The 53,167-nt window shown below is 70.2% G+C and carries 44 protein-coding genes (1 of these 44 running past the window's edge); 19 read left to right on the forward strand and 25 right to left on the reverse strand.

All coding sequences use genetic code 11. The features are described 5' to 3' along the window. From treS to FOZ76_RS10435, 9 genes are all read left to right on the forward strand, one after another. Positions 1-1,815, forward strand: the 3' portion of a protein-coding gene (treS, locus tag FOZ76_RS10395) for a maltose alpha-D-glucosyltransferase (protein WP_143948131.1). The gene continues 1,548 nt to the left of window position 1, outside the view; only the last 1,815 of its 3,363 coding nucleotides appear in the window; its start codon lies beyond the left edge, outside the window; the stop codon is at positions 1,813-1,815. Positions 1,816-1,819: 4 nt separating this feature from the next. Further along, the gene (gene glgB, locus FOZ76_RS10400) at positions 1,820-3,991 is read left to right on the forward strand and encodes a 1,4-alpha-glucan branching protein GlgB (RefSeq protein WP_143948133.1); all 2,172 of its coding nucleotides are present in this window, start codon (positions 1,820-1,822) and stop codon (positions 3,989-3,991) included. A 5-nt stretch (positions 3,992-3,996) separates the two neighbouring features. After that, positions 3,997-6,117, forward strand: coding sequence for a glycogen debranching protein GlgX (glgX, locus tag FOZ76_RS10405; protein WP_143948135.1), 2,121 nt, complete (start codon positions 3,997-3,999; stop codon positions 6,115-6,117). Positions 6,118-6,150: 33 nt separating this feature from the next. Next, positions 6,151-7,974 (forward strand): malto-oligosyltrehalose trehalohydrolase, encoded by a 1,824-nt coding sequence (gene treZ, locus FOZ76_RS10410; RefSeq protein WP_143948137.1) that lies wholly within the window; start codon positions 6,151-6,153, stop codon positions 7,972-7,974. Beyond that, positions 7,971-10,046 (forward strand): 4-alpha-glucanotransferase, encoded by a 2,076-nt coding sequence (gene malQ / locus FOZ76_RS10415; protein WP_143948139.1) that lies wholly within the window; start codon positions 7,971-7,973, stop codon positions 10,044-10,046. The genes treZ and malQ overlap by 4 nt, the downstream gene beginning before the upstream one ends. Beyond that, positions 10,043-12,799 (forward strand): malto-oligosyltrehalose synthase, encoded by a 2,757-nt coding sequence (gene treY, locus FOZ76_RS10420; protein WP_143948141.1) that lies wholly within the window; start codon positions 10,043-10,045, stop codon positions 12,797-12,799. Before malQ ends, treY begins: the two co-directional genes overlap by 4 nt. A 168-nt stretch (positions 12,800-12,967) precedes the next feature. After that, complete coding sequence (locus tag FOZ76_RS10425; RefSeq protein ID WP_143948142.1) at positions 12,968-14,002, forward strand: SDR family oxidoreductase; 1,035 nt, start codon at positions 12,968-12,970, stop codon at positions 14,000-14,002. Then, the gene (locus FOZ76_RS10430; protein WP_143948144.1) at positions 13,999-14,370 is read left to right on the forward strand and encodes a sensory rhodopsin transducer; all 372 of its coding nucleotides are present in this window, start codon (positions 13,999-14,001) and stop codon (positions 14,368-14,370) included. Before FOZ76_RS10425 ends, FOZ76_RS10430 begins: the two co-directional genes overlap by 4 nt. Then, complete coding sequence (locus FOZ76_RS10435; RefSeq protein WP_143948146.1) at positions 14,367-16,196, forward strand: glycoside hydrolase family 15 protein; 1,830 nt, start codon at positions 14,367-14,369, stop codon at positions 16,194-16,196. The genes FOZ76_RS10430 and FOZ76_RS10435 overlap by 4 nt, the downstream gene beginning before the upstream one ends. An 8-nt stretch (positions 16,197-16,204) precedes the next feature. On the opposite strand, the gene FOZ76_RS10440 is transcribed toward FOZ76_RS10435, so the two are convergent. From FOZ76_RS10440 to FOZ76_RS10460, 5 genes are all read right to left on the reverse strand, one after another. Beyond that, positions 16,205-18,160 carry a hybrid sensor histidine kinase/response regulator gene (locus tag FOZ76_RS10440; RefSeq protein WP_143948147.1) on the reverse strand — a complete coding sequence of 652 codons (1,956 nt, stop codon included), beginning with the start codon at positions 18,158-18,160 and terminating at the stop codon, positions 16,205-16,207. Between the two features lie 627 nt (positions 18,161-18,787). Beyond that, a complete protein-coding gene (locus tag FOZ76_RS10445; RefSeq protein WP_170235379.1) occupies positions 18,788-19,288 on the reverse strand; it encodes a MarR family winged helix-turn-helix transcriptional regulator in 501 nt (166 codons plus the stop codon). A gap of 200 nt (positions 19,289-19,488) precedes the next feature. Next, positions 19,489-19,905, reverse strand: coding sequence for an acyl-CoA thioesterase (locus FOZ76_RS10450; protein WP_143948151.1), 417 nt, complete (start codon positions 19,903-19,905; stop codon positions 19,489-19,491). Positions 19,906-19,954: 49 nt separating this feature from the next. After that, positions 19,955-20,356 (reverse strand): hypothetical protein, encoded by a 402-nt coding sequence (locus tag FOZ76_RS28345; protein ID WP_170235373.1) that lies wholly within the window; start codon positions 20,354-20,356, stop codon positions 19,955-19,957. Beyond that, a complete protein-coding gene (locus FOZ76_RS10460) occupies positions 20,357-21,148 on the reverse strand; it encodes a crotonase/enoyl-CoA hydratase family protein (RefSeq protein ID WP_143948154.1) in 792 nt (263 codons plus the stop codon). A 203-nt stretch (positions 21,149-21,351) separates the two neighbouring features. Here FOZ76_RS10460 and arfB point away from each other — a divergent pair, with 203 nt between their 5' ends. Beyond that, on the forward strand, positions 21,352-21,762 hold the full coding sequence (gene arfB / locus FOZ76_RS10465; RefSeq protein WP_143948156.1) for an alternative ribosome rescue aminoacyl-tRNA hydrolase ArfB: 411 nt from the start codon (positions 21,352-21,354) through the stop codon (positions 21,760-21,762). 17 nt (positions 21,763-21,779) lie between these two features. Here arfB and FOZ76_RS10470 read toward each other — a convergent pair whose 3' ends face one another. The 4 genes from FOZ76_RS10470 to FOZ76_RS10485 all read right to left on the reverse strand — a co-directional run bounded on the left by FOZ76_RS10470 (position 21,780) and on the right by FOZ76_RS10485 (position 27,581). Continuing rightward, positions 21,780-23,210, reverse strand: a complete 1,431-nt coding sequence (locus tag FOZ76_RS10470) for a diguanylate cyclase (RefSeq protein WP_143948158.1) — start codon at positions 23,208-23,210, stop codon at positions 21,780-21,782. Positions 23,211-23,282: 72 nt separating this feature from the next. Next, positions 23,283-25,919, reverse strand: coding sequence for an AAA family ATPase (locus tag FOZ76_RS10475; protein WP_143948159.1), 2,637 nt, complete (start codon positions 25,917-25,919; stop codon positions 23,283-23,285). Then, positions 25,916-27,040 (reverse strand): metallophosphoesterase family protein, encoded by a 1,125-nt coding sequence (locus FOZ76_RS10480; protein ID WP_143948161.1) that lies wholly within the window; start codon positions 27,038-27,040, stop codon positions 25,916-25,918. Before FOZ76_RS10480 ends, FOZ76_RS10475 begins: the two co-directional genes overlap by 4 nt. A gap of 91 nt (positions 27,041-27,131) precedes the next feature. Then, positions 27,132-27,581, reverse strand: a complete 450-nt coding sequence (locus FOZ76_RS10485; RefSeq protein WP_246129408.1) for a MarR family winged helix-turn-helix transcriptional regulator — start codon at positions 27,579-27,581, stop codon at positions 27,132-27,134. A 117-nt stretch (positions 27,582-27,698) separates the two neighbouring features. Between FOZ76_RS10485 and FOZ76_RS10490 the strand changes: the two genes are divergently transcribed. Both FOZ76_RS10490 and FOZ76_RS10495 read left to right on the forward strand, forming a co-directional pair. After that, a complete protein-coding gene (locus tag FOZ76_RS10490; protein ID WP_170235380.1) occupies positions 27,699-29,045 on the forward strand; it encodes an MATE family efflux transporter in 1,347 nt (448 codons plus the stop codon). Positions 29,046-29,178: 133 nt separating this feature from the next. Continuing rightward, entirely contained in the window at positions 29,179-30,159 is a 981-nt protein-coding gene (locus tag FOZ76_RS10495) for a tripartite tricarboxylate transporter substrate binding protein (RefSeq protein WP_143948164.1), read from the forward strand. Here the strand turns inward: FOZ76_RS10495 and FOZ76_RS10500 are convergent. The 11 genes from FOZ76_RS10500 to FOZ76_RS10555 all read right to left on the reverse strand — a co-directional run bounded on the left by FOZ76_RS10500 (position 30,146) and on the right by FOZ76_RS10555 (position 42,388). Continuing rightward, positions 30,146-30,655, reverse strand: coding sequence for a nucleoside 2-deoxyribosyltransferase (locus FOZ76_RS10500; protein WP_143948166.1), 510 nt, complete (start codon positions 30,653-30,655; stop codon positions 30,146-30,148). The two genes, FOZ76_RS10495 and FOZ76_RS10500, sit on opposite strands and share 14 nt — an antisense overlap. Before the next feature lie 76 nt (positions 30,656-30,731). Next, on the reverse strand, positions 30,732-31,157 hold the full coding sequence (locus FOZ76_RS10505; RefSeq protein ID WP_143948167.1) for an OsmC family protein: 426 nt from the start codon (positions 31,155-31,157) through the stop codon (positions 30,732-30,734). Between the two features lie 208 nt (positions 31,158-31,365). Beyond that, positions 31,366-31,794 (reverse strand): monovalent cation/H(+) antiporter subunit G, encoded by a 429-nt coding sequence (gene mnhG / locus FOZ76_RS10510; protein ID WP_143948169.1) that lies wholly within the window; start codon positions 31,792-31,794, stop codon positions 31,366-31,368. A gap of 241 nt (positions 31,795-32,035) precedes the next feature. Further along, positions 32,036-32,314 carry a K+/H+ antiporter subunit F gene (locus FOZ76_RS10520; RefSeq protein WP_143948171.1) on the reverse strand — a complete coding sequence of 93 codons (279 nt, stop codon included), beginning with the start codon at positions 32,312-32,314 and terminating at the stop codon, positions 32,036-32,038. After that, on the reverse strand, positions 32,311-32,802 hold the full coding sequence (locus tag FOZ76_RS10525) for a Na+/H+ antiporter subunit E (RefSeq protein ID WP_143948173.1): 492 nt from the start codon (positions 32,800-32,802) through the stop codon (positions 32,311-32,313). Before FOZ76_RS10525 ends, FOZ76_RS10520 begins: the two co-directional genes overlap by 4 nt. 3 nt (positions 32,803-32,805) lie before the next feature. Then, positions 32,806-34,446, reverse strand: a complete 1,641-nt coding sequence (locus tag FOZ76_RS10530; RefSeq protein ID WP_246129410.1) for a monovalent cation/H+ antiporter subunit D — start codon at positions 34,444-34,446, stop codon at positions 32,806-32,808. Then, the gene (locus FOZ76_RS10535; protein ID WP_143948174.1) at positions 34,443-34,787 is read right to left on the reverse strand and encodes a Na+/H+ antiporter subunit C; all 345 of its coding nucleotides are present in this window, start codon (positions 34,785-34,787) and stop codon (positions 34,443-34,445) included. The genes FOZ76_RS10530 and FOZ76_RS10535 overlap by 4 nt, the downstream gene beginning before the upstream one ends. After that, a complete protein-coding gene (locus FOZ76_RS10540; protein ID WP_143948176.1) occupies positions 34,787-37,693 on the reverse strand; it encodes a monovalent cation/H+ antiporter subunit A in 2,907 nt (968 codons plus the stop codon). The genes FOZ76_RS10535 and FOZ76_RS10540 overlap by 1 nt, the downstream gene beginning before the upstream one ends. Positions 37,694-37,976: 283 nt before the next feature. Continuing rightward, positions 37,977-40,175 carry a putative bifunctional diguanylate cyclase/phosphodiesterase gene (locus tag FOZ76_RS10545; RefSeq protein WP_143948178.1) on the reverse strand — a complete coding sequence of 733 codons (2,199 nt, stop codon included), beginning with the start codon at positions 40,173-40,175 and terminating at the stop codon, positions 37,977-37,979. 142 nt (positions 40,176-40,317) lie between these two features. Beyond that, positions 40,318-42,066, reverse strand: a complete 1,749-nt coding sequence (locus tag FOZ76_RS10550) for a uracil-xanthine permease family protein (RefSeq protein WP_143948179.1) — start codon at positions 42,064-42,066, stop codon at positions 40,318-40,320. Positions 42,067-42,184: 118 nt separating this feature from the next. After that, entirely contained in the window at positions 42,185-42,388 is a 204-nt protein-coding gene (locus tag FOZ76_RS10555) for a cold-shock protein (protein ID WP_143948181.1), read from the reverse strand. A 314-nt stretch (positions 42,389-42,702) separates the two neighbouring features. On the opposite strand from FOZ76_RS10555, the gene gnd reads away from it, so the two are divergent. Genes gnd through FOZ76_RS10575 form a run of 4 tightly spaced genes read left to right on the forward strand, consistent with a single transcriptional unit; the run spans position 42,703 to position 46,563 of the window. Continuing rightward, positions 42,703-43,659: a phosphogluconate dehydrogenase (NAD(+)-dependent, decarboxylating) gene (gene gnd / locus FOZ76_RS10560; RefSeq protein ID WP_143948183.1), complete on the forward strand. Its 957-nt coding sequence runs from the start codon at positions 42,703-42,705 to the stop codon at positions 43,657-43,659. A gap of 35 nt (positions 43,660-43,694) precedes the next feature. Further along, positions 43,695-45,194 carry a glucose-6-phosphate dehydrogenase gene (gene zwf / locus FOZ76_RS10565; protein ID WP_246129412.1) on the forward strand — a complete coding sequence of 500 codons (1,500 nt, stop codon included), beginning with the start codon at positions 43,695-43,697 and terminating at the stop codon, positions 45,192-45,194. Then, positions 45,191-45,943, forward strand: coding sequence for a 6-phosphogluconolactonase (gene pgl / locus FOZ76_RS10570; RefSeq protein ID WP_143948186.1), 753 nt, complete (start codon positions 45,191-45,193; stop codon positions 45,941-45,943). Before zwf ends, pgl begins: the two co-directional genes overlap by 4 nt. After that, positions 45,940-46,563, forward strand: a complete 624-nt coding sequence (locus FOZ76_RS10575) for a gluconokinase (RefSeq protein WP_246129413.1) — start codon at positions 45,940-45,942, stop codon at positions 46,561-46,563. The genes pgl and FOZ76_RS10575 overlap by 4 nt, the downstream gene beginning before the upstream one ends. A 124-nt stretch (positions 46,564-46,687) precedes the next feature. Here the strand turns inward: FOZ76_RS10575 and FOZ76_RS10580 are convergent, their stop codons facing one another. The 4 genes from FOZ76_RS10580 to FOZ76_RS10595 all read right to left on the reverse strand — a co-directional run bounded on the left by FOZ76_RS10580 (position 46,688) and on the right by FOZ76_RS10595 (position 49,934). After that, entirely contained in the window at positions 46,688-46,843 is a 156-nt protein-coding gene (locus tag FOZ76_RS10580) for a DUF3309 family protein (protein ID WP_143948188.1), read from the reverse strand. 73 nt (positions 46,844-46,916) lie between these two features. Then, complete coding sequence (locus tag FOZ76_RS10585) at positions 46,917-48,089, reverse strand: MFS transporter (protein ID WP_246129415.1); 1,173 nt, start codon at positions 48,087-48,089, stop codon at positions 46,917-46,919. Positions 48,090-48,249: 160 nt separating this feature from the next. Continuing rightward, entirely contained in the window at positions 48,250-49,011 is a 762-nt protein-coding gene (locus tag FOZ76_RS10590) for an ABC transporter permease (RefSeq protein ID WP_143948190.1), read from the reverse strand. Next, positions 49,008-49,934: an ABC transporter ATP-binding protein gene (locus FOZ76_RS10595; protein WP_211366185.1), complete on the reverse strand. Its 927-nt coding sequence runs from the start codon at positions 49,932-49,934 to the stop codon at positions 49,008-49,010. The genes FOZ76_RS10590 and FOZ76_RS10595 overlap by 4 nt, the downstream gene beginning before the upstream one ends. Positions 49,935-50,050: 116 nt before the next feature. Between FOZ76_RS10595 and FOZ76_RS10600 the strand changes: the two genes are divergently transcribed. After that, the gene (locus tag FOZ76_RS10600) at positions 50,051-50,386 is read left to right on the forward strand and encodes a thioredoxin family protein (protein WP_143948192.1); all 336 of its coding nucleotides are present in this window, start codon (positions 50,051-50,053) and stop codon (positions 50,384-50,386) included. Positions 50,387-50,416: 30 nt separating this feature from the next. Then, positions 50,417-51,652 (forward strand): serine/threonine transporter SstT, encoded by a 1,236-nt coding sequence (gene sstT / locus FOZ76_RS10605; RefSeq protein WP_143948194.1) that lies wholly within the window; start codon positions 50,417-50,419, stop codon positions 51,650-51,652. Between the two features lie 34 nt (positions 51,653-51,686). On the opposite strand, the gene FOZ76_RS10610 is transcribed toward sstT, so the two are convergent. After that, positions 51,687-52,454 carry an SIR2 family NAD-dependent protein deacylase gene (locus FOZ76_RS10610; RefSeq protein ID WP_143948195.1) on the reverse strand — a complete coding sequence of 256 codons (768 nt, stop codon included), beginning with the start codon at positions 52,452-52,454 and terminating at the stop codon, positions 51,687-51,689. A 91-nt stretch (positions 52,455-52,545) separates the two neighbouring features. On the opposite strand from FOZ76_RS10610, the gene FOZ76_RS10615 reads away from it, so the two are divergent. Beyond that, positions 52,546-53,167: DUF6597 domain-containing transcriptional factor (locus tag FOZ76_RS10615; RefSeq protein ID WP_143948197.1), on the forward strand; the 622-nt coding region annotated here is incomplete at its 3' end.

A 53,167-nucleotide genomic window follows, 5' to 3' on the forward strand; every position in this document is an offset into this window, starting at 1 on the left:
GACTACAACGGGCGCGTGCCGGTCGAGATGCTGGGCGGCACGCCCTTTCCCACCATCGGCGAACTCACCTACCTGCTCACGCTGCCGCCCTACGGCTTCTACTGGTTCGACCTGTCCTCGGACGCGCAGCCGCCGAGCTGGCACGCGGCCACGCCCGAGCAGTTGCCCGAATACGTGACGCTGGTGCTGCGCGGACGCACCGGCTACCAGCTCACCGAGGGTGCCCTGCGCATGCTGCACGAGGACGTGCTGCCGCACTATCTGAGGCTGCGGCGCTGGTTCGCCGCCAAAGACCAGAAGCTGGGCGCCGTGCGGCCGGGCTACATCATCGCCCTGCCCGGCACCACCGAAACCTACCTCGCCGAGATCGAGGCCAAGGTCGGCAACGCCGTGCATCACTACGCGCTGCCGGTCGCCCTGCGCTGGGAAGAGAACCTGAGCAGCCTGCCGCAGCATCTGGCCCTGGCCCGCGTGCGCCGGGCCGCGCAGATGGGCGTGGTCACCGACGCCTTCACCGTGCCGGAATTCGCCCACGGCGTCGTCGCCAACCTGCTCGCCGAACGCGAGCTGTCGGTGAACACCGCGCAGGGGCCGCAGCGCATACGCTTCATTCCCTGGCCGGGCCTGGCCGAGCTCGGGCTGAACGATGACGCCGAGATCCTCTGGCTCACCGCCGAGCAGTCCAACAGCTCGCTCATCATCGACGCCAAGGCGGTGCTCAAGCTGGTGCGGCGCGTGGTCGCGGGCCAGCACCCGGAAGCGGAGATCACCCGCTACCTGACGGCCGTCGGCTACGCCAATACCCCCGCCCTGCTCGGCGAGGTCGTGCGCGAATCGGCAGACGGCACGCCGCACACCCTGATCCTGGTGCACGCCTTCGTCTCGAACCAGGGCGACGCCTGGCAATGGACGCTGGACTACCTGCGGCGCACCATGGACGCCGTGCAACTGTCGCCCGACGCCCACGAGAGCTACGACGACGAACTGCAGGGCTACGCCGCGATGGCCGCGGTCATCGGCCGGCGCGTCGCCGAGCTGCACGCCGCCTTTGCCCAGGCCACGGACGACCCGGCCTTCGTGCCCGTCGACCTGGACGCGCGCGCCGCCCGGCATCGCGGCGAGGCGGTGGTGCAGATGCTCGAGCGCGCGTTCAAGGCCATCGAGGGGTTCGAGCACTGGGGTGACCCCGAAATCCACGCCATGGCCCAGAAGCTGGCCGGCCGCAGAAGCGCGCTCGTCGATGCCGTGCGCGATCTGGCCGAACGCTGCAAGGGCACCCTGCAGACGCGCATCCACGGCGACCTGCACCTGGGCCAGATCCTGATCGCGCAGAACGACGCCTACCTGATCGACTTCGAGGGCGAGCCGGTGCGCAGCCTGGAGGAACGCCGCGCGAAGTCCTCGCCCATGCGCGATGTGGCGGGCGTGCTGCGCTCTTTCGACTACGCCTCGGCCGCGGTCGCGCGGGCGGCCGACAGCACACCGCCCACGGCCGAGCACGTCGCGGCCACGCCGATCACCGAGCCGGCCAACGTGGTGCAGCAACGCCGCCGGGCCCTGCTCGGGCGCTTTCGCGTGGCGGCCCGTAACGCCTTCCTGCAAAGCTATCGCGATACCGCCGAGGCTGCCGCGGCCCGGTGGTTGGGCGCCGACGGCGGCCAGGCTGCGCTCGATCTCGCGCTCATCGAAAAGGCGGCCTACGAGGTCGTCTATGAGGCCGCGAACCGCCCGGCCTGGCTGCCGATCCCCGTCGTCGGCCTGGCACGCATCGCCAGCCGCCTGCTCGACACCCACAGCGACAACCTGGACGAGTGACACGATGGCCAACGCGCCCGACATCGACCCTAGCGCCATCGACGCCCTGCTGCAGGGCCGGCATGGCGATCCCTACGCCGTACTCGGCCCTCACGGTGTGGGCGACGCGCGCGAACTGCGCGTGCTCGCCCCCGGCGCGCGCGGCGTGCTCGCCCTGCGCGAGGACGGCAGCAGCGAGCGCCTGCGCAGCGAGCGCGAAGGTTTCTTTCGCGGGCGCATCGGCGCCGGGCGCTACCGCCTGCGCATCGAGTGGGACGGCGCCATCCAGGAGACCGAAGACCCCTACGCCTTCGGCACCCTGCTGGAGGAAGACGACCTGCACGCCATCGCCGCCGGCCGCCATCCGCAGCTCACGCGCGTGCTGGGCGCGCACGCCATGCGCCTGGGCGAGGTCGACGGGGTGCGCTTCGCCGTCTGGGCGCCCAACGCGCGCCGGGTATCGGTGGTGGGCGATTTCAACGCATGGGACGGCCGCCGCCATCCCATGCGTGCGCGCCCGAGCGCTGGCGTCTGGGAGATTTTCGTTCCCGGCATCGGCCCGGGCGCACGCTACAAGTACGAAATCATCGGGCCGGACGGCCACATCGGCCCGCAGAAGGCGGACCCGCTGGCGCGCCGCACCGAGGCGCCGCCGGCCACCGCGTCGATCGTTGCCGGGTACGAGACCTATGCCTACACCGACGGCGACTGGATGCGCGAGCGCGCCGCGCGCCATGCGCCGGACGCGCCGATCGCGGTGTACGAGATGCATGCCGGCTCCTGGCGCCATCCGGCCGGCGGCACGCCGAGCTGGCACTACCTGAGCGAGCAGCTCATCCCCTACGTGCAGGCGATGGGCTTCACCCATATCGAGCTGATGCCGATCATGGAGCACCCCTTCGGCGGCTCCTGGGGCTACCAGCCGCTCGGGCTGTTCGCGCCGACCGCGCGCTACGGGCCGCCGGAGGCATTCGCCGAATTCGTCGACCGCTGCCACGCCGCCGGCATCGGCGTGATCCTCGACTGGGTGCCCGCGCACTTTCCCTCCGACGCGCACGGGCTCGTGCGCTTCGACGGTACGGCGCTCTACGAGCACCAGGACCCGCGCGAGGGCTATCACCCCGACTGGAACACCATGATCTACAACCTCGGCCGCAACGAGGTGCGCAACCTGCTGATCGCGAGCGCGCTGGAGTGGCTCGAGCGCTACCACGTGGACGGCCTGCGCGTGGATGCGGTGGCCTCGATGCTGTACCGGGACTACAGCCGCAAGGCGGACGAATGGGTGCCCAATGTCTTCGGCGGGCGCGAGAACCTGGAGTCGATCGCCTTCCTGCGCGAGCTGAACGGCATCGTGCGCGAGCGCTGTCCCGGCGCCCTCATGATCGCGGAGGAGTCGACCGCCTGGCCAGGAGTGAGCGCGCCGGTGGACCAGGGCGGGCTGGGCTTTCACTACAAGTGGAACATGGGCTGGATGCACGATACGCTGCACTACATGCACGAAGACCCGCTGCACCGGCGCTACCACCACCATGAAATGACCTTCGGCCTGGTCTATGCCTGGTCCGAACGCTTCATGCTGCCGCTCTCGCACGACGAGGTCGTGCACGGCAAGGGTTCGCTGCTCGGCAAGATGCCCGGGGACGAATGGCAGCGCCTGGCCAACCTGCGCGCCTACTACGCCTTCATGTGGACCCATCCCGGCAAGAAGCTGCTCTTCATGGGCTGCGAGATCGGCCAGCACGCGGAATGGAACCACGACGGCGAAGTCTCATGGTGGGAGCTGGACGCACCGGGCCATCGCGGCCTGCAGCGCCTGGTGCGCGACCTGAACCACCTCTATGCCGGGCTGCCCGCGCTGCACCGGCTCGACGCCGAACCGGACGGCTTCGCCTGGGTCATCGGCGACGACGCCGGCAACAGCGTCTACGCCTACCGGCGCCGCGACGGCCGGGGCGGCGAAGCGCTCGTGGTCTGCAACATGACGCCGGTGCCGCGCGAAGGCTATCGCATCGGCGTGCCGGCGGCGGGCGCCTGGCGCGAGCGCCTGAACACCGACGCCCAGGACTATGGCGGCTCGGGGATGGGCAATGCAGGGGGGCGTACAAGCGAGCCCGTGCCCAGCCATGGCATGCCGGACTCGCTCTGCCTGACGCTTCCCCCCCTCGCCACCCTGATTCTGCAATACGAAGGATGAGCATCATGAGCACCCATCTTCCCGACCGCCTCGCACCCGGCCTGCCGCATCCACTGGGCGCTACCGCCGATGGTCTGGGAGTCAACTTCGCCGTGTTCTCGGCGCACGCCTCGCGCATCGAACTGTGCATCTTCGACGCCTCCGGGCGCAAGGAGCTGGCCCGCCTGCCTCTGCCCGAATGTACCGATGAAGTCTGGCACGGCTATCTGCCCGACGCCGGCGCCGGCCTGGTCTACGGCTACCGGGCCTACGGCCCCTACGAGCCCAGGCACGGCCATCGCTTCAATCCGCACAAGCTGCTGCTCGACCCCTATGCCAAGCTGCTCACCGGCCCGCTGCGCTGGTCCGATGCGCTGTTCGGCTATCGGCTGAACCACGCCCGCCAGGACCTCACCTTCGACCGGCGCGACAGCGCGCCCGCCATGCCCAAGGCCATCGTCATGGAGGACGCCTTCAACTGGAGCGACAGCCGGCGCCCGCGCACCGCATGGAACGACACGGTCATCTACGAGGCGCACATACGCGGGCTGACGATGCAGAACGAGCGCGTGCGCACCGACCTGCGCGGCACCTTCGCGGCCTTGACCGAGCGCTCCTTCATCGACCACCTGGTGAAATCCGGCGTGACCGCGATCGAGCTGCTGCCGGTGCATGCGTTCCTGCAGGATCGCTTCCTGCTCGAGCGCGGGCTGCGCAACTACTGGGGCTACAGCACGCTCTCCTTCTTCGCGCCCGAGCCCGCCTACCTCTCGTCGAACAACCTGAACGAGGTGCGCGCCGCGGTGCGCCGCCTGCACGCGGCCGGCATCGAAGTGATCCTCGACGTGGTCTACAACCACACCTGCGAAGGCAACCACATGGGTCCCACGCTGTCGTGGCGCGGCCTGGACAACGCCAGCTACTACCGCCTGGTGCACGGCGACGAACGCTACTACCTGGACTACACCGGCACCGGCAACACGGTGAACCTCTCGCATCCGCGCGTGCTGCAGATGGTGACCGACTCGCTGCGCTACTGGGCCGGCGCGTTTCGCGTCGATGGCTTTCGCTTCGATCTGGGCGTGACCCTGGGCCGCGAGGGCACGGGCTTCGATCCGGGCTCGGGCTTCTTCGACGTGATGCTCCAGGACCCGATGCTCTCGCGCCTGAAGATGATCTCCGAGCCCTGGGACCTGGGCCCCGACAGCTACCAGGTCGGCAACCATCCGCCCGGCTTCGCCGAATGGAACGACAAGTTCCGCGACGGCGTGCGCAAGTTCTGGCGCGGCGACGACGGCATGCGCGGCGAACTGGCGGCGCGGCTGGTCGGCTCGGCCGACATGTTCGACCGGCGCCACCGCCGTCCCTGGGCCAGCGTGAACTTCATCACCGCGCACGATGGCTTCACCCTGCAGGACCTCGTCAGCTACAACGAAAAGCACAACGAGGCCAACCAGGAGGACAGCCGCGACGGGCACAACGAGAATGCCAGCAACAACTGGGGCGCCGAGGGGCCGACCGAGGACGCCGAGATCAACCAGACGCGCCTGCGCGTCAAGCGCGCGATGCAGGCCACGCTGCTCCTGTCCAATGGCACGCCCATGCTGCTGGCCGGCGACGAGTTCCACAACTCGCAGCAAGGCAACAACAACGCGTACTGCCAGGACAACGAGCTCTCCTGGCTGGACTGGTCCGCCGCGGCCAGCCCCGAAGGCCAGGCGCTGCAGAGCTACGTGGCCCGCCTCACCGCTTTGCGCCGCGCCCATCCCTCGCTGCACTTCTCGCGCTACGTGGCGGCCGATGCCGGCGTGGCGCCCGAAATGAACGCCATCGCCTGGTTCGACTTCGACGCCAGCCCGATGACCCATGCGGCCTGGGAGGATGGCGCCGGCCGTCTGCTGAGCCTGCGCCGCGCCTGCCTGGACGCGGCTGGCGCGCTCGATCTGTCGGTGCTCATGATCAACGGGCACGAGGAGGACGTCGAGTTCACGGCGCCGCCCTGCGGCCCCTCGCATCGCTGGGAGGTGGCGCTGGATTCGGCCGATCCCGAACAGCCCGCGGCACTCGGCGAGGACGACAAGCTCAACGTGCGCGCGCGCAGCATGGTCGTGCTGATCGGCAGGCCGCGCGATGCATCCACGGCCTGAGCCCACGGCCATCGCCATTGGAGACCCCACACCATGAGCCTTGCGGACTATGCCTATCGGTTCGGCCCCCGCGTCACCGAGGCCGGCACCACCTTCCGCCTATGGGCGCCCACCGCGTCCGGGGTGCAGCTCGAGCCTGGCGGGCACGACCCCATTCCCATGCAGGCGGTGGGCGACGGCTGGTGGGAACTCGAGACCGGCCTCGCCGCCGGCACCCGCTATCGCTTCGGGGTGGGCGGGCATTCCGTCCCCGACCCCGCTTCGCGCCTGCAGGACAAGGACGTCCACGACGCCAGCGTGGTGCTGGCCGGCGACGGCTACGCCTGGCGCCATGCCGAATGGCGCGGCCGCCCCTGGCACGAAACCGTGCTCTACGAGCTGCACCCGGGCGTGCTCGGCGGCTATGACGGCATTGCGAGCCGCCTGCCGGAGCTCGCCTCGCTCGGCGTCACGGCGATCGAACTGATGCCGATCGCCGATTTTCCCGGCCCGCGCAACTGGGGCTACGACGGTGTGCTGCCCTATGCGCCGGACACCGCCTACGGCACGCCGGAACAATTGAAGGCACTGATCGATACGGCCCACGGCCTGGGGCTGATGGTGTTCCTCGACGTGGTCTACAACCACTTCGGCCCGGACGGCAACTATCTGGGCACCTATGCCGACACCTTCTTTCGCGACGACCTGGACACGCCCTGGGGGCCGGCGATCGACTTTCGCCAGCCCGAAGTGCGCAGCTTCTTCGCCGAGAACGCGCTGTACTGGCTGCGCGAGTACCGCTTCGACGGCTTGCGTCTGGACGCCGTGCACGCCATCTCCGAGCGGGGCTGGCTGCAGGAGATGGCGGCCTTCGTGCGCGCCCGCCTGCCCGCGGACCGCTACGTCCATCTGGTGCTGGAGAACGACGACAACATGGCGCATCTGCTGGAAAGCGGCTTCGACGCGCAGTGGAACGACGACGCGCACCACGTGCTGCACGTGCTGCTGACCGGCGAGGACGACGGCTACTACGAGGACTACGCCGGCGGGCCCGAAGCCCGGCTGGCACGCTGCCTGAAGGAAGGCTTCATCTACCAGGGCGAAGCGTCCGAGCACCGCGGCGGCAAGCCGCGCGGCGAACCCAGCGCGCACCTGCCGCCCACGGCCTTCGTGATGTTCCTGCAGAACCACGATCAGATCGGCAACCGCGCCTTCGGCGAGCGCCTCGCCGCGCTGCTCGATGCCCAGCCCCCGCGCGACGAGCCCAATCCGCTGGCGGCGGCCGTCGCGCTCATGCTGCTGTGCCCGCACATCCCCCTGCTCTTCATGGGCGAGGAGATCGGCGCCAAGGACCCCTTTCTGTACTTCACCAGCCACAACGACACCCTCGCCCAGGCCGTGCGCGACGGCCGGCGCCAGGAGTTCTCGCGCTTTGCCGCCTTTGCCGGCGGCGCTGCGCTGACCGACCTGCCCGACCCCAACGCGCGCCACACCTACGCCAAGTCCTCGCCCTTCGCCAGCCCGCACGTCAACGTGGACGAGAGCATCTGGTCGGCATACTACTGGCGCCTGCTCAAGACGCGCCGCCAGCGCATCGTGCCGTATCTGCCGCAGACGCGCGCGCTCGACGCCGCGCCGGTGGGCGCCCGCTCGGTGCACGCGGCCTGGCGCCTGGGCAACGGCGACACGCTCGCGCTGTGGGTCAACCTGGGCGAGAGCGACGCGGCGCTCGAGGCGCCGCCCGGCGCGGGCGAGATCCTGTTCGAGTCGCGGCCGGGCTACGCGCAGCAGGCGCATGCCGGCGTGCTGGGCGCGGGCGGGCTGCTGGCCACGCTGCAGCCGCAGCAAGCCGGCGCACCGCAGGACGACGCGCCATGAACGCCGACGACTCCCTGCAGGCGCTCGCCCGCGCGGCGGGCGTGCACGTGCACTGGCACAACGCGCGCGGCCAGGATCAGGAAGTGACGCCGGACGTGCTGCGCAACGTGCTGGGGCGCCTCGGACTCGCGGCGGACAACCCCGAGGCCGTACGCGACAGCCTGGCCCGCCTGCGCGACGAGGCCGGGCACTGCCCGCCGCTGCTGACCGTGCAGGCGGGCCAGACCGTGGCGCTGCGCGGCGACGTGGCCGCGGGCCAGCCCTACGCTATCGATCTGGAAGCAGGCGGGCAGCACAGCGGGCACACGGAATCCGACGGCGCACACGCCTGGCTGCGCGCGCCCGAGCGCATCGGCTATCACCGCCTGTACGTCGGCGAGCGCGAGCTCACGCTGGCCGTTGCGCCGCCGCGCTGCACGGGGGTCGCCGACCTGGCCGGCGCCCCTGGCCGGCTGTGGGGGCTGGCCGTCCAGCTCTACAGCCTGCGGCGCCGCGCAGGCAACGCTGCGCAGCCGGGCGGCGTCGGCGACTTCACTGCGCTGCGCGAGCTGGCCGAGGAACTCGCGGGGGGCGGCTGCGAGGCGCTCGCCATCAGCCCCGTGCACGCGATGTTCTCGGCCGACCCCGGCAAGTACAGCCCGTACGCCCCGTCCAGCCGGCTGTTCGTGAACGCGGCCTACGCCGATCCGGCCGATGTCTATGCAAGGGAGACGATCGCGGCCGCGGCGCATCGTGCGCACGCCGAGGGCCTGCAGGCGCTGGATGCGGCCGAGCTGATCGACTGGCCCGAGGTGTCGCGCCTGCGCCTCGCCCTGCTGCGCGAGCTGTACGAGGGCTTCCCGGACAATCTTGCAGACCGCCAGCGCACCGCGTTCGAGACCTTCCGGCGCGAGGGCGGCGAAGCGCTGGAGCGCCATGCGCGCTTCGAGGCCCTGCACGCGCACCAGGTGCGCCGGCAGGCGCACGACTGGCGCCGCTGGGAGCCGGGGCTGCGCGACCCGCGCTCGGCCGAGGTCGAGGCATTCGCGCAGGCGCATGCGAACGAGGTGCGCTTTCACGCCTTTGCGCAATGGCTGGCCCATGAAGGCCTGGCCGGCGCGCACCGGCAGGCCCTCGCGTGCGGCATGCGCATCGGCCTGATGGCCGACCTCGCGGTGGGCACCGACCCGTGCGGCAGCCACGCCTGGAGCCGCCAGGACGACGTCATCACCGGGCTCTCGCCCGGCGCCCCGCCCGACGTCTACAACCCGGCCGGCCAGGCCTGGGGATTGACCGCGTTCTCCCCGCACGCGCTGCGCCGGCATGGCTACGGCGCCTACATCGAGATGCTGCGCGCCGCGCTGGCCCATGCGGGCGGGCTGCGCATCGACCATGCGCTCGGCATGCAGCGCATGTGGCTGGTGCCCGAGGGCGCCCCGCCCGGCGCCGGCGCCTACGTCGACTACCCCTTCGACGACCTGATGCGTCTCACGGCGCTCGAATCGGTACGCCAGCATGCCGTCATCATGGGCGAGAACCTGGGCACCGTGCCGCATGGCTTCAACGAACGCATTGCGGCGCACGGCATGCTCGGCATGAGCGTGCTGTGGTTCGAGCGCGAAGGCGCGCCGCCGGCGCGCTACACCCCGCCCGAACGCTGGAGCCCGCACAGCATCGGCACCACCACCACGCACGATCTGCCGACGGTGGCCGGCTGGTGGCGCGGCCGGGACATCGACTGGCGCGCGCGCCTCGATCTGCTGGGCCCCACCTCCGAGGCCGAGGAGCGCCAAGCCCGCGAGCACGACAAGGCGGCCCTGTGGCAGGCCGTGCGCGCATCCGACGCCCCAGCCCAAGCGCCGGCCGAGGCGCCGCTGGAGGCGGCCATCGCCTACGTCGGGCGCACGGCCGCGCCGCTGGTCCTGCTGCCGCTGGAAGACGCCCTGGGCGTGGTGGAACAGCCCAACCTGCCCGGCACCATCGACAGCCATCCGAACTGGCGCCGCCGCCTGCCCGCCCGCGTCGACGACATCGGCGCCGACGCCCGGACGCAAGCCCGCCTGCAGACCCTGAGCCGCGCGAGAAACGCATGAACCCGCCCCGCGCCACCGTGCGCCTGCAATTCCACCAGGGTTTCACGCTGGACGACGCGGAGCCCCTGGTGGGCTATTTCGCCGACCTGGGCATCAGCCACATCTACGCTTCCCCGCTCACCGAGGCGCGGGCGGGCTCGACCCACGGCTACGACGTCATCGACCCGCGGCGCATCGGCGCCGCCGTCGGCGGCGAACTGGCGCTGCGCCGGCTGGTCGCGCGCCTGCGCGGCGCGGGCATGGGCCTGATCCTGGACATCGTGCCCAATCACATGGCCACCGGCGCGGCCAATACCTGGTGGTGGGACGTACTGCGCTGGGGCCGGGGCAGCCACTACGCCGGCCACTTCGACATCGACTGGGAATCCTCCGACCCGGCCCTGCGCGGCAAGGTGCTTGCCCCCTTCCTGGGCGCCGCCTACGGCGAGGAACTCAGCGAAGGCCGCCTGAAGCTGGCCTTCGACGCCGAGTCGGGCGAGTTCGAGATCCACTACTACGACAACCGCTTTCCCGTGACTCCGGAGAGCTACGCGGCGGTCTTCGGCGCGCTGCCGCCTTCGCCCACCGCGCAGGGCCTGGTCGACACCTTCGCCCGACTGGCGCAGCACAGCGAAGCGCCCACGCGCCAGGCGGCCGTCACTACGCTGCGCGAGGCGGCCGAGGAGCCGGGCGCGCGCGCCTGCATCGAGGCAGCCATCGCCGCCCACGATCCGCGCGACGCCGCCGGCCGCAGCCGCCTGCACGCCCTGCTCGAATCGCAGCACTATCGCCTGACCTGGTGGCGCAACGCCGCCGAGCAGATCAACTGGCGGCGCTTCTTCGAGATCAGCGACCTGGCCGGCGTGCGCGTGGAGGAGCCGCAGGTGTTCGACGATGTGCACGCGCTCGTCATCCGCCTGTGGGCCGAAGGCGTGATCGACGGTGTGCGCATCGACCACGTGGACGGGTTGACCGACCCGCGGCGCTACTGCCGCAAGCTGCGCGCCGCCCTGCGCGCGGTCGCGGCCAGCCGTCCGGCCGGGCTCGAACCGGAACCCTACATCCTGGTCGAGAAGATCCTCGGCGAGGACGAGGCCCTGCCGCAGGACTGGCAGGTCGACGGCACCAGCGGCTACGACTTCATGGCCCAGGTCGGCGGCGTGCTGCACGACGCCCGCGGCGAGCCTCCGCTCACCCGGCTGTGGCGCGAGATCTCCGGCGAGCACGACAGCTTCCACGAGCTGGTGCGCGATGCGCGGCGCATGCTCATCACCCGCCACTTCGCCGGCGAGTACGAGAACCTGATGCGCGCCTTGCATCGCATTGCGCAGGAATCGCCGCTCACGCGCGACTGGAGCCGCGCGGCCATACGCCGCACCCTGCTCGAGTTGCTGGTGGCGTTTCCGGTCTATCGGACCTACGGCGGGCTGGACGGACGCACCGCCGCCGACGCGGTGTTCTTCGCGCACGCGGTGCGCGAGGCGTCGGCGCACCTGCAGACCGACGACCAGGTCCTGCTGGAGCTGATCGACGACTGGCTGGGCGGCAGGCCGCCGTCGGATCTGCCGCCGGGGCCGCGGCGCAATGCGCGCCTCACCGCGATCCGCCGCTTCCAGCAACTGACCGCGCCGCTGGCCGCCAAATCGCTGGAGGACACGGTGTTCTTCCGCTACGGCCGGCTGCTCTCGCGCAACGAAGTCGGAGCCGAACCTTCGGAGTTCGCGCTGGACGTCGTCGGCTTTCACACGTTCGCGCAGGCGCGCGCCGAGCGCTTTCCCCACGCCATGCTGAGCACCGCCACGCACGACCACAAGCGCGGCGAGGACGCCCGGGCGCGGCTGGCCGCGATCAGCGAAGTGCCCCAGCGCTGGCAATCCCTCACGCGCGGCTGGCTGACCAGCCGGCAGGATGCGCCGCACGTCGTCGACCAGTACATGCTGCTGCACACGCTGATCGCGGCCTGGCCCCTGTCGCTCGAGGACGAGCCTCCCCTCGAGCACCTGCGCGAGCGCGTCGAAGCCTGGCAGATCAAGTCGCTGCGCGAAGGCAAGCTGCGCTCCAACTGGTTCGCCCCCGATACCGGCTACGAAGAGCGCTGCAGCGCCTTTCTCGCGCAGCGCCTGCAGGATGCGCGCTGGCGCCAGGCGCTGGCCGAGTTCGTCGAGCTGCTCGCCCCGGTGGGCGCGCTCAAGGGCCTGAGCCAGGCGCTGCTGCGCACCACGCTGCCAGGCGTGCCCGACCTGTATCAGGGCACCGAGTTCTGGGACTTCTCGCTGACCGACCCCGACAACCGGCGCCCGGTGGATTTCCAGGCCCGCATGCGCGCGCTGGGCGGGAGCGCCACGCCCGTCGAGCTGCTGGCGCACTGGCGCGACGGCCGGGTCAAGCAGGCCATGCTGCAGCGCGCACTGGGGCTGCGCCGCACGCACGCCGCGCTGTTCGCCGCAGGCGGCTACGAGCCGGTGCAGCTCGAGGGCGAATGGGCCGATGGCGTGATCGCCTTTCGCCGCCAGCGCGGCGAGCAGCGGCTGCTCGTGATCGCGCCCCGGCTCGGCGCGGGCATCCTGACGGCGGACGCCGCGCCGGCCGAGCGCACGCCCCTGGTCCCGGCCCAGGCCTGGCAGGATACGCGGCTGAGCCTGCGCGACGACGACACCGGGCTGGACTGGCGCTCGGTCTTCGATGCCAGCCCACTGCCGGCGCAGGCCGGCGGCGTCGCCCTGCGCGATGCGCTCGCGGCATTCCCGGTGCAGCTCTACTACACCGACGCCTGAAGCCCGACCGCCTGCGCGGCCGTGGCATCCGGCTTGCTGAGTCGATATGCCCTTCGTGAGTGCTCCCGCCTCGAGGCGGGAGCCTGCTCGCCCCAGGCAAGGCGCCTCGCGCCCTGGGCGGCCTCGCCTTCGCGGGCGAGGTCCGGCGAGCATGGTCCTGGAGAAAGCATGTCCGATTTCCGTTCGTTCTGGCGCGATCGCGTCGTCGTCATCACCGGGGCATCCGCCGGCGTAGGGCGCGCATGCGCCATGAGCCTGGCCGCGCAGGGCGCGCACCTGTGCCTGATCGCGCGCGACAGCGCCGGCCTGCAGCAGACCCGCGGCGAAGCCGCGCAGCTCGGGGCCAGCGTGATCGCCTGCCCGGCCGACGTGGCCGACGCCGAAGCGGTGCAGGCGGCCGCCCAGGCCTGCGTCAACACCTTCGGCCGCATCGACGTATGGATCAACAATGCGATGGCGACCGTGTACAGCCCCATCGCCAAGCTCACCGCGGCCGAAGTGCGCCGCGTCACCGAAGTGACGTACCTGGGCGTGGTGCACGGCACGCTCGCGGCCCTGCGGCACATGCAGCGCGCCGGCCGCGGCACCGTCGTGCAGGTCGGCTCGGCGCTGGCGTACCGCGGCATCCCGCTGCAGGCGGCCTACAGCGCGGCCAAGCATGCCGTGCGCGGCTTCACCACGGCGCTGCGCGCCGAGCTGCTGCAGTCGCGCAGCCCGGTCCACGTCACGTCCGTCCACCTGCCGGCCATCGACACGCCCCAGTTCGACTGGGCGCGCACCCACTGCCCCACGCAGCCGCGGCCGATGCCGCCGGTGTATGCGCCGGAGGTGGCTGCGCGCGCCATCCTGCGCGCCGCGCGCCATCCGCGCCGCGAATACTGGGTGGGCGCGAGCACACCGCTCGTCGTATTCGGCGAACGCCTCGCGCCCGGACTGCTCGATCGCTACATGGCCCGGCACGCGGCGCGCGGCCAGGACTCGGGCGTCCCGGTGCCCCGCGAACGGCCCGACAATCTGCACGAGCCGGCAGCCACCGGGCACGACACGCGGGGTACCTGGGGCCACGAGGCCCGCACGCACGCCCTCGTCGTGTCGTCCGGGGCCGCGACCACGGCCGCGTGGCTGGTCTGCGGGGCGGCGCTGCTCGGCCTGGGCGCCTTGCTGCATCGATCCGCGCACCGCAGAACCAGGAGGTTTCCATGAGCATAGGCAAGACAGTCTGGGCCATCGCCGAGGGCTACATCCCCGGGCGCAGCGCCGACGAGAGCCACGAGATGGTCTCGCACGAGACGGCATGCATCCTGAACACCAACGAGGTGCCGGCGAACATACGCATCACCCTCTACTTCGCCGACCGCGACCCGGTCGGGCCGTACGAAGTGACGGTGGGCGCGCGCCGCACGCTGCATCTGCGCTTCAACGATCTCGCGCAACCCGAGCCCGTGCCGCGCGATACCGACTATGCCTCGGTCTTCGTCTCGGATGTGCCGATCGTCGTGCAGCATACGCGGCTCGACTCGCGCGACCCGAACATCGCCCTGCTCTCGACCATTGCCTACGCCGCCGGATGAGCCTGTATAAACAACCGCCCATTGCCGACTACGCCCTGATCGGCGACTGCCAGACCGCCGCGCTGGTCAATCGCCATGGCTGCATCGACTGGCTGTGCTGGCCGCGCTTCGATTCCGCCGCCTGCCTGACCCGCCTGCTCGGCGACGACGAGCACGGCTATTGGCATATCGGGCCGATGGACGGCGGGCGCTGCGCGTCGCGCCGCTACCTGCCCGGCACGCTGATCCTCGAGAGCCGGTTCGAGACGTCCACGGGCACCGTCACGATCTCCGACTTCATGCCGGTGCGCAAGGAGGGGGAATCGCTGTCGAACCTGATGCGCATCGTGCGCGGCGTGAGCGGCAGCGTGCGCATGCGCCTGGAGCTGGCCATACGCTTTGACTACGGGCGCATCGTCCCCTGGGTGTCGCGTACCGAGGGCGGCGCCCTGCGCGCGGTCGCCGGCCCGCATGCGGTGATGTTCTACTCGGCCGTGCCGACCCGCGGCGACGGTTACCGCACCGTGGCGGAATTCACCGTGCAGGCGGGCGACGAGCTGCACTTCTGCCTGAACTACGAGCCTTCGCACCTGCCGATCAGCAAGCCGCCCGATCCGGCGCAGGCGCTGGTGGACACGTGCGCGTTCTGGGAGGCGTGGTCGCAACGCAGCCGATACCGCGGCGCCTGGCCCGAGGCGGTGGAGCGATCGCTCATCACCATCAAGGCGCTGACCCACCGACCCACCGGCGGCATCGTCGCCGCGCCCACCACCTCGCTGCCCGAACACCTGGGCGGCGAGCGCAACTGGGACTACCGCTACTGCTGGCTGCGCGACGCCACCTTCACGCTGCTCTCGCTGCTCAACGCGGGCTACCGCGACGAGGCCGAATCGTGGTGCGACTGGCTGCTGCGCGCGGTGGCGGGCTCGGCCGAGCAGATCCAGCCGCTCTATGGCCTGGCGGGCGAACCCCGCCTGCGCGAGGAGACGCTGGACCACCTGCCCGGCTATCACGGCTCGGCGCCGGTACGCGTCGGCAACGCGGCGTGCAGCCAACTGCAGCTCGATGTCTTCGGCAGCGCCATGGACACGTTCCATGAGGCGCGCTCCGCGGGCCTGCGGCTGCATCACGACGGCCTCGCCCTGCAGCGCCACCTCATACGGCACCTGGACTCCCTGTGGCAGCTACCGGACGAAGGCATCTGGGAGGTCCGCGGCGAGAAGCAGCATTTCGTGCACTCCAAGCTGATGTGCTGGGTCGCGTTCGACCGCGCGGTCCAGGGCGCGGAACGCTTCGGCATGCCCGGCCCGGTGGACGCGTGGCGCAGCGCGCGCGAACGCCTGCGGGCCGAGATCCTGGAGCGCGGCTTCGATGCCCGCGTCGGCGCATTCACGCAGGCCTATGGCAGCACGGCGCTCGACGCCTCGGTGCTGCTGATCCCGTTGGTCGGCTTCCTGCCCGCGGACGACCCGCGCATGCGCTCGACCGTGCGCGCCATCCAGCGCTCGCTCACCGAGGACGGCCTGGTGCTGCGCTACGACACCGGCACCGGACACGACGGCCTGGCGGGCAAGGAAGGCGTGTTCCTCGCCTGCACCTTCTGGCTGGCCGACAATCTCATCCTGCAGGGCCGGCGCGACGAGGCGCGGCAGCTCTTCGAGCGCCTGCTGGCCCTGCGCAACGACGTCGGCCTGCTCGCCGAACAATACGATCCCGCGGCCGGGCGCCAGCTCGGCAACTTCCCCCAGGCGTTCTCCCATTTCGCGCTGATCGATACCGCCTTCAACTTCGAGGACACCAGCGGCCTGGCGCGCGACTGCGGCGGGCACCCGCGCAATCTGGGCTAAGGTCCAGCTCAGCGCACGTCCTCGGCATGCGCCGGGCCTTCGGCGACCAGCTCGCGCAGCACCGAGAGCAGGGCTTCGATGCGTACCGGCTTGTTCAGGTGCGCGCGAAACCCGGCGGCGAGCGCGCGCTGCACGTCGTCGCTGCGGCCAAAGCCGGTCAGCGCCACCGCGGGCGACCGTGCATGCCCGGGAAGCCCGCGCAGCCGGGCCAGCAGCTCGTGGCCGTCCATTTCGGGCATGCCGATGTCGGAGACAATGACGTCGTAGGTCTCGTCCCTGGCCCGCGCAAGCGCCTGCGCGCCGGTGCTGACCGCCGTCACCACCGCGCCTTCCATGGCGAGTAGCTGATGAAACGCTTCCAGCGTCTCGACGCTGTCGTCCACCAGCAGGACGCGCACGCCGGCCAGGCTGCCCGCCGCCGCGCTCTCGGCGGCCGCCTCGGCGCCCGAGGCGGCGCCGGGGCCGCTCACGGCCGGCAGCCAGACGGCGAAGGTGGCGCCGCACCCCTCTCCCGCCGACTCGGCCTGCACGCGCCCGCCATGCAGCTCCGCCAGTTGGCGCACCAGGGCCAGGCCGATGCCCAGGCCGCCCTGGCGCCGGGCGGCGAGGCCGTCGGCCTGCGCGAACATGTCGAACAGGCGCGGCAGGACAGCCGGTGAAATGCCACGCCCCGTATCGACCACCTTCAGCCAGGCACCCGTCGGGGCGTCCGGCGCGCCGTCGGCGACGGGCGCGGGCTCCACGCTGACGGCGACGGTGCCGCCGCGCGGGGTGAACTTGATGGCGTTGCTCACCAGATTCCAGACGATCTGCTCGATGCGCACTTCGTCCGCGTTCAACCAGACCTCGGGGCCCGGCTCCAGCACCAGGGTGACGCCCTGCTCCTCGGCCTCGGCACGCGAGGCCTGCACCACCGTCTCGACCACCCGGCGCCACTCCACCGACGCGGCCGCCAGGCGCAGCTTGCCGGTATGCAGGCGCGAGAGATCGAGCAGGTCGTCGATGATCTTGGCCTGGCCGAGTACCGAGCGCTGGATCACCTGCGCGGCGCGCTGCCCCAGAGCGGAGGACTGGACCTCGGGCAGACGGGTCAGCAATTCGGCATTGGCATAGATGAGGTTCAGCGGATGCTTGAGTTCGTGCGACATCACCGCGAGGAACTCGTCCTTGAGCTGGTTGGCAGCCTGGGCCCGCGCACGCACGATACGCTCGTGGCGCAGCAACACCTCGCGCTCGCGTTCGGCCCGCTTGCGGGCGGTGAGATCGCGCGCGATCTTGGCATAGCCGTACAGTTGGCGATTGCGCAGCGGCGTCAGCACGCCGCTGCAATAGAAGCGCTGACCGTCCGCGCGCAGGAGCCAGCGCTCGCCCTCGGCGCGGCCCTCGTCGCGGGCGCGGCGCATTTCATCCCCGGGCACGCCGTTGACGCGGTCCTCGGCCACGAACAGCATGCTGAAGTGCCGCCCCAGCGCCTGCGCCTCGGCATAACCGAACATGCGCTCGGCCGCGCTGTTCCAGCTCGTGACGCAGCCCTCGTTGTCGAGCGTGAAGATGGCATAGTCTTCGGTGCTGTCCGCCGCCAGGCGCATGAGATCCGGCGCGGTCTCGGGCACCCGGATCTCGATGAAGCGGAACAAGGCATGCAGTGCGCCGTCGGCGCCCCGGCGCCAGCGGCCGTCCACTTCGTAGGTGCGGCCGCCGACGGTCAGTTCGGCGCGGGTGTCGCCGCCGCCCTGCAACAGATGCGCAGCGTCGCTCAGGAGTTGCGGATAGCGTTCGGGCGGTTGCGTGTAGCACTCGGTCGCGCCATCCCAGCCCAGCAGCTCCTCCAGACCGGGGGTGGCGTATACCACGCGCGAGGCAGCGTCCAGTTCGAGTATCAGGACCCCCGCGTCCAATTGGCGGGAAAGCAGCTCGTGCGCCGCCGGGGTCGAGGAGCGAGACGGGGCATGCTTCGGATTCATGGGCACAATGTCTGGCACAAGCTTCTCTAAGGGAGAATCCACGCAACCCGCCGCATCGTGGATGACGACGATGGCGGGTCGTCCGGTCTGCACGCCGCTTGCCACGGCCAGAGCTGCGGCAATGCCGCTGCGCCGGTTTCCCCCGCCACCCGCTCGCGGGGCGTATTGCGTTCAGCCAGCCTCTCGCGCAGGGCCTTGCCTGGCCTCGCAGCCTGCGCGGGCTGGATCGAGACTCATCAAGTCTACCAGCAAGCGGTGGCGCGACAGGTGCGCCGCGAACATGTCCGGCGGAATGTCCCCACACAGCCGGCCCTGGCATCCGCAACGAAATGCGCGCGCATGATTCGATATGTAAGGCAAAATCGGCCGCTGCCTCCCGAAGCAGTGCTGGCTGCGCCGCATGGCTGCAGCCGCCAGGGCGCGGCAGCCAGCGCCCGGGCTTCCCGGTGCCTGCGCGCAACGTGGTGGACAGCTTCGATCATGCGGCCCGTTCCTGTTCCTGTCGTTGATTTCGAGCAAACATGCGCACGGACTCGGCACCGATGGCTCGGCCGCTGGTATGTACAAGCCGCAAGCCCCGTCAAGGCGGAATCAGCGCCCCATGGGCGCTCGCCAGGCACGGCCTGCTCAGCCCGTCGAGGCCCGGCGCAGCGCCCGCGGTTCGTCGGGCGCACCGGCGCCCGTACGTGCGCCGAGGATCACGCGCGTGAGCAGCTCGCCCAACAGCAGGCGCTCGCCGGGCGTGAGCACCGCGAGCACGTCATCCTCGAGATCGAGCGACAGGCTGCGCGCCTCGTCGGCGAGGCGCAGCCCTTGCGGCGTGAGGGTCAACCGATGCGCGCGACGATCGACCTCGCTGCGCTCGCGCAGCAGCAGCCCGCGATGCTGCAGCCGGTCCAGGATGACCGCCAGCCCCGGCGCAGTGATGTCCAGCGCCTCGCATAGCATCTTCTGGCTGACGTTGTCGTTGGCCGCGAGCAGCAACAGGATGGTGAAATCGACCGGGCGCAGGCGCAGCGCCTTCATCCTCGCATGGAAGGCGCGGCGCAGGCGCGCGTCGGCCATCGAGGTCTTGAACCCGATGAGGTGGGAGAGCGGGGACAAATCCAGCCCCGGGGACGTCGCCATGCCTGTGCTTCCTCTCGTTCGCGCTGCGCTCAGGACTCGATCTTCCAATCGCCATCGACCACCTGCATCATCACGCCGGTCTCGGGACCGAAGCCCCAGTGGTCGGTGGGAGTGTAGTTGAAGGTGTCTTGCGACACCGGAATCGGGTCGGCCGGCCATGGGCGGGACGCAGCGCGCCACCCATGCTGCGGCCCGCCGCATCAACGGCACAGGGCGCGGATGTCTTCGGGAATCGTCATCGCCCGCAGCCGGCCGCCCGCCTCGTCGCGCGCGACGAAGGCCCGCACCTCGGTGCCCTCGCACAGCACGTCGTCGCCGCGCTTCACGACGTGGCGATGACGGAACGTCTTGTTCCGCCATTCCTCCACGCTGGTGTGGATCTCCAGCGTCTCGCCGTAGGTGGCGCTCTGCATGAAGCGCGTGCCGATCTCCAGCACCGGCGTGCCGACGATGCCGCGGCTGTGCGTCAGCTCGCGCCAGGGCGGCACGCCGCAGGCCCTGAAGAAGTTGAGCGAAGACGCGTCCATCCAGCGCAGGAAATTGGGAAAGAACACGATTCCGGCGGGATCGCAATCGCCGAACTGCACGAGTACGCGGTGAACCACGGTGCGGGACATGACAGGCCTCATGGGGATGATGCGGGCGCGTTGCGCTCAGGGCCCATGGTCAAGCGCAGGCTCGACGCTGGGCGGGCTTGCCGTCGTCTATGTACAGCGTGCCGCCGTTGTAGAGCACGATGCCGATGTTGTGGTTCGCGTCGAAGATATGGTGCCACGACAGCCAATCGACCAGCACGGGCGGCGCATCGCCCAGGAAAGGCAGGTCGGCGAAGACCAGGCCCGGGGTGAGCGTCCGGACGATGTCGCGCAACTTGGCGAAGTCGTCCGACCGCAGCGAATACGCGGGCGAGACCGGCGCGTAGGGCGGCCAGCGAGCCGCCCAGGCGTACCTGGCGGTAGCGGGGTTGCACGGCCGGCGCTTCAGCGTCTCTGGCTTGCATGGTGTCTCCTCCTGTCGGCGTGCCGCTGCGCGGCCGCCGTGGCGCTCACGCGAGCGCCCGCTTGCCATTCAGTTATTGGCGCGAACTTTTCCTGCCCTGCCCTGCAGAAACGCGTTCATGCGGTCCTTGGCGCCCTGGTCGGCCTGCGCGATCGCCGCCATCAGCGACTCCATGAAGAGGCCGTCGGACTGGGACTGGTCGGCGATGCGCGGCAGCGCCTGCACCACGGCGAAGTTGGACAGCGGCGCGTTGCCGGCCACGCGCTCGGCCAGCGCCATCGCCTTGGCCAGCCCTTCGCCGTCCTCAACCAGATACTGGGCCAGGCCGGCGGCCACGCCCTCTTCTGCCGAATACACCCGGCCCGTAAGCATCATGTCGACCATGCGCGCCACGCCGATCAGGCGCGGCACCCGGGCCGACCCGCCGCCGCCGACGAACAGGCCGCGCTGCCCCTCGGGCAGACCGAAGTAGCAGGAACGCTCGGCCACGCGGATGTGGCATGCGCTCGCGAGTTCCAGCCCGCCGCCCACGACCGCTCCGTTGAGCGCGGCGATCACCGGCACTTTGCCGAACTGGATCTGGTCGAACGCCGCATGCCAGGAGCGCGAATGCAGAATGCCCTCGGCCGCGCTGCGCTCGCTCAGCGCCGACAGATCGAGCCCGGCGCAGAAATGCGGCCCTTCGCCATGCACCACCGCCACCCGCACATGCTGCGGCAGACGCACGAAGGTGGTGTGCAGATCGGCGAGCAGCGCATCGTTGATCGCATTGCGCTTGGCCGGACGCGCCAGCCGGATCAGCGCGATCGGACCGCTTGCGTCGACATGCAGCAGCTCGCTGCCGAGTTGAGTGGGGCTCATGGGTTTGCCTGTCCAAATTTGATTATTAGTATTAACTAAATGCACGTGCCGGCCACTTGGGGTTTTCCCTGAGCGGGGACCGGGACAGCGCGCACGGGGCCGCCCACCGCACTGCAGCCCGCGGCGCTCGGGCACAATCGTCGCTGAAACCCTCCCCATGCAGGCATGGCGCCGACACCGCCGGCCTCTTTTTCCGACCGAACATGATCCGCATCACCCCCTCCCTCTGGCTGGACGAACGCGACATCGAAACGAGCTTCGTGCGCGCCGCCGGCCCCGGTGGGCAGCACGTGAACAAGACGTCGAGCGCGGTCCAACTGCGCTACGACACGCGCCACCTGCCCGAAGGCGTACGCGAGCGGCTGCTGGCGCTGGCCGGCAGCCGGGCCACGCGCGAGGGCGAGATCGTGATCCAGGCGCAGGAACATCGCAGCCAGACGCTCAACCGGGCCGCGGCGCTGCAGCGCCTGGTCGAACTGCTGCAGCAGGCCGCGCACGTGCCGCGCCACCGCGTGCCGACGCGCCCCACCGCGGCCTCGCGGCGCCGGCGCCTGCAGACCAAGGCCCTACGCGGCGACACCAAGGCGATGCGTCGCAAGGTGGGAGAGGACTAAGCTAAGGCGCGCAGCGCTCAGTGCGCGTCGACGGGCGCGTCGTCCGCATCGAGCACATGGCGGTTGCGCCCCGCATGTTTGGCGCTGTAGAGCGCCTGGTCTGCCCGCGTCACCAGACGCTGAGGGTCCGGATGGCCATCGAACAGCGCGGCGCCGATGCTCACGGTGATGGGCAGGCGCATACCCTCCTTGACCCGGAACACGCGTTCGACGAAGGACAGGCGCACGCGCTCTGCGGCAATCGCCAGGCCTTCGCGGTCGGTATCGACCAGCAGCAGCAGGAACTCCTCGCCGCCATAGCGAAAGATGTAGTCGCTGGCCCGGCAGGCGGTCTGCAGCACGTCCGCGGCCTGGCGCAGGATGGCGTCGCCCCCGTCGTGCCCGTAGCGATCGTTGATGCGCTTGAAGTGGTCGATGTCGACCATCATCACCGCGAAGGGGCAATGCGTGCGGTTCGCCAGGGCGATCTCGCGCGTGAGCACCGAGCTCAGGAAGCGCCGGTTCAGGAGCTGGGTGAGCGGGTCGCGGCCGGCGTCGACCGCCGAGATGCGGTCGAACAGCGCGTTCAGGAGGAACTTGATGTCGGCCACGCGCTGCTTGAGCTGCTCGATGCCGACACGCTCCTCGCCGGTCTGCGGCACGGCGGCGGTCAGCCGGGGCAGCACCGTGGCGTCGATCTCGCCCACCGCGCGCATGAGCGGGGCGAGTTCCGGCATGCCGTCGAAGATCGCCCGGCCCTTGTGATAGATCCACAGGCCGAACTCCGACGTGCGCAGCGTCGGCAGCACATTGCGCCGGTCGGTGTAGTAGAGATCGAGCAGGACGCTCTGGCTCCACTCCATGAGCGCGGCGCGCTGGCGCTCGCGTTCCATGGAGACATCCTGGCCGAGCGAGAACAGCCGGTACGCCTCGTCGGTGCGCGCCGCCCGCTTGGTGCTGGTGAGATAGGCCGAGCTCATGACCTCCATGGCGAGGTCGACGAGCTGCCCGACGAATTGTTGGGCCCGAAAGAGCTCGTCGCGATCCAGGTCAGGCTGCTGCGCCAGCTTGTCGGCCAGCGCAGCCTTCAGGATGCGCGCGCCGCGCAGGACCAGCGGCACGGGCACGCCGATGCGCGCATGCACCTCGCCCACCGTGAACTGCAGGTGCGAGATGCCGGCGACGTCCGGCGTTGCTTCGGCCTCGAACAGGTTGCGCAGCCACCGCATGAGGCTGCTGTGCAGGCGCTGGGACACCACGTTCGGCGACAGCAGCGGGCGCGCCTGCGGGTCGGCCAGCATCTCCGTGTAGAACAGGGTGGCGAGTTCCCGCGCGTGCTCGTGGACCGACGTGGCCACGCGCACGCGGATCGGCATGTCCAGGCGCCGGTAGACGCCCAGCCACGCCTCGGGGTCCAGATATTGCGCGCTGCCCTCGGTGTCGAGCAGGCTGGGAGATACTTCACGCATGTCGGTTCATCCCGTGCCGCGATTCCGGCGAATCGACGATTATCGCATCGCCGCGCGCATTGATCTCGCAACTCATGCGTCTGTGGGCCTATCGTCGCCCAACTCGCGCGCTGCCACGCCCAGGTCTCGCCACGCCGCCGCATGGCAACTGAACACCAGCACCTGGTGCCGGGTCGCCGCGTCGAAAAGCGCCCGCTTGATCCAGCCCAGGCGCTGCGCATCGGTGTGCACCAGCGCGTCGTCCAGGATCAGCAGCGTCGGGCGGCCCGCCTCACGCAAAATATCGGCGTAGGCGATACGCGCCAGCACGCCCAGTTGTTCCTGCGTGCCGTGGCTCAACGCGTCCAGGCCCAGCGTATGGTCGGGCCTGACAATTTGCGTGGGAAGCAAATTTTCGTCCAACTGCAGGCTGGCCTCGCCGAACAACAGCCGCAGATAGTGCGCCAAGCGCTCCGCCAGCGGCGCCTGCAGGCGGCTGGTCGCCGCCTCCCGGCGTTCGCGCAGAGCTTCGCGCAGCATGCGCAGCGCCCGCGCCCGCAAGGCCAGGCCGTCCACGCGGCGCTGCAGTCGTTCGGCCTCGGCGCCCACCTCGGCCAGCCGTTCGCCCAGCCCCTGGGCGCCGGCCTCGTCCAGCCGGCCTTGCAACAGCAGCATGCGTTCGTGCCGCGCCTGGAATGCCTCGCGAGCGATACGCGCCGAGCGCTCCAGACGATCGATATCCTGGCGATTGAGCTGGCTGTCGTGGCCTTCGAGACGCGCCTTGGCCAATTCGATGCGCTGTTCGATCGCATCGCGCTGGGCTTTCGCCTCGGCCAGGCGCATGGCGCGCTGCGCCTGTTGCCCGGTCGCGGCGGCGCTCTCCAGGCGCTCGGCGAGCGCGCGCTCGCGCTCGCGGGCCTGCGCCAGATGCGTCAGCGCCTGCTGCGCCTGCATCCGCCGCGCCTCGCCGCGTTCCTGGAGCTGCCGCCAGGCCGTTTCAGCCAACTCCCGCTCGGTCGCGCACGCGTTCAGGTCCAGCGCGCCCGGCGCTTCGGCCGACGGCGCGAACTGCGCCAGGCGGGCCTGCAGCCGCTCGAGCAGTGCCTGCGCCTCGAAGCAGGTCTGCTCCAGGGCGGCCAGCCCCTGCGGCGCGTGGATGTCGAGTTCGCGCTGCAGGTTGCCCAGTTCGCCGGCATGCGCCTGCCGCGTCGCCCAGCGCGCCTCGGCCCGGGCCAGACTGTCCACGCCGAGCGCCGCGAACAACTGCGCCCGTTGCGCCTGCAGCGCGTTCGCCCGCTCGGCGAGCTGCGCCAGGTCCTGCCCGCCGGGCAGCACGTCGAGCCGGCCGCCGTTGGCCAGCTCGATCACCATGGGGCGATCCAGCCAGCGCTCGCCGCGCCCCGCCACGGCCGTGCCGTCCAGCCTGACGCCGCCATCCGGCAGCTCGTAGCGCAGGCGCGTGGCGGTCGCCTCGCGCCGCAGGGCCAGCGCCTCGCACTCGCGTTCCAGCTCGCGCAACTGGGTGAGATCCGGTTCGGACAGGGTTTCCCGATGCAACTGTTCGCGCACGCGGGCCAGCTCCGCGGCCAGGCGCTGCGCCTCGCGATGGGCGTGCCGCAGCCGCTGGGCTTCCGACTGCTGGCGTTCGACCATGCCTTGCACGTCGCGCCGCTCGGCCAGTTGGCGGGCGGCCTCGTGGCGCTCGCGCGCCAGCCGCGCCCGCTCGGCCGCCTGGGCGACCGCCTGAGCCTCGCCGGCGGCGCTCGCGGCGTGCGCGTCGGCGGCCTCCTCGAGCCGACGCAGCTCGCGCCGCAGCCGGGCCAGCTCGTCGATGTCGGCCTGCACGCGCATGGCGCCGTCGTGCAGCAGGGCGAGCTGCTCGTCGTACTGACGACGCTCGCGCAGCAGGACATCCAGTTCGTGGCGCTGTTGCACGGCCTGCTGCTCGCGCTCGCGCGCCTGCGCGGCCTGGCGCTCGAAGCCCACCCAGGGGGGATCGCGCTCGTCCTCGGCATGGGCCAGCCGCAAGCCCGCCAACTGGTCGATGGCCTCGTTCAGGACGCGGTGCGCCGCCTGCAGCGCATCGATGTCGGCCTGCACGCGCGCCAGCTCGGCTTCGGCCTCGCGATACGCCGCACGCGGCTTGCCCCGCGCATCCAGCAATTCCGCGAGATCGGCCTCGACGCGGACGAGCAGCCGGTCGCCATCGCCGCTCGCCAGTTCGCCCGACACACGCTGCAAGGCTTCGCGCAGGTGCATGCGGGCATGCTCGATGGGCGTGCGGGTCGCGCTCTCGCCCTGCTGTATCCAGAGCAGGCCGGGCACGCCGGCGTGCTCGGGACGGCTCTGGCCCTTGCCCGGAAACACATAGCCCAGCAGGGCGGCCAGCGCATCGTCGGCCTGTTCGCCCTCGAGCCGACGGCCACCGTCGACAATCAGTTCGCAGCGCGGCCGCGTCAGGAACGACTTGCGCAGGCTGTAGCGGCGCCCGCCGGTCTCGAACTCCAGTTCCACCGTCGGGCGTGGCGCAGCCAGGCCGTAGGGCGCGAAATCCGCCACCTTGCTGGTCTTGTAGCGCTCCAGGAACGCCGCGCGCACGGCCGCCGCGACCGTGCTCTTGCCGGCTTCGTTCGGCCCCACGAAAAGATTGATGCCGGCTTGCAGATCGTCGAGGACCAGGGGCTCGCGAAAACGACGGAACTCGCTCAGCCGTATGCTGTGCAGCCTCATGCGCCGCCTCCCGCGGCCGATTCGCGCGCATAGCCCAGCAGCACGCGCAGCGCTTCACGCGCGACCGCACCCTCTTGCGGATCGTCCTGGCGAAAGCGCAGCTCGGCCACGACGTCGGCCAGGTAGCCGCCCGCGGCCATCTCGGCGAAATCCGCGTCGGCGGGCACCAGGCGCAGACCGTCGAGGCTGGCGCGCAGCGCACGCGCGCGGCCTTGCGCCTGCCCGATCGCCCGTTCGAGCGCGGCCTGGCCGGCGCCGTCCACTTCGCCTTCGAGCGTGAGCCGCAGCACGTCGTCCGCGCCCAGAGCGGCCAGGCGCGCGGCCAGCGCCTCGACGTCGCCGGGCAGCGCAATGCGCTCGCGCCAGGCCTGCCAGCGATAGCGCCCCACCGGGATGCGCTCGACCTCGGGCAGCGCGCCTGGACGATCGATGCGCACGGCGAGCGCCACGCCGGGCTCGTTGCCGCGAAACCGGTCGGGCTCGGGCGTGCCGGCATACCAGGTGCGCGCATCGATCCGCAGGCAGCCGTGCCAGTCGCCCAGCGCCAGATAGTCCAGGCTGGCGCGCTCCGCCCGCGCCGGGTCGATCGGGTTGCTGGCGTCGGCCGCCTCGGGCAACCGGCCCGAGACGCTGCCGTGCGCCAGGCCCACGCGCACCAGCCCGGCCGGGGCCTGCATGGCGTCGAAATCGCGCGTGACGTCATCGTAGGTCTGGCGCTGCGTCAGCGGCGCCGCGAGCACGGCGAGCCCGGCCTCGGGCAGGCCGAGCACCCCGGGCGCGTCCGGAATGCGCACCTGCGGCGGTACGCAGCCCAGGGCCCGGGCGCGCGTCCACACGCTGGTGGGCAAGGCGGCGTCGTGGTTGCCGGCTAGGAGCACCCAGGGCCCGGCATACGCCTCGAGCAGGCCGAACAGGCGGCGGATCGTGCGATCGGACACTTCCTGCATGTCGAACACGTCGCCCGCGACGAGCACCGCGTCGACCTGCCGTTCACGCGCGATGCGCGCAAGCGTCGCTACCGCCTCGAAGCGCGCCTCGGCAAGGATCGCACCGTCGGCCGGGTCGAGCTGGCCGTAATGACGGCCGATCTGCCAATCGGCCGTATGCAGAAAAAGTGGCATGAGACTACTCGCGCCCCGCGCGGGGCAATCGTGACAGGACGCAACGCAGGTGAGAATACCGCAGGCCGGCGCACGGCCATCCCGGTACCGGTCAGTGCGCCGGCAAGTGCGCCAGCGCATCGTCCAGCGCCTGGTGCAAGCGCTCGACTTGCGGCAGGCCCAGCGCCGTGTGCAGGCTGCGCTGCGCCTCGCGCCAGAGCGGACGGCCGGCGCGCCAGCGCGCCCTGCCCTCCTCGGTGATGTGCACGGTCCGGCTGCGCCCGTCGTCGCCCACGGACGTGCGGACCCAGCCCGCCGTGGCGAGCGGCTTGAGGTTGCGGGTGAGCGTGGTGCGGTCCATCTCGAGCGTGTCGGCAAGCTGGGTGAGCGTGGGCGGCACGTCGCCCATGAGCACGCTCAGCAACGAGAACTGGGTGGAGCGCAAACCTGCCGCCGCCAGGTGCCCGTCGTAATGCTGGCTGACGCGACGTGACAGCTTGCGCAAGCGAAAGGCGGTGCATCCGGTGACGGAAGGCGGACCGGCTGTGTCGGAAGCCATCATGAGCAACGCTTGGCCGCGAAAGGAGCTGGGAGTATATTACCTGCACATTACGTGCATATGCACGGTACCACCTTGGCGAGCCGCAGGCTGCGCCCAGCCGCCGCTTTCGGATACGCCATGCCGCTGTTCCTTGCCATCTCCCGCCTCGCCCTGCCCAACCTGGTCGCCTTCGCGGCGCAACTGCTCATGGCGACGGTCGACGGCATGGTCGCCGCCCGCCTGGGCGCCACCGCGCTGGCGGGCGTGGCGCTCGTGCTGCCGCTGCAGATGCTCATCGGCCAGACTTCCAACGGCGCCTTCGGCGCGGCCGTCGGCGGCATGATCGCCCGCTCGACCGGCGCGCGCGATGCGGCGGCCATGCGCAGCGTGGCCTGGCACGCCGTGCTCACCGCAGGGGTGATCGGCGTGCTGTTCTGCGTCGGCGGCGTCGCGTTCGCGCCGCGCGCGCTGGCCGCGATGGGTGGATCGGGCGACGTGCTCGCCGAAGCCGTGCGCTATGCGACGCCCATCTTCCTGGGCTGCGTCGGCGTGTGGCTGACGGGCGCGCTGGCCGGCATCGCGCGCGGGCAGGGCCGCATGTGGCTGCCGGCCGGCGCGCTGATCTGCGCGGCCGCGATGCACGCCCTGCTCGCGCCGCGTCTGGCGGCGCACTGGGGTGTGGCGGGCATCGGCGCGAGCTGGGCCGCGTCGTACACGCTGAGCCTGCTCCCGCTCGTCGTGGCGGTCCACCGCACGCGCGCGCTCGCCGGTCTGCGCGAGTTTCGCTGGCAGTCCCCGGTCGCGCGCAGCATCCTGCGCATCGGCGTGCCCTCGATCGGCGCCGTGCTGCTCGCCAATCTCTCGGTCGTGCTCGCCACCTCCTATGCCACGCGCTATGGCCAGGACGTGCTGATCGGTTTCGGCATCGGCGCACGCTTCGAGTACGTGCTCGTTCCCTTCGCCTTCAGCATTGGCATGTCCCTGGTCGCTCTCGCCGGCCAGGCGCGCGGCGCGGGCGATCACCTGGCGGCGCGGCGCTACGCCATGGCCGGGGTGCTCGGCTCGGGGCTGCTGCTGGGCGTGATCGGCAGCGCCGCGGCGCTCTTTCCGGCGCTCTGGCTGCGCTGGTTCGACATCGCGCCCGCCGCCCATGACGCCGCTGCGCTGTACCTGCGCCACGTCGGCCCCTTCTATCTTTTCTTCGGCTTCGGCCTGACGGCTTTTTTCGCCTCGCAGGCGTTCGGACGCATCGGCCCCGCCCTGGGCGGCGCCGGCCTGCGGGTGCTGGGAGTGGCCGCGGGCAGCGCGATCGCCGCCGCCCTGACCCCCGAACCGCGCGCCTTCTTCATCGCGATCGCCTGCGCATTCATGCTCTACGGCCTGGCGAACCTGTACGCGATCCATCTCGTGTCGCGCCCACCGGCGCGCGTCGCACCCCAGCCCGGCGCGGACGACGGGCTGGCGACGGGGGCATGCAGCCGCTGAGCTGCCTGTCGGGCGTAGGGGCGCACCGCAGTAGCGGTAGGCTTGCGCCGCAAAGGATGCGGGTTTACGCGTATGGTCGGCATCGACCAAAAGCGCGACATTAATTAACGTGTTAATTGTTAACGTGTGAAAAATGAAACCCGTCCTCGCCTTTCCGCTCGCGTTCGCCTGCGCACTCGCCGCCTTTGCCAGCCCCGCCGCCGTGGCGGCCGACAAGGCCTTTCCTGAACGCCCGGTCAAGCTCATCGTGCCCTTCGCGCCGGGCGGCACCACCGACACCGTCAGCCGGCGCGTGGCCCAGGGCCTGTCCGAACGCTGGGGCCAGCCCGTGGTGGTCGAGAACAAGCCCGGCGCGGGCACCGTCATCGGCGTCGACACCGTGGCCAAGGCACCCGCCGACGGCTATACGCTGGGCACCGTCACCGGCAGCTTCACGGTGAACCCCAGCCTGCTGGCCAGCCTGCCCTACGACAGCCAGAAGGACCTGCGCCCGATCGCCTCGATGGCCCGCTCGGACCACGTCCTCGTCGCGCGCCAGGATCTTCCCGCCGACAACGCCCAGGCTCTGCTCGAACTCGTGCGCGCCCAGCCCGGCAAGGTGTCGTACGGCTCGTTCGGCAACGGCAGTTCGGCCCACCTGGCCGGCGAAATGTTCGCCCAGTTCGCCGGCACGCCGATGCTGCACGTGCCCTACAAGGGGCAGACGCCGGCGCTGGCCGACCTCATCGGCGGCCAGATCGACGTCATGTTCGCCAACCTTCCCGAAGCCCTGCCCCAGCTCCAGGCCGGCAAGGTCAAGGCGATCGGTGTAGCGGCCTCCGAACGCTCCCCGTTCGCGCCGGACATCCCCACCCTGCGCGAGCAGGGCATCGAGGGCGTCGTCTCCAGCTCGTGGAACGGCCTGATCGCCCCCGCGGGCGTGCCCGACGCGCTCGTCGAACGCATCAATGCCGACGTCAATGCGGTGCTCGAGCAGCCCACCGTGCGCGAATCGCTGGCAGCCGCCGCGATCATGACCACGCCGGGTACGCCGCAGGCCTTCGGCGCCATGCTGCAGGACGAAATGGCGCACTACGCCGACGTGGTGCGCCAGGCCGGCATCAAGGCGCAGTGAGGCCGTGCGCGGCCGCGAGCGCGCGCAGGCAGGCCGCTGCGTCGCCTGGCACGAGCCGCACGCTGCAGGCGATCATCAGGTTCAGGCCGAGGCCGAAGTTCTCCACGGTGTAGCCCTGGCCGTCGGTATAGACCATACCGGCCTCGGCGCGCTGGCCGGTGACCCGGGAGACGATATCGCCGGCCGCTTCGGCGTAGGCCCAGACCGGCTTGCCGAGCGCGACGGCGTAGCCCACTTCGAACACCGTGCCGGAATCGGGTTCGTGGCCGCGGAACGGGTTCAGGTTCGCGGCCACCGCATCGCAGCGCCGGATCAGGTCGAGGTTCGCCTCGCAGATCGCGCGGGCCGCCTCGGCGCTGCGCAGATCCCGAGCAATCTCGTTGTCCAGGGGATACCAGCCCTGCATGCCGAGTTCGGCGCACAAGGCCTTCAGGCGTTCGCCATGGGCCACCGCGTCGGGGCGGAACACGTCGAAACCCGCCAGATAGATGCGCATCCTGCCTGCTCCGAGAAAAAGCGGATCCGGGGCGCTTGCAAGCGCCAAGCTCGAATGGCTGGCGCCTGGGCCGCGGTCAGTCGAGCAGACGCGCCTCCATCGTGATGTTGGCGTTGAACAGGCGCGATACCGGGCAGCCTTCCTTGGCCGCGCGCGCCGCCTGCTGGAAGTTCTCCTGCGTCGCGCCCGGCACCTTGGCGCTGACCTGCAGATGCACGTCGGTGATCACGAAACCGGACGAGTCCTTGTCCAGCGTGACCGTGGCCTGGGTCTCGATGCGCTCGGGCGTGAGCTTGGCCTCGCCGAGCTGGTTGGCGAGCGCCATCGAAAAGCAGCCGGCATGCGCCGCGCCGAGCAACTCCTCGGGGTTGGTGCCCTTGCCCTCGCCGAAGCGCGAGTTGAACCCATACGCCGCATCCTTGAGCACACCGGTCTCGGTGGATACCGAACCTGCACCGTCCTTGATGCCGCCCTGCCAGACGGCCGAACCTGATTTCTTCATCTGAGCCTCCGTGATTTGCTTGCGCGCGCCGCCGGCGTGCGCAAGCGCCTCGCCGCGGCGATTCGGGGTGCCTGTGCCCCGGAACGTTCAGGCTGCGCCGCAACGGCGGCGGCGCCAGCGCCGCTGCGCCGGCACGGGCGGCAGAACGGGCTGCAAGCGCCATGCCAGAGCAGCGCGGGAGCCCGGGCAGGTTCGCCCTCGCCCGTGATCAGGACGAGGCCGACCCGGGCTCGGCGACGCGGGGCCGGATCGACGCCTCGCCGTGGTCGGGCCCGGTATCCTCGACGTTGGTCTCGCCCTCGGGCGAATCCTCGAGCCCCGGCCGCGCGCGCCGATCCCGTCCCAGCGCGGCGCGCACCAGCAGGATCGACGTCACGGGGGCGGTGATGACGATGAACAGGCCGATCATCAGCTCGTGCACCACCGGACGCCCGGTGAGCAAGGTGAAGAACAGCATCGACGCGGCCACCGTACACCACGTCCCCAGCGTATTGCCGAGCGCCGGCGAGTGGATGCGCTGAAAGAAATTGGCCAGCCGCAGCAGACCGAACGCGCCGATCAGGGCCAGCGTCGAGCCGCACAGCAGCAGGAGCGCGACCACGCACTGCGCCCAGAAGGGAATGCTGTCCGGGCTCATGGGTGTAGCCTCCTGTCGCTGCGCGACATCCTCCCCGCGGGAGGGATCGCGCCGCCTTCGGGCGGCCGGGCGGCGGCGTGGGCCGGTTTACCCTCCGGTCGCTGCGCGACCACCTCCCCGCGGGAGGGAGCGCCGCCTTCGGGCGGCCGGGCGGCGGCGCTCATGGATGTGCCCTCCGGTCGCTGCGCGACCACCTCCCCGCGGGAGGACGCGCCGCCTTCGGGCGGCCGGGCGGCGGCGCTCATTCGATCACCTCGCCGCGCAGCAGGAACTTGGCCATCGCGACCGAGCCGGCCAGGCCGAACAGCGCGATCAGCAGCGCCACTTCGAAATAGAGATGGTGGCCGAAGCGGATGCCCAGGATCAGCAGCATCAGCATGCCGCTCACGTACAGGCAGTCGAGCGCGACCACCCGATCCTGCGCAGTGGGCCCCTTCAGCAGCCGGATCGCGGCGCACAGCACGGCGAGGGCGAGCAGGAACAGCGAAACCGCGATGGCTATGGACAGGACGGGAATCATTCGAAAATCTCCATCAGCAGTTTTTCGTAGCGGTTCTTGACGATGTCCACCCACTCGCCCTCGTCCTGCAGGTCGAGCACGTGGATCGTCAGCACGTTCGTTTCTTCGTTCAGGCCCGCCCAGACCGTGCCCGGGCAGGCGGTCAGGATGCTCGCCAGCGCGGCCAAGCCGTGGGAGTCATGCATGTCCAGGGGGATCTTCATGAAGCCCGAACGCTGCCGGCGCTCGGGCTTGCCCAGCACCACCCCGGCCACCGCGATGTTGGACGTCACGATGTCCACGGCCACGCGGCCGACCAGGCGCACCAGGGCGAGCGGCGCGCGCACCCGCACCGGCGTGGGGCGCAGCTTGCGCGTCGCGTAGGGCCCGTACCACGCGAGCAGAGCGCCCAGCAGGATGTGGCCCAGCGACAGGCTTTGATTGAGCAGCAGCCACAGCGCGAGCAGGAACAGCGAGAGCAGGGGCGAAGGGAACCAACGCTTGAGCATGGCTCATTCCTCCAGGGCCGAGGGAGACGGAACGCGCGGCGTCAGCAGCACGCCCCGGCTGTAGTCGGTGGGCGCGAACAGCGCGGTGGCGGCGGACTCCATGTAGCGCATGGTCGGGCCGGCGGCCACGGTCATCGCCACGCACAGGCCCAGCAGGAGCGCGATCGGGCCGACTTCGATGACGCGCAGGCGCGGCAGGGTGCGGTCGGCGGGCGCCCAGAATGCGCGCACGCCGGCGCGCGACAGCGAAATCACCGCGGCCAGGCCGGAGACGATGACCAGGGCGATCATGCACCAGACCATGCCCTGCGTGACCCAGGGCGTCGCCGCGCCGGCCGGCTCGAGCACCGCGGACAGGATGGCGAACTTGGCGAGAAAGCCCGAGAGCGGCGGCAGGCCCGCCATCAGCAGCGCGCAGGTGAAGAAGGCCAGCCCGAGGAAGGCCATGGCCATCGGGATCGCCACGCCCACCTCGTCCACCTCGGCCGACTCGATCGCGCCCTCCGCCTGGAAGGCTTCCATGGTGAGCGCGAGCACGTTGGCGCCGAACACCCGCGTGCGCTCGACCAGTTCGATGAGCAGGAAGAAGGCGGCCACAGCGAAGGTGGAACTGACCATGTAGAACAGCGCGCCCGCCGTGACCTCGATGCTGCCGAACCCCACCGCGGCGATGAGCGTGCCGGATGACACGATCAGGCTGAAGCAAGCGAGACGGTTGAACTCCTGCGAGGCGAGCAGGCCGATGCTGCCGAACGCCAGCGTGGCCAGGCCACCGTACACCAGCCACTGGCCGCCGAAATCCGGCGCCCCCTCGTAGCCCGGGTTGAACATCAGCAGCCACAGGCGCAGCACGGCATACACGCCGACCTTGCTGAGGATCGCGAAGATCGCGGCCACCGGCGGGCTGGCCGCCGAGTAGGCGGGCGTGAGCCAGAAGTTGAGGGGCCACATCGCGCTCTTGGCCAGAAAGGCGATGGCCAGCACGCCGGCGCCGGCCTCGAGCAGCACGCGGTCGGCGCCGGCGATGTGCGGCACTTTGGCGGCGAGATCGGCCATGTTCAGGGTGCCGGTCACGCCGTAGATCATCGCCACCCCGACCAGGAACACCGAGGACGCCAGCAGGTTGATGACGATGTAGTGCATCCCCGACTTCACGCGCGGCCAGCCCGAGCCGTGCAGCACCAGCCCGTAGGAAGCGGCCAGCATGATCTCGAAGAACACGAACAGGTTGAAGACGTCGCCGGTCAGGAAGGCGCCGTTCACCCCCATCAGCATGAACTGGAACAGCGGATGGAAATGCACCCCGGCGCGGTCCCAGCGCGCCACCGCGAAGGTGAGCGAAGCCAGCGCCAGCACCGAGGTCATGACCAGCATCAGCGCCGAGAGGCGGTCGGCGACCAGGCTAATGCCGAACGGCGCCGACCAGTTGGACACCAGGTAGACCGCGAGCGAATCCGGCCAGGTCTCGCCGGCGTTCAGGCGCCAGGCGAGCGTGACCGCGATGCCCAGCAGCACCAGCACGTTGGTCAGGCCCAGCGCGGCCTTGAGCGCGCGCCGGCGCTCGCTCAGCAACAGCATCGCGCCGCCCACCAGCAGGGGCAGCGCCACCATCAGCACCAGCAAATGATCCATCGGACTCGTCATTCGTCCGGCTCCTTACCATCGACGTGATCGGTCCCCGCCAGCCCGCGCGAGGCGAGCAGGACCACCAGAAACAGCGCGGTCATGGCGAAACCGATGACGATCGCGGTCAGCACCAGCGCCTGCGGCAGCGGATCGTCGTACTGCAGCAGGCTCGCGAAGCGGCCCGCTTCCTGGATGGGAGCCTGGTCGATCGACAGGCGGCCCATGGCGAAGATGAAAAGATTGACTGCATAGGAAATGAAGGACAACCCTAGGATGACCTGGTATGTGCGCGGGCGCAGCAGCAGCCACACGCCCGCCCCGGTCAAGCCGCCGATGCCCAGTGCCAGAACGAGTTCCATTACGCGCCTCCCGATTCTGCGGCGCCCTGCGTGACCGCCGCCGCGCGGTGGCTGCGCACCGACTGGTGGGCGATCGCCGTCAGGATGAGCACCGTGGACCCCACGACCACGCCGAACACGCCCAGGTCGAACGCCAGCGCGCTCGCGACGTGCACGTCGCCGACCAAGGGAATGTGGACATAGGTCGAATGCGAGGTGAGGAACGGGAAGCCGACCACGAACGCGCCCAGGCCCGTGCACACCGCGAAGAGCAGGCCGACGCCGATCCAGCGCTGCGGCCGCATCTTCATGTGCTTCTCGACCCACAGGGTGCCGCCCACGATGTACTGCAGGATGATGGCGACGGCGGTCACCAGGCCGGCGACGAAGCCGCCGCCCGGCAGGTTGTGGCCGCGCAGCAGCAGGTAGATCGAGACCATGCCCAGGATCGGCAGCAGCAGGCGCACCAGCACGCCCGGCACACGCAGGTAGCCGTAGGCCTGGTCATCCGCGCCGAGGGTGTTCGGCACGTCCTTGGCCCGCGGGCCGCGCTGCTGGGTCGGCAGCTCCAGGCTTTCCGGCGCCGGCCGGAACCGGCGCAACAGCGCATAGACGATCAGCCCGACGATGGCCACGACCACCAGTTCGCCCATGGTGTCGAAGCCGCGGAAGTCGACCAGGATCACATTGACGACGTTGGTGCCGCCGCCCTCGGGCTGCGCGCGCTCCAGGAAGTACGGCGAAATGCTCTGCGGGAAGCTGCGCGTCAGGATGGCGAACGCCGCCGCCGCCATGCCCCCGCCCACGGCGATGGCGAGGAACACGTCGCGCACCCGCCGGCTCGTGCGGCGTGCGCCCGGGCCGAGCTTCTCCTCGGCCCGCTTGAGCGGCGGCAGCCAGCGCAGGCCGAGCAGGATCAGGATCATGGTCACGACCTCGACCATAAGCTGGGTCAGCGCCAGGTCGGGCGCCGAGAACCAGACGAAGGTCACGCACGTGACCAGGCCCGAGCCGCCCATCAGCATGAGCGCGGCCAGGCGGTGGTACTTGGCCTGCCAGGCCGCGCCGAACGCGCAGGCCAGGCCCGCGACCCACAGCAGCACGAACGACAGGTCGACCGGCGTGAGCACCTTGGTGCCCAGCGTGAGGCCGTTGCCGATGAAGGGCGCGACCCCGGCCAGCAGCGCGAGCCCGACCACGATGAAGAGCTGCGGCTGCAGGCGCTGGGTGCCGAACAGGCGCTCGAGCCGGTCGGCGGTGGCGCCCAGCGCGTTCAGCGTGGCCTCGAAGGTACTGCGCCCGTCGAGCCCGCCGATCAGCGGCACGCGCTCGAGGGTGCTGAACTGCAGGAAGCGGTGCAGCAGGAAGAAGATGGCGATGCCGCCGAGCAGCGCGATCAGGCTCATCACCAGCGGCAGGTTGAAGCCGTGCCACAGCGCCAGCGTGTACTGCGGCATCTGTGTCCCCACCACCGACAGCGCGGCGACGTCCAGCACGCCGCCCACGGTCATGCCCGGGATGATGCCGACCACCAGGCAGGCGAGCACCAGCAGCTCGATGGGAAAGCGCATCCAGCGCGGCGGTTCGTGCGGCGTGCGCGGCAGGTCGGTCGCCGGCGGGCCGAAGAACACGTCGAGGATGAAGCGCATGGAGTAGGCCACGCTGAACATGCCGGCCACCGTGGCCAGGAACGGCAGGCCGATGCGCACGAACGCATTGCCCGTAACCAGGACGGTCTCGGTGAAGAACATCTCCTTGGAGATGAAGCCGTTGAGCAGCGGCACGCCGGCCATGGACGCGCTGGCGACCATGGCGAGCGTGGCGGTGATGGGCATGGCCCGGTACAGGCCGCTCAGGCGCCGGATGTCGCGGGTGCCGGTCTCGTGATCGATGATCCCGGCCGCCATGAAGAGCCCCGCCTTGAAGGTGGCGTGGTTCAGGATGTGGAAGATCGCGGCGACCGCGCCCAGGGGGCTGTTCAGGCCCAGCAGCAAGGTGATCAGGCCGAGGTGGCTGATGGTGGAATAGGCCAGCAGACCCTTCAGATCCTGCTGGAAGATCGCGGCGTAGGCGCCCATCAGCAGCGTGATCAGGCCCGCGGTGCCGACGATCCAGAACCAGGCGTCCGTACCCGCCAGCACCGGCCACAGGCGCACGAGCAGGAACACCCCTGCCTTGACCATGGTGGCCGAGTGCAGATAGGCGGACACCGGCGTGGGCGCGGCCATCGCGCGCGGCAGCCAGAAATGGAACGGGAACTGCGCGCTCTTGGTGAAGGCGCCGAGCAGGATCAGGATCAGGATCGGGATGTACCACGGGTGCGCGCGCACCACGTCGCCGGCCGCCAGCACCACGTCCAGCTCGTAGCTGCCGACGACCCGCCCGAGCAGGAGCACGCCGGCGAGCAGGGCCAGGCCGCCGGTGCCCGTCACGATCAGCGCCATGCGCGCGCCGCGCCGCGCCTCCGCGTTGTGATGCCAATAGCCGATCAGCATGAAGGAGACGAGGCTGGTCATCTCCCAGAAGAGCACGAGCTGGATCAGATTGCCAGAGAGCACGAGCCCCAGCATGGCGCCCATGAAGGCGAGAAAGAAGCTGAAGAACCGCGGGACGGGGTCTTCCGGCGACATGTAGTAGCGCGCGTAGACCACCACCATCAGACCGACGGCCAGAATGATGACGGCAAACAGCCAGGCAAAGCCGTCCATGCGCAGCGAGAGGTTGAGCCCGATCTGGGGCAACCACGCATACTCGACCCTGACGATCTCGCCGGCGGCCACGGTCGGATAGAGGCCGCCGGCGAGGATGAGGCCGGCAAGAGCGATTGCCCCTGCCAACCATGCTTCTCGGTTGCGCGCGTTCGCCGGCAACATGCCGGCGACGACACTGCCGATGAATGGGAGCAGAACGATGGTAATTAACGACATTTACGCAGCCCGGAGCGATGCTTGTCCCCGCGCGGCGAGCCGCGCAGAGTGGATTTTACCTGCAGGATATTCTGTTTTCCGTCGCAAAACTGGTATCTTCGACGAATATCTGCTGCGAAGTTCGGTTAACTTTCCAAAAAAGTTGCGCATGCACCAAAATAGTGCGCAAAAATGCAAAGCCCGGTCGAACATGCGTGCCAACTGACAGCATGCCGCAAGCAAAATGACAGAATGGAAACCGAAGGTGACGAACGAAGCGCCGTCGCCCCGGCAGAGGCCGCGCTCAGTTCGAGCGCGGCGTGGCCAGCTCGGGCCGGGGCCCCGGCCCGAGAAAACGCGTCGCGAACTCGGGAGCGGGAACCGGCTCGCCATAATGATTGCCCTGGCCCGCCCCGCAGCCGTGCTCGCGCAGGAACCTGGCCTGCGCTTCGTTCTCGATACCCTCGGCGATCACGTCGAGGCGGAAACGCCCGCCCAGGTAGAGTACGGCCTGGATGACCGCGGCGTCGCCCAGGTCGCCCGGCACGTTCGCGACGAACGCGCGGTCGAGCTTGAGCCGCGTGACCGGCAGCCGCTTGAGCAGACTCAGCGAAGCATAACCTGTCCCGTAGTCGTCGAACGCCACACCCACGCCCGCGTGGCAGAGGTCGGCGAGCGCCTGGGACAGACGCGGATTGGGCTTGAGCACGGTGTGCTCGGTCACCTCCAGCACCAGTGCCTGCGGCGGCAGCCCGCTCTCGTTCAGCGCCTGCTGGACCGTATGCAGCAATTGCTCGTGATGCAGTTGCGCAGGAAAGAGATTCACCGAGATGCGGAACCGCGGAAAGACGCGCCGCCACACGGCCGCCTGCCGGCATGCGCTGGTCAGTATCCAGCGGCCGACCTGCTGCATGTTGGGCAGCGTCTCGAGCACGGCCAGGAAATGCTCCGGCAACAGCACCCCGGCCACCGGATGCCGCCAGCGCAGCAGCGCCTCGGCGCCGATGACTTCACGTGTGTGCAGGTCGACCTGCGGCTGATAGAACAGCTCGAACTGCCCGAGCTCGATGGCGCTGCGCAGCTCGGTCGTCAGCTTCTTGCGCCGGACTACGGCCTCGCGCAACTGCGGCACGAAGAAGCGGCAGGAGTCGTCGCCCTGCCGCCGCGCTTCGTAGAGCGCCAGGTCGGCATCGCCCATCAGGCCCTCGACCTCGCTCGCATCGGCCGGATGGAAGGCGACGCCGACACAGCACCCGAGTTCCACCGCCACGCCGTCGAGCACCAGCGGCTCGGCCAGCGCATCGAAGAGCCCGCGGCACAGCCCCGCCACCCGGTCGGGTTCGGTCTCCCCCTGCAGCGCGATGCCGAACTCGGCACCCGCCAGGCGCGCGAGGATGGCATCGTCCGAAAAGAAGAGCCGCAGCCGATGGCCGATCGAGCGCAGGGCCGCGTCGCCCACGCGCGCGCCACGCTCGTCGTTGATGGCCTTCAGCCCTTCCATGCCCAGCAGCAACAGCGCGAAGGGCTGGTTCGCGCCCATCAAGCCGCTCAGCGCGCGGCGGAACATGGCGGCATTGGGCAGCTCGGTGAGCGCATCGAAGTTGGCCATGCCGAGCAACCGCGCCTCCCGCCGATTGCGCGCCGACACATCGCGCGCGATGATGCTGTAGGCCGGGCAGCCGGCCTCCCACCAGCGCGACAGGTTGACCTCGAGCAGCAGGTTGCCCGTGCGCCGCTGCACCACCAGCAGCTTGTCCTGGGCATACGCGTGCGCGGCCTCGACACGGCGCAGCGCCTGCAGTTGGTCCAGGAAGACCGCGGCCGAGGGCGCCTCGAGCAGGCTGGCGAATTCCAGGCCCGGGGCCTGGGTGTCGGTGAGCCCGAAGAGGCGCTGGGCGCCGGCATTCCAGAACACCAGACGCCCCGTGTCGTCGCAGGTCAGGACCGCGTCGGGCGAACCACGAGCAATGAACTCCAGCCGCGCCCGGCTGATCCGGCACGCCGCATCGAGCCTGCGGATCTCCAGCCGCTCCAGCGCGAGGCGGGCGAGCTCGCCCAGCCGGTCCACCCGCGCGAGATCGAAATCGTCGCGGCGCCGGGTGTCGAGCAGCAGGAAAACACCCAGTTGCGTGCCTTCCGGAGCGTCGAGCGGCACCGCCGCGCAAAAGGCGACGGCAGGTTCTACATGCTGGAAGGGATGGTTTAAACCCTGCTCGCGCAGGTCGGGGATGATCAGCGGCTCGGCCAGGTCGAATACGCCCCGTCCGCCGGGACGCTCGTAGCCGATCTCCCCGGCCGGCAACCCCGCCGAGGCTTTCAGGAAAAGTCGATTGCTGTCGATCAGCGCAATGGCGGCAATGGGCACATTGAACAGGCCCACCGCCAGGCGTACGAGACGGTCGAGATCGTCTTCGGGCGGCGTATCCAGCACGCGATACGCTGCGAGCGCCTCCAACCGGCATTGCTCCCGGGGCTCGATCTTGGCATTGACAGACTCCGGCATGGTTCCCCCGGTGCTCGCCGACAATGCGACGAATCGTATCCACGCCTCAAGGTTATCGCAGCCGTAAGAATTTGCCACCGGAATTACCCTTCCGGATGTTACCGCCGGCCTAGCCGGCCGCCGCGTGGACGCCCAGTCATGGTCAATGCTCGAACGCCAGCCGCAGTTCGGCCCCGCGCGCGCCCGTATGCACCGACACTCGGTCGGCCAGCCGGCTCACCAGCGCGGCAGGCACCCGGGCCATCGCCCTGTCCAGCGCAGCGTCGTCCTGGAGCGCCTCGCGCAGGTCGGGCAGCAGAGCGTCGAACGCCGTTGCACGCCGCAGCGGCAAGGCAGGCCCCGCATGGCGAAACACCAACCGCAGGCGCAGCTCGTCGAAGTGGAACTCGACTTGGCTCGGCGCGCGACCGGCCGCGCGCAGCCATTCGAGCGCCTCGAGCCCCGCCTGCGCGACGCGCGGCGCCACATCGCGGCGCACGCCCCATCGGGCGGCGCAGCCCTGCATCCAGTCGGTCAGCGCACGGCCATCGGTTGCGGGATCGAGCTGCAATCGGGCGCGCGAGGCCACACCGAGCCGGGTGAGCAGGTTGCCGATCACGGCCACCAGCCCGCCCGCCACGAAACCGCTGGCCGTCACTTGCTGCAGCCAGCCCGGCCCCTGCTGCGCGAGCAGCGGCACGCTCATCAGCCCGACGCCGACGAGCAGGCTCAGGCCCACGACGCAATGCGCCCGGACATCGAGCGCACGCGAGACGATGAGCTGCATCCCGCTCACCATGAGATAGGCGGCCGCGTAGATCTGCACCCCGCCGAGCACCGCACCGGGCACCAGGGTCAGGGCCAGCGCGACCTTGGGCATGCAGGCGACCACCGCCAGCAGCAGGCCGCAGCCCAGGCCCACCCAGCGCGAGGTGCAGCGCGTGACGTGGCACAAACCGATGTTGGCCGAGGACAGGCCGACGGGCTGGGCGCCCACGCACCCGCCGAGCAGGTTGGCAAGGCCGCCGGCACGCAGCGCGGCCGCGGCCCGCGGCAGATCGACACGGCGCCAGTCGGCGTCGTCCATGCGTTGCAGCATGACCGCGCCGCCGAACACGTCGAGCTGGGAAAGCGTCGCGGTGAGCGCGACGCCGATGAGCAGCATGGGGTCGAAAGCCAGACTCGGCAAACCGGGGGCGGGCAGCGCGAGCCAGGGAACGCCGCCCGCATCCGCCGCCACGGGCAGGCCGTCCAGCACGATGGCCATGGCGACGCCCGCGAACATGCCCAGCGCCAGCCCGAACACACTGGCGCGCCGGCCGCCCCAGACGATGACGCCGACGATCACGGCGAGCGTCACGCCGGACATGGCCAGCGCGGCCGGCGCAACGCCGGCCCCTTGCAAGCCCAGCCCGCTGGCATTGCGCAAGGCGCCCGGCACCAGCGACAACCCCACCAAACAGACCACCGCCCCCGCCACGCTCGGTGGAAACAGGCTGCGCAGACGGTCCACGCACAGGCTGACCGCAAGCGCGACCGCGCCCGTCACCAGGCCGACGGCGAACAGGCCGCCCGGGCCGTGCGCCGCCAGCGCGGCCCCGGTGAAGCCGAGCATGCCCGGCGCGGGGATATGAACGAGCAGGCTTGCGCTGCCGGTGCGCCCACCCCAGGATTGCAGCAGGGTGGCCACGGCCATGGCGAGAATGCTGAGCGCGAGGAAGCTGCGTGTGTCCTGCGGGCTCAGGCCCGCCACACTGGCGGCCACCAGCGCGTAGGCCGTGAGCGCGAGCGCAGTGCCGGCATGCTGCGCCGCCAGGATCAGCCAGGCGAGAGCGGGCGGGCGCTCGTCCGCCGCATACAGGAGATCCGGCGGACGGCGGCGGCGCAGGACGGCGGGCAGACGCAGAGGCATCGGAAGGCGGACATCGGAGAAGGCTGCGTCGAGCCGAGGCGGGGCGGGGCGCTTCGCCTGCAGCGAAAAAACAAAGCCCGCGAATGCGGGCTTTGTCTAGCTCAAGAATCGCTGCTGATTACAGCGGCTGGATCTTGGTGGCTTGGGGACCCTTCGGGCCTTGACCAGGCACGTAGCTCACGCGCTGGTTCTCTTCCAGGGTGCGGTAACCCGAACCTTGGATTTCCGAAAAGTGGGCGAAGAGATCCTTACCGCCCGCATCGGGGACGATGAAGCCGAAGCCTTTCTCCGCGTTGAACCACTTGACGATACCGGTTTCCATACTGCTTTTCCTCAAAACGATAAAGGGCAAAAAAAGCCCAGGGGAAACAGAAAATCAAGGATAGGCAGCAGGACAGAAACCGAATCCGGCTTACGCAAGCTACGCGCTAGACACTTGAAAATCTTGCTGCGCACTATGCTGGGGAACGAAAACCTTGTCAACCCCTGAAAACCATGCATTTCTCAGCCGTGAAAACCTGCCATTTGCGGCTAGCGCGACCGGCTGGGAACACCATATGCTGAAGCGCCGAGCATCGCGGAACATGGCCTGGCCGCGCCGCGCCGATGCGCCAGGCGATGCGTAGGAGAGACTCGATGCAGATCGGCATGATCGGCCTGGGCAGGATGGGCGCCAACCTCGTGCGCCGCCTGTTGCGGCATGGCCACACGGCCGTCGTCCACGACGCAAACCCCGACACCATCGGCACGCTCGCGCAGGACGGCGCGCAAGGCGCGTCCGGCCTCGACGAACTGGTGGCGGCGCTGCCCGCTCCGCGCGTGGTCTGGGTCATGCTGCCCGCGGGCGCCCCCACCGAGGACACCATCACGCGGCTGGGCAAGCGGCTCGAACCCGGGGACACCGTCATCGACGGCGGCAACACCTTCTACAAGGACGACGTACGCCGCGCCGCGGCCTTGCGCGCGCGCGGCATCGACTATCTGGACATCGGCACGTCGGGCGGTGTGCACGGGCTCGAGCGCGGCTATTGCCTGATGATCGGCGGCCCGGACGCTGCCGTGCGACGCCTGGACCCGCTCTTCGCCGCGCTGGCGCCGGGCGGCGAAAAGCCGCCCGCCGGTGCCGACCCGAGGCCCGCGCAAGGCTATGTGCACGTCGGGCCGGCCGGCGCCGGCCACTACGCGAAGATGGTCCACAACGGCATCGAGTACGGCATGATGCAGGCGCTGGCCGAAGGCCTGCACCTGCTGCACGCCAAGCGCACCGCTGCCACCGACTCCTATGACATCGACGTCGCCGCGGTCGCGCAGGCCTGGCGGCGCGGCAGCGTCGTCTCCTCCTGGCTGCTGGATCTGGCGGCCGAAGCGCTGACGCACGACGGCGAGCTCACCGACTTCGCCGGCGCCGTGGGCGACAGCGGCGAAGGCCGCTGGACCGTGGACAGCGCCGTCGAGCACGGCGTGCCGGTGCCGGTGCTCGCGGCCGCCCTCTTCGCCCGCTTCCGCTCGCAACAGCAGGACAGCTACGCCGACCGCGTCCTGTCCGCGCTGCGCCACGGCTTCGGCGGACATGGCCTCGGGGTGCGCCGATGAGCGCCCCCGCCCGGCCGTCCGAAAAGGGAGCGTCCGTGCAGGATACAAGGAACCAGTCCGCGCACCCGGCCGCCCCGCCCGCCCTGCTGTTCATCTTCGGCGCCCACGGCGACCTGGTGCAGCGTCTGCTCGTGCCGTCGCTGTACCGCCTGTGCCGCGACGGGCTGCTCGACGACGCCACCGAGGTCTACGGCATCGACCACAACGAGGCCACCGACGAGGCATTTCGAGAACGCCTGAGCGGCTTTCTGCACGATCTGACCCGGCATCCGGAGGCCGAAGGCGGCGGGGAGAAAGTCGTGCCGGCCTGCTGGCGCAGCCTGCGCGAACGCCTGCACTACCTCAAGGGCGATTTCACGGACCCGGACGCCTACCAGGACATCGCCCGCGAGCTGGCGCAACGGCCCGGGGCCAACGCCGTCTTCTACCTGGCTACCTCACCCGGCTTTTTCGCAACCATCGTGCAGCAGCTCGCAGATGCCGGACTGTGCGACGAAGGCCGGGGCGGCTTTCGCCGCGTCGCCATCGAAAAGCCCTTCGGCACCGACCTGGCCAGCGCGCAGCAGCTCAATGCGCTGCTCTACCGGCACCTGCACGAAAGGCAGATCTACCGCGTCGATCACTTCGCGGCCAAGGACGCCACCCGCAACATCGGTGTGCAGCGCTTCGCCAACGGTATCGTCGACGCGTTCTGGAACCACCGGCACATCGAGCACGTCCAGATCAGCGCCCTGGAGACTCTCGGCGTCGGCTCGCGCGGCCGCTTCTACGACCGCACCGGCGCCCTGCGCGACATGGTGCCCAACCACTTGTTCCAACTGTTGGCCCAGGTCGCCATGGAACCTCCCGCCACGCCCGACGAGGCCGGTTGGCGCAAGGCGAAGACGGACGCCATCCGGGCGATCGAGGTACAGGCCGACGACCTGGCCCTGCGCAACAGCGTCTGCGGCCAGTACACCGCCGGCAATGGCCAGCCGGGTTATCTGGAGGCCGGCAACGTGCCGCCGGACAGCACCACCGAAACCTATATCGCCGTGCGCCTCACCCTGGACGCGCCCCGCTGGACGGGTGTGCCGTTCTACCTGCGCACCGGCAAGTGCCTGTCGCGGCGCTCCACCGAGATCGTGGTGCAGTTCCGCGCGCCCGAGCACGGGCTGCCCAACCAGAGCGCAGGCCCCACCCGCCTCGTGCTCACGCTCGACCCACAGGAGAGCATCGCCATGGAATGGTCGGTACGCCCGCCCGGGCCGATCGTCGAACTGGGCCGCACTACGCTGCAGCACAACCCGGCGGACCTTTTCCCCGACAAGGCGAGCACGGGCTACGAAACACTGCTCTATCACTGCCTCACCGGCGTGCAGACACTGTTCCCGACGGCGCAGGAAGCCGAGGCGGCCTGGACGGCGATCGGGCCGTTCCAGCGCGCGTGGTGCGAACGCAAACCCTGCGGCTACCGCGCCGGGGAGGACGGACCGGCCGAGGCCGACGACCTGATCCAGCGCGACGGTTTCGACTGGTGGAGACCTTCGTCGTGAGTGGCGGCGCACAGCATGACCCCCGGGCCCTGCCCGCCGATCACCTGGTCGTCACCGACGACGCGGCGCACCTGACGGCCGCCATCGCCTGCTGGATGTCCGACCGCCTGGCCAGCGTGCGCGGCCGCGCGGCCACCATCGCCATCTCGGGCGGACGCACCCCGCTCGCCCTGTACCGCCTGCTCGCCTCGCCCGCCTGGCGCGGCAGCTTCGCGTGGAACCGGCTGCACGTATTCTGGTGCGACGAACGTTGCGTGCCCCTGGCCCACCCGGAGAACAACGCCGGGGCCGCCCAGGCCACCTGGTTGAGCCGCGTGCCCATTCCGGCGACGCACCTTCACCCCGTGCCGGAGCTGCCCGCCGCACAGGCGGCCGCGCAGTACGACGCCCAACTCAAGGCGCACTACGGCGCGCAGCATCTGGACGCGAACCGGCCGCTGTTCGATGTGGTCCTGCTGGGCATCGGCGCGGACGGCCACACGGCCTCGCTGTTCCCGGGCGACCCCGCGCTGTCGGCGCGCACCTGGGCCTGCGCAGTGCATCGCCCCGCGCCGCCCGACCGCGTCACGCTCACGCTGCCGGTGCTGGCGAGCACCGCCGCCCTGGCCTTCGTCGTGACCGGCAAGGACAAGCACGAGATCGTGCAGCGCATCGCAGCCGGCGACACCAGCCTGCCCGCCGCACAAGTCCAGACCCGGGGCGAACGCGCGTGGTTCCTGGATCGCGACGCCGCGGGGGAACTGGCATGATGGCACCCCCACGCGCATTGCATTCGCTGCCCCCCGAGGGGGCCTCAGCCTCCTCCGGGCGGCCGGGCACAGGCATCAAGCCCGTGGCCGTGGTCATGGGCGTGAGCGGCAGCGGCAAGACCACCCTGGCACGCCGCCTGGCCGAGGCCTTGTCCTGGCCCTTCCAGGAAGGCGACGACCTGCATCCGCCCGGCAACATCGCCAAGCTGAACGCCGGCACCGCGCTCACCGACGCCGATCGCGCGCCCTGGCTGGACGCCATCCGTGCCTGGATCGCCACGCGCGAGGCGGCCGGGGGCGGCGGCACGCTGAGCTGCTCCGCCCTGCGCCGGCGCTACCGCGACTACATCCGCGAACACCATCCCAGCGTGTGCCTGATCTACCTGCGCGGCACCTATGAGGCACTCAGCGAACGGCTGGACGGACGCAAGGGGCATTTCATGGCGTCCTCGCTGCTGGCGAGCCAGTTGGCCACGCTCGAGGAACCCGACGAGGACGAGCCCGTGCTGGTGCTGGACATCGGCATTCCGCTCGACACCAAAGTACGCCAGGCCGTCGAATGGCTGGCGCGCTGCGCACAGCGCCCCGGGGTCCCGCACCGCACCGAGGGCAAGGCCTGAAGCGCCGACCGGAACCTGCGAACCGGAACCCGCTCGGCCAGGCAACCACAGCGCGCTCCGAACCCGCCCGTGTCCGGTTCGGAGCGCGCTGCGCGAGCCGGCGCCGGAGCGCCGGCGGGTCGGCTCAGATGTAGCCCAGTGCGAACAGCACGAGCAGGATCACCAGCAGCAGACCGAGCCCGCCTGTCGGCCCGTAGCCCCAGCCCCGGCTGTACGGCCACGCTGGCAGGGCTCCGATCAGGAGCAGGATCAGTACGATGAGGAGCAATGTGCCGAACATGAAGCCTCCGTGCGTCGATGGATGGTGTGTGTAGCCATCCATGACGCAAGCAGCGGGCCCGGCTCGGCCGGAGTCAATCCGGCGCGTGCTGTGCCGGCGGTCTGGGCAGCCAGGCGTAGGCGGCGGCGCCGGCCGCCAGGCAGCCGAAGATGAAGGTGTAGACCGTCGCGAAGATGTCCCAGCCCATGCGCTGGGCGAACGCGGCGACCAGCCCGGTCACCCACTGCATGATGCCGATGCCCAGGAACATCGCCATCGTGAAGACCGACATGGCGCGCCCAGTGAGCGAAGGCGGGTAGGCGCTGCGCACGTCGGCGTACTGCAGCACGGCGAAGCCGCTCAGGGCGGCGATGACGAGGGGCAGCACCGCGCTGATCACCGCGCCGCGGGCCCAGCCGAGCACGAGGAACAGCGCGGCCAGCGCCAGCGTGCCGGCGATCAGCCAGCGCGGCCGGCGCAGCGGCCCCGGGTCGAGCCGGCCGAACAGCGGCGGCGAGAACAGCGCCACCAGGGACATCACCAGCGCCACATTGCCGCTCTGCACCAGCGTATAGCCCTCGCGCTCGATCAGCATCGGCCCCAGCCACAGCCCGCGCACGGTGAGAAAGGCGGCATAGACCAGGCTGCCGAGCACCATGATGCCGGCCGTGTGCGGCAGCAGGAACAGGCCGCCGAAACCCCGCAGCGCCTGGCCGAGGCTCTCGCGAGGTGCGCCCTTGGCCGGCGCGTCGCGGCCCACCACCGCGAACATCGCGATCCAGGACAGCGCGGACGCCACCGCGAGCAGCGTGAACACCGTGCGCCAGGAGCCCCACTCGATCAGCCAGGCCATGGGCGTGCCCGTGACGACCAGGCCCAGTCCGCCCACCCCCAGCACCATGCCCGAGAGCGCCGCGAAGCGTTCGGCGGGAAAGGCGCGCGCGAGCAGCAGCGTGCAGACCAGGAAAGCCGGCGCGCAGCCGATGCCGATCAGCGCCTGCCCCAACAGCAGCCAGGGGAAATCCTGCGCCAGCGAAGACATGGCGGCGCCGACCACGCTAAACGGGGACACCGCCAGGATCACGCGGCGCACCCCATGCATGTCGAGCGCCACGCCCATGCCGATCTGCGTGATGCCGAAGGCGAGGTGGAACATCGCCGCGAAGACGCCGAGCTCCTGCGGGCTGAGCGCGAGCTCGGCCTGCACCGGCAGCCCGAGGATGCCGGCCAGCGTGCGGTAGGCCTGGCTCAACACGAACCCGCTCATCAGCGCCGCCAGCATCATCTGGGGGGAAAACCGCGCGCCTGGAAACGCCTGCTGCACCGGACTGCCTCTGCTGGTCGGGATTGTGCGTGGATGCGGGCGCACGCTGTCGAGCGCGGCCGCATGCCAGTGTACCGCGCGGTTCAGCCGACCTCTGCCACGGTCAGTTCTTCAGGTGATAGCCCGTGCGGAAGATCCAGGCCACCGCGGCCAGGCAGAGCAGCAGGAACGCCGCCGTCATGGCCACGCTCACGCCCACGCCCACGTCGGCCACGCCGTAGAAGCTCCAGCGAAACCCGCTCACCAGGTAGACCACCGGGTTGAACAGCGTCACCGTCTGCCAGAACGGCGGCAGCATGCTGATCGAATAGAAGCTGCCGCCGAGAAAAGTGAGCGGCGTGATGATCATCATCGGCACCACCTGCAGCTTCTCGAAACCCTGGGCCCAGACGCCCAGCACGAAGCCGAACAGGCTGAACGTGACCACCGTCAGCAAGAGAAAGAGCAGCATCCAGAACGGATGCTCGATGTGGTACGGAATGAAGGCGCGCGCGGTGAGCAGGATGATCACGGCCAGGATCAGCGATTTGGTCGCCGCCGCCCCCACGTAGCCGAGCACGATCTCCATGAACGAGATCGGCGCCGACAGCACTTCGTAGATCGTGCCCGAGTACTTGGGCATGAAGATGCCGAACGAGGCGTTGGAGATGCTCTCGGTCATGAGCGAGAGCATCAGCAGGCCCGGGATGATGAAGGCGCCGTAGCTCACGCCGTCGATGTCGCCCACCCGCGAACCGATGGCGGTGCCGAACACCACGAAGTACAGGGACGTCGAAATCACCGGCGACGCGATGCTCTGCATCAGCGTGCGACCCATGCGGGCCATCTCGAAACGGTAGATCGCGTGGATCGCATACCAGTTCATGCGTGGGACCTCACCAGGCTGACGAAAATATCCTCGAGCGAACTCTGGCGGGTTGCCACGTCCACATAGTCGATGCCGCTGGCCGACACCTGGGCGAGCAGCGCGGCGATGCCCGGGCCGCCGCCCGCCGCGTCGAAGGCATAGACCAGGGTCGTGCCGTCCTCGCTGATCGTGAGCGGCAAGCCCTCGAGCATCCTGGGCAGCTCCGTCAGCGGCGTGCGCAGCGTGAGCAGCACTTCGCGCTTGCCGAGCTGGCGCATGAGCACCGCCTTGTCCTCGACGAGCAGGATTTCGCCCTTGCTGATGACCGCGATGCGGTCGGCCATTTCCTCGGCCTCCTCGATGTAGTGCGTGGTCAGCACGATGGTCACGCCGCGCTGGCGCAGCCGGTCCACCATGCGCCACATGTCGCGCCGCAGCTCCACGTCGACGCCGGCGGTGGGCTCGTCCAGGAACAGGATGCCCGGCTCGTGCGACAAGGCCTTGGCGATCATCACACGCCGTTTCATGCCGCCCGAGAGCGCCATCACGCGCGCATCGCGCTTGTCCCAGAGCGAAAGCTCGCGCAGCAACTGCTCGATGTAGTCCGGGGCCGGCGGCTTGCCGAACAGCCCGCGGCTGAAGGTGACGGTCGCCCACACACTCTCGAAGGCGTCGGTGAAGAGCTCCTGCGGCACCAGGCCGATGCGCTCGCGCGCGGCGCGGTACTCGCGCACCACGTCGTGGCCGTCGGCCAGCACGCTGCCGCCGCTGGGATTCACCAGGCCGCAGGCGATGCTGATGAGCGTGGTCTTGCCCGCGCCGTTGGGCCCCAGCAGGGCCAGGATTTCGCCGCCGCGCACGTCCAGGCTCACACCCTTCAACGCCTGAAAGCCGCTGGCATAGGTTTTTTCCAGGTTGCGCACCGATAGAGCGGGTTGCACTGGGGATCTCCCTGAGGGAAGGAAAGACGCCATCATAATCCTCTGGCCGCTCGCTTTCTTCCGGGTCAAACCAAGCCGGCGCGCAAGATAAAATACGGCCCTTTGCGAGCAGCGCCATGGATCAGATCGAACTCGAAGACACCACCGCGGATCGCTACCTGCTCGATGCGCCCGGCGCGTCGCTGCTGATCTTCCACAGCCGCGGCTGCGGCAACTGCAAGGCCGCCCGCGCCGCCCTGCCGGAGATGAACCTGCCGGTCGCACGGCTGTGCTGGATCGACGCCGAGGACAATCGCGGCCTGCTCGAGCGCTACGAGGTATTCCACCTGCCTTCCCTGTACCTGGTGCGCGACGGCGTGTTCTACGGCAGCATCGACGCCCAGCTCGCGGGCTGGGACATTCGCCGCCAGATCGCGCTCGCCCTGCAAAGCATGCCGGCCGAACTGCCCTGACGGCCCTCATCCGACCTTTCGCCTCCCTCCATGACCACGTCCCGCGGCTCCCTCCGCCATTTCCTGCTGCACGGCAGCCTCGTCACCCAGATCGCCATCGGCCTGGTCCTGGGCGTTCTGCTCGCCGTGGCCTGGCCCGCCGGCGGCAGCGCCGTCGGCATCCTGGGCGAGATCTTCATCACGGCGCTCAAGTCGGTCGCCCCGATCCTGGTGTTCTTCCTGATCATTGCGTCGATCGCCGGCATGCGGCGCGAGAACAAGACCAGCGTGCGGCCGATCCTGTCCCTGTACGTCATCGGCATGCTGCTCGCGGCGCTGGTGGGCGTCGCCCTGAGTTTCATGTTCCCTTCGACGCTCATCCTGCGCGACACGGCCGCCGTGAACGCCCCGGGCGGCGTGGCCGAAGTCCTGCGCAACCTGGCGCTGAGCGTGGTCGACAACCCCGTGCACGCCCTGGCCAATGCCAACTTCATCGGCATCCTGGCCTGGGCCATCGGCCTGGGCATGATGCTGCGCCACGCCAACGAAACCACGCGCGACGTGCTGCACGACATCTCGCGCGGCGTCACCGGCCTCGTGCGGATGGTGGTGCGCGTGGCGCCGATCGGGATTTTCGGGCTGGTCGCCTCGACCGTCGCCGATACCGGCTTCGACGCCCTGCGCGGCTATGCACACGTGCTTGGCGTGCTGCTCGGCGGCATGCTCATCGTCACCCTGATCGTGAACCCGGCGATCGCCGGGTTCGTCATGCGCAAGAACCCCTACCCGCTGGTGCTCACCTGCCTGCGCGAGAGCGGCGTCACAGCGTTCTTCACGCGCAGCTCGGCTGCCAACATCCCGGTCAACATGGAACTCTGCCGCAAGCTCGGGCTGGACGAGGATACCTATTCGGTCTCGATCCCGATCGGCGCGGCGATCAACATGGCCGGCGCCGCCGTCACCATCTCGGTCCTCACGCTGGCGGCCGCGCATACGCTGGGCATCCACGTGGACCTCTTCAGCGCCCTGCTGCTGTGCGTGGTGGCGGTCGTCTGCGCCTGCGGCGTGTCAGGGGTCGCCGGCGGCTCGCTGCTGCTCATCCCGCTCGCCTGCAGCCTGTTCGGCATCTCGCCGGCCCAGGCCATGGAAGTGGTCGCCGTGGGCTTCATCATCAGCGTCGTGCAGGATTCGGCCGAAACGGCGCTGAACTCGCATACCGATGTCATCTTCACGGCTGCGGTGCTGGGCGCGCCGGACAATCCGGCGGAGCTGGCCGCGCGGGAGTGAGGGCGCGCGCAATCCGGCGTCACCGCCGAGCGATTCAGCCCAGCGCGGCCAGCAGAGCGGGCATCACCGCGCCCGCCGGGCCGCGCAGGTTCCAGCGCGCACAGCCGTCCAGCGGGGTGGCATCCGGGTTCACCTGGATCACGGCGGCCCCGGCGCGGGCGGCCTGCTGCGGCAGGCTGGCGGCCGGGTAGACCAGCCCCGAGGTACCGACGCACAGGAACACGTCCGCCTCGCGCGCCAACGCCTCGGCACGCGCCCAGGCCTGCATCGGCAAGCTCTCGCCGAACCACACGACGCCCGGGCGCACCGGGCCGCCGCAGGCCGCGCAGGCCGGTGGCGGCATGCGCTCGCCGCCCTGCGTCACGGCGGGAATGCCCGCCGGGTGCGCATAGGGCGCAGCGCAGCGGCTGCAGCGCGCGGCCTCGAGGCTGCCGTGCAGATGGACGACGTCGCGGGCGCCGGCCCGTTCGTGCAGATCGTCGACGTTCTGCGTCACCACGCACACCTGCGGCAACCGGGCCGCGAGCCCGGCGATCGCATGATGCGCCGGGTTGGGCTGCGCGCGCAGCACGGCCGCGCGGCGCCATTCGTACCAGCCCCAGACCAGCGCGGGATCGCGCTGGAAGGCTTCCAGCGTGGCCAGCATCAGCGGATCGAAACGCGACCACAGCCCGGTGTCGGGCTGGCGGAACGTCGCGATACCGCTTTCGGCGGATACGCCCGCGCCGGAAAACACGCAGAGCCGCCTGGCGCCCGCCAGTACGTCGAGCAATTCCGCAGGCGTCGTGAAGGCGATGGACATGATGATGTGGCGATGCAGGACGAGAAAGGGCGGGCACGCGGCCGGCGAGATGCTCTATCGTAATGGCCGTACGCTGCTTACAGGAACCTCGATGCCCGACTCGCACCCTTGCACAGGGGTCCGCCTGCACGCACCGCACCCCGCGCTGGCGGATTACGTGGCGTGCTACTGGGTCAGCCGCAGTGCCGGGACGAGCCGGCACCGCGTACTGCCGGACGGCTGCGTGGACCTGGTCTGCGCCTGGGCCGGCACGGCCGCGGCGCTGCGCGTCCATGGCAGCACGACCCGGCCGCGCGAGCTGGCGGTGGCGCCGGACGGCAGTTACGTGGGCGTGCGTTTCCGGCCCGGGCAGGCACGCCGCTTCGTCGAATTCCCGGCCGCCTTGCTGACCGACACCGACCTCGCCGCCGAAGGGGCGGTGCCGTGGGCGTTCGCACTGCGTTCGCTCGGCCCGCATGGCGCCGGAGGCCCCGGCGCCATCGACCGAGCGCTGCTCGCCCACCTGGCACGGCGCCAGGTTCGTCGTGACGCGGTGGACGCCCTGCTCGGCTGGCTCGCGGCAAGCGCCGAGACCCCGGCGCGGGCCGGCATGGCGATCGACCGCCTCGGCCGCCTCGCCGGCACCGGCCCCCGCCAAGCCGAACGGCATTGGCGGGCCGCTGTCGGGCTGCCCATGGAAACCTTCCTCGGCATCCAGCGTGTGCGTCGTGCCG

It is taken from the genome of Verticiella sediminum, assembly GCF_007558815.1.
Taxonomy (GTDB): domain Bacteria; phylum Pseudomonadota; class Gammaproteobacteria; order Burkholderiales; family Burkholderiaceae_B; genus Verticiella; species Verticiella sediminum.

Excerpts from the sequence above, each read along its gene's own strand:
- glgB (WP_143948133.1), top strand. The coding sequence starts at position 1,820 with ATGGCCAACGCGCCCGACATCGACCCTAGCGCCATCGACGCCCTGCTG.
- glgX (WP_143948135.1), top strand. The coding sequence starts at position 3,997 with ATGAGCACCCATCTTCCCGACCGCCTCGCACCCGGCCTGCCGCATCCA.
- treZ (WP_143948137.1), top strand. The coding sequence starts at position 6,151 with ATGAGCCTTGCGGACTATGCCTATCGGTTCGGCCCCCGCGTCACCGAG.
- malQ (WP_143948139.1), top strand. The coding sequence starts at position 7,971 with ATGAACGCCGACGACTCCCTGCAGGCGCTCGCCCGCGCGGCGGGCGTG.
- treY (WP_143948141.1), top strand. The coding sequence starts at position 10,043 with ATGAACCCGCCCCGCGCCACCGTGCGCCTGCAATTCCACCAGGGTTTC.
- FOZ76_RS10425 (WP_143948142.1), top strand. The coding sequence starts at position 12,968 with ATGTCCGATTTCCGTTCGTTCTGGCGCGATCGCGTCGTCGTCATCACC.
- FOZ76_RS10430 (WP_143948144.1), top strand. The coding sequence starts at position 13,999 with ATGAGCATAGGCAAGACAGTCTGGGCCATCGCCGAGGGCTACATCCCC.
- FOZ76_RS10435 (WP_143948146.1), top strand. The coding sequence starts at position 14,367 with ATGAGCCTGTATAAACAACCGCCCATTGCCGACTACGCCCTGATCGGC.
- FOZ76_RS10440 (WP_143948147.1), bottom strand. The coding sequence starts at position 18,160 with ATGAATCCGAAGCATGCCCCGTCTCGCTCCTCGACCCCGGCGGCGCAC.
- FOZ76_RS10445 (WP_170235379.1), bottom strand. The coding sequence starts at position 19,288 with ATGGCGACGTCCCCGGGGCTGGATTTGTCCCCGCTCTCCCACCTCATC.
- FOZ76_RS10450 (WP_143948151.1), bottom strand. The coding sequence starts at position 19,905 with ATGTCCCGCACCGTGGTTCACCGCGTACTCGTGCAGTTCGGCGATTGC.
- FOZ76_RS28345 (WP_170235373.1), bottom strand. The coding sequence starts at position 20,356 with ATGGCAAGCGGGCGCTCGCGTGAGCGCCACGGCGGCCGCGCAGCGGCA.
- FOZ76_RS10460 (WP_143948154.1), bottom strand. The coding sequence starts at position 21,148 with ATGAGCCCCACTCAACTCGGCAGCGAGCTGCTGCATGTCGACGCAAGC.
- arfB (WP_143948156.1), top strand. The coding sequence starts at position 21,352 with ATGATCCGCATCACCCCCTCCCTCTGGCTGGACGAACGCGACATCGAA.
- FOZ76_RS10470 (WP_143948158.1), bottom strand. The coding sequence starts at position 23,210 with ATGCGTGAAGTATCTCCCAGCCTGCTCGACACCGAGGGCAGCGCGCAA.
- FOZ76_RS10475 (WP_143948159.1), bottom strand. The coding sequence starts at position 25,919 with ATGAGGCTGCACAGCATACGGCTGAGCGAGTTCCGTCGTTTTCGCGAG.
- FOZ76_RS10480 (WP_143948161.1), bottom strand. The coding sequence starts at position 27,040 with ATGCCACTTTTTCTGCATACGGCCGATTGGCAGATCGGCCGTCATTAC.
- FOZ76_RS10485 (WP_246129408.1), bottom strand. The coding sequence starts at position 27,581 with ATGATGGCTTCCGACACAGCCGGTCCGCCTTCCGTCACCGGATGCACC.
- FOZ76_RS10490 (WP_170235380.1), top strand. The coding sequence starts at position 27,699 with ATGCCGCTGTTCCTTGCCATCTCCCGCCTCGCCCTGCCCAACCTGGTC.
- FOZ76_RS10495 (WP_143948164.1), top strand. The coding sequence starts at position 29,179 with ATGAAACCCGTCCTCGCCTTTCCGCTCGCGTTCGCCTGCGCACTCGCC.
- FOZ76_RS10500 (WP_143948166.1), bottom strand. The coding sequence starts at position 30,655 with ATGCGCATCTATCTGGCGGGTTTCGACGTGTTCCGCCCCGACGCGGTG.
- FOZ76_RS10505 (WP_143948167.1), bottom strand. The coding sequence starts at position 31,157 with ATGAAGAAATCAGGTTCGGCCGTCTGGCAGGGCGGCATCAAGGACGGT.
- mnhG (WP_143948169.1), bottom strand. The coding sequence starts at position 31,794 with ATGAGCCCGGACAGCATTCCCTTCTGGGCGCAGTGCGTGGTCGCGCTC.
- FOZ76_RS10520 (WP_143948171.1), bottom strand. The coding sequence starts at position 32,314 with ATGATTCCCGTCCTGTCCATAGCCATCGCGGTTTCGCTGTTCCTGCTC.
- FOZ76_RS10525 (WP_143948173.1), bottom strand. The coding sequence starts at position 32,802 with ATGCTCAAGCGTTGGTTCCCTTCGCCCCTGCTCTCGCTGTTCCTGCTC.
- FOZ76_RS10530 (WP_246129410.1), bottom strand. The coding sequence starts at position 34,446 with ATGACGAGTCCGATGGATCATTTGCTGGTGCTGATGGTGGCGCTGCCC.
- FOZ76_RS10535 (WP_143948174.1), bottom strand. The coding sequence starts at position 34,787 with ATGGAACTCGTTCTGGCACTGGGCATCGGCGGCTTGACCGGGGCGGGC.
- FOZ76_RS10540 (WP_143948176.1), bottom strand. The coding sequence starts at position 37,693 with ATGTCGTTAATTACCATCGTTCTGCTCCCATTCATCGGCAGTGTCGTC.
- FOZ76_RS10545 (WP_143948178.1), bottom strand. The coding sequence starts at position 40,175 with ATGCCGGAGTCTGTCAATGCCAAGATCGAGCCCCGGGAGCAATGCCGG.
- FOZ76_RS10550 (WP_143948179.1), bottom strand. The coding sequence starts at position 42,066 with ATGCCTCTGCGTCTGCCCGCCGTCCTGCGCCGCCGCCGTCCGCCGGAT.
- FOZ76_RS10555 (WP_143948181.1), bottom strand. The coding sequence starts at position 42,388 with ATGGAAACCGGTATCGTCAAGTGGTTCAACGCGGAGAAAGGCTTCGGC.
- gnd (WP_143948183.1), top strand. The coding sequence starts at position 42,703 with ATGCAGATCGGCATGATCGGCCTGGGCAGGATGGGCGCCAACCTCGTG.
- FOZ76_RS10575 (WP_246129413.1), top strand. The coding sequence starts at position 45,940 with ATGATGGCACCCCCACGCGCATTGCATTCGCTGCCCCCCGAGGGGGCC.
- FOZ76_RS10580 (WP_143948188.1), bottom strand. The coding sequence starts at position 46,843 with ATGTTCGGCACATTGCTCCTCATCGTACTGATCCTGCTCCTGATCGGA.
- FOZ76_RS10585 (WP_246129415.1), bottom strand. The coding sequence starts at position 48,089 with ATGAGCGGGTTCGTGTTGAGCCAGGCCTACCGCACGCTGGCCGGCATC.
- FOZ76_RS10590 (WP_143948190.1), bottom strand. The coding sequence starts at position 49,011 with ATGAACTGGTATGCGATCCACGCGATCTACCGTTTCGAGATGGCCCGC.
- FOZ76_RS10600 (WP_143948192.1), top strand. The coding sequence starts at position 50,051 with ATGGATCAGATCGAACTCGAAGACACCACCGCGGATCGCTACCTGCTC.
- sstT (WP_143948194.1), top strand. The coding sequence starts at position 50,417 with ATGACCACGTCCCGCGGCTCCCTCCGCCATTTCCTGCTGCACGGCAGC.
- FOZ76_RS10610 (WP_143948195.1), bottom strand. The coding sequence starts at position 52,454 with ATGTCCATCGCCTTCACGACGCCTGCGGAATTGCTCGACGTACTGGCG.